46 protein-coding genes and 4 tRNA genes (1 of these 50 running past the window's edge) are annotated in these 57,671 nt (G+C 64.1%); 19 read left to right on the forward strand and 31 right to left on the reverse strand.

Annotation, left to right across the window (positions count from 1 at the left end; translation table 11 throughout):
* Window positions 1–586 precede the first annotated feature (586 nt).
* The gene (locus PSRA_RS03295) at window positions 587–1,219 is read right to left on the reverse strand and encodes a hypothetical protein (protein ID WP_094660488.1); all 633 of its coding nucleotides are present in this window, start codon (window positions 1,217–1,219) and stop codon (window positions 587–589) included.
* A 152-nt stretch (window positions 1,220–1,371) separates the two neighbouring features.
* Between PSRA_RS03295 and PSRA_RS03300 the strand changes: the two genes are divergently transcribed.
* Complete coding sequence (locus PSRA_RS03300; RefSeq protein WP_094660489.1) at window positions 1,372–1,713, forward strand: hypothetical protein; 342 nt, start codon at window positions 1,372–1,374, stop codon at window positions 1,711–1,713.
* A gap of 92 nt (window positions 1,714–1,805) precedes the next feature.
* Here the strand turns inward: PSRA_RS03300 and PSRA_RS03305 are convergent, their stop codons facing one another.
* The 4 genes from PSRA_RS03305 to folE all read right to left on the reverse strand — a co-directional run bounded on the left by PSRA_RS03305 (window position 1,806) and on the right by folE (window position 5,572).
* Complete coding sequence (locus PSRA_RS03305) at window positions 1,806–2,375, reverse strand: DUF3180 domain-containing protein (protein ID WP_094660490.1); 570 nt, start codon at window positions 2,373–2,375, stop codon at window positions 1,806–1,808.
* A gap of 24 nt (window positions 2,376–2,399) precedes the next feature.
* Window positions 2,400–3,494, reverse strand: coding sequence for a dihydroneopterin aldolase (folB, locus tag PSRA_RS03310; RefSeq protein ID WP_094660605.1), 1,095 nt, complete (start codon window positions 3,492–3,494; stop codon window positions 2,400–2,402).
* Window positions 3,495–3,615: 121 nt separating this feature from the next.
* Window positions 3,616–4,461 (reverse strand): dihydropteroate synthase, encoded by an 846-nt coding sequence (gene folP, locus PSRA_RS03315; RefSeq protein ID WP_094660606.1) that lies wholly within the window; start codon window positions 4,459–4,461, stop codon window positions 3,616–3,618.
* Between the two features lie 442 nt (window positions 4,462–4,903).
* Window positions 4,904–5,572, reverse strand: a complete 669-nt coding sequence (gene folE, locus PSRA_RS03320) for a GTP cyclohydrolase I FolE (protein ID WP_094660491.1) — start codon at window positions 5,570–5,572, stop codon at window positions 4,904–4,906.
* Between the two features lie 708 nt (window positions 5,573–6,280).
* Between folE and PSRA_RS09120 the strand changes: the two genes are divergently transcribed.
* Complete coding sequence (locus tag PSRA_RS09120) at window positions 6,281–6,790, forward strand: hypothetical protein (protein ID WP_143516314.1); 510 nt, start codon at window positions 6,281–6,283, stop codon at window positions 6,788–6,790.
* A 24-nt stretch (window positions 6,791–6,814) separates the two neighbouring features.
* On the opposite strand, the gene ftsH is transcribed toward PSRA_RS09120, so the two are convergent.
* The 5 genes from ftsH to PSRA_RS03350 all read right to left on the reverse strand — a co-directional run bounded on the left by ftsH (window position 6,815) and on the right by PSRA_RS03350 (window position 14,674).
* Entirely contained in the window at window positions 6,815–9,175 is a 2,361-nt protein-coding gene (gene ftsH / locus PSRA_RS03325; RefSeq protein WP_094660492.1) for an ATP-dependent zinc metalloprotease FtsH, read from the reverse strand.
* A complete protein-coding gene (gene hpt / locus PSRA_RS03330; RefSeq protein WP_094660493.1) occupies window positions 9,172–9,738 on the reverse strand; it encodes a hypoxanthine phosphoribosyltransferase in 567 nt (188 codons plus the stop codon). Before hpt ends, ftsH begins: the two co-directional genes overlap by 4 nt.
* A 176-nt stretch (window positions 9,739–9,914) precedes the next feature.
* Window positions 9,915–11,495 (reverse strand): D-alanyl-D-alanine carboxypeptidase, encoded by a 1,581-nt coding sequence (locus tag PSRA_RS03335; protein WP_094660494.1) that lies wholly within the window; start codon window positions 11,493–11,495, stop codon window positions 9,915–9,917.
* Complete coding sequence (locus PSRA_RS03340; RefSeq protein ID WP_094660495.1) at window positions 11,492–12,865, reverse strand: glycosyltransferase family 2 protein; 1,374 nt, start codon at window positions 12,863–12,865, stop codon at window positions 11,492–11,494. The genes PSRA_RS03335 and PSRA_RS03340 overlap by 4 nt, the downstream gene beginning before the upstream one ends.
* The gene (locus tag PSRA_RS03350) at window positions 12,866–14,674 is read right to left on the reverse strand and encodes an AI-2E family transporter (protein ID WP_245834865.1); all 1,809 of its coding nucleotides are present in this window, start codon (window positions 14,672–14,674) and stop codon (window positions 12,866–12,868) included.
* A gap of 173 nt (window positions 14,675–14,847) precedes the next feature.
* Between PSRA_RS03350 and PSRA_RS03355 the strand changes: the two genes are divergently transcribed.
* Complete coding sequence (locus PSRA_RS03355; RefSeq protein WP_094660607.1) at window positions 14,848–15,723, forward strand: glycosyltransferase family 2 protein; 876 nt, start codon at window positions 14,848–14,850, stop codon at window positions 15,721–15,723.
* 52 nt (window positions 15,724–15,775) lie between these two features.
* Here PSRA_RS03355 and PSRA_RS03360 read toward each other — a convergent pair whose 3' ends face one another.
* The 3 genes from PSRA_RS03360 to trmB form a co-directional block, all read right to left on the reverse strand.
* The gene (locus PSRA_RS03360) at window positions 15,776–16,744 is read right to left on the reverse strand and encodes a serine hydrolase (RefSeq protein WP_245834866.1); all 969 of its coding nucleotides are present in this window, start codon (window positions 16,742–16,744) and stop codon (window positions 15,776–15,778) included.
* Window positions 16,745–16,969: 225 nt separating this feature from the next.
* Window positions 16,970–17,041 (reverse strand) — tRNA-Glu (locus tag PSRA_RS03365).
* A 110-nt stretch (window positions 17,042–17,151) separates the two neighbouring features.
* Window positions 17,152–18,015 carry a tRNA (guanosine(46)-N7)-methyltransferase TrmB gene (trmB, locus tag PSRA_RS03370; protein ID WP_211280479.1) on the reverse strand — a complete coding sequence of 288 codons (864 nt, stop codon included), beginning with the start codon at window positions 18,013–18,015 and terminating at the stop codon, window positions 17,152–17,154.
* A gap of 318 nt (window positions 18,016–18,333) precedes the next feature.
* Here trmB and PSRA_RS03375 point away from each other — a divergent pair.
* Window positions 18,334–18,407: transfer RNA gene (locus PSRA_RS03375), tRNA-Asp, on the forward strand.
* 39 nt (window positions 18,408–18,446) lie between these two features.
* A tRNA-Phe gene (locus tag PSRA_RS03380) sits at window positions 18,447–18,522 on the forward strand.
* 1,151 nt (window positions 18,523–19,673) lie between these two features.
* Here PSRA_RS03380 and PSRA_RS03385 read toward each other — a convergent pair.
* A complete protein-coding gene (locus PSRA_RS03385; RefSeq protein WP_245834867.1) occupies window positions 19,674–20,423 on the reverse strand; it encodes an XRE family transcriptional regulator in 750 nt (249 codons plus the stop codon).
* 311 nt (window positions 20,424–20,734) lie between these two features.
* On the opposite strand from PSRA_RS03385, the gene PSRA_RS09125 reads away from it, so the two are divergent.
* From PSRA_RS09125 to PSRA_RS03395, 3 genes are all read left to right on the forward strand, one after another.
* Window positions 20,735–20,959, forward strand: a complete 225-nt coding sequence (locus PSRA_RS09125; RefSeq protein ID WP_143516315.1) for a hypothetical protein — start codon at window positions 20,735–20,737, stop codon at window positions 20,957–20,959.
* A gap of 9 nt (window positions 20,960–20,968) precedes the next feature.
* Entirely contained in the window at window positions 20,969–21,787 is an 819-nt protein-coding gene (locus tag PSRA_RS03390; RefSeq protein WP_094660499.1) for a DUF6591 domain-containing protein, read from the forward strand.
* Window positions 21,788–21,907: 120 nt separating this feature from the next.
* On the forward strand, window positions 21,908–23,254 hold the full coding sequence (locus PSRA_RS03395) for a hypothetical protein (protein WP_094660500.1): 1,347 nt from the start codon (window positions 21,908–21,910) through the stop codon (window positions 23,252–23,254).
* A gap of 208 nt (window positions 23,255–23,462) precedes the next feature.
* Here the strand turns inward: PSRA_RS03395 and PSRA_RS03400 are convergent, their stop codons facing one another.
* From PSRA_RS03400 to PSRA_RS03425, 6 genes are all read right to left on the reverse strand, one after another.
* The gene (locus tag PSRA_RS03400; protein ID WP_094660501.1) at window positions 23,463–24,008 is read right to left on the reverse strand and encodes a low molecular weight protein-tyrosine-phosphatase; all 546 of its coding nucleotides are present in this window, start codon (window positions 24,006–24,008) and stop codon (window positions 23,463–23,465) included.
* Window positions 24,009–24,040: 32 nt separating this feature from the next.
* Entirely contained in the window at window positions 24,041–24,745 is a 705-nt protein-coding gene (locus PSRA_RS03405; RefSeq protein ID WP_094660502.1) for a dihydrofolate reductase, read from the reverse strand.
* 207 nt (window positions 24,746–24,952) lie between these two features.
* Window positions 24,953–25,825, reverse strand: coding sequence for a thymidylate synthase (locus PSRA_RS03410; protein ID WP_094660503.1), 873 nt, complete (start codon window positions 25,823–25,825; stop codon window positions 24,953–24,955).
* A gap of 92 nt (window positions 25,826–25,917) precedes the next feature.
* The gene (locus PSRA_RS03415) at window positions 25,918–26,334 is read right to left on the reverse strand and encodes an OsmC family protein (RefSeq protein WP_094660504.1); all 417 of its coding nucleotides are present in this window, start codon (window positions 26,332–26,334) and stop codon (window positions 25,918–25,920) included.
* Between the two features lie 266 nt (window positions 26,335–26,600).
* Complete coding sequence (locus PSRA_RS03420) at window positions 26,601–27,647, reverse strand: universal stress protein (RefSeq protein WP_094660505.1); 1,047 nt, start codon at window positions 27,645–27,647, stop codon at window positions 26,601–26,603.
* A 100-nt stretch (window positions 27,648–27,747) separates the two neighbouring features.
* On the reverse strand, window positions 27,748–28,845 hold the full coding sequence (locus PSRA_RS03425) for a CHAP domain-containing protein (RefSeq protein ID WP_094660506.1): 1,098 nt from the start codon (window positions 28,843–28,845) through the stop codon (window positions 27,748–27,750).
* A 448-nt stretch (window positions 28,846–29,293) separates the two neighbouring features.
* On the opposite strand from PSRA_RS03425, the gene serC reads away from it, so the two are divergent.
* Window positions 29,294–30,445: a phosphoserine transaminase gene (gene serC / locus PSRA_RS03430; protein ID WP_094660507.1), complete on the forward strand. Its 1,152-nt coding sequence runs from the start codon at window positions 29,294–29,296 to the stop codon at window positions 30,443–30,445.
* A gap of 112 nt (window positions 30,446–30,557) precedes the next feature.
* On the opposite strand, the gene manA is transcribed toward serC, so the two are convergent.
* Window positions 30,558–31,973 (reverse strand): mannose-6-phosphate isomerase, class I, encoded by a 1,416-nt coding sequence (manA, locus tag PSRA_RS03435; protein ID WP_094660508.1) that lies wholly within the window; start codon window positions 31,971–31,973, stop codon window positions 30,558–30,560.
* 195 nt (window positions 31,974–32,168) lie between these two features.
* Between manA and PSRA_RS03440 the strand changes: the two genes are divergently transcribed.
* The gene (locus PSRA_RS03440; RefSeq protein ID WP_094660509.1) at window positions 32,169–32,477 is read left to right on the forward strand and encodes a hypothetical protein; all 309 of its coding nucleotides are present in this window, start codon (window positions 32,169–32,171) and stop codon (window positions 32,475–32,477) included.
* A 45-nt stretch (window positions 32,478–32,522) separates the two neighbouring features.
* On the opposite strand, the gene PSRA_RS03445 is transcribed toward PSRA_RS03440, so the two are convergent.
* Entirely contained in the window at window positions 32,523–33,899 is a 1,377-nt protein-coding gene (locus PSRA_RS03445; protein ID WP_094660510.1) for a sensor histidine kinase, read from the reverse strand.
* A gap of 247 nt (window positions 33,900–34,146) precedes the next feature.
* Here PSRA_RS03445 and phoU point away from each other — a divergent pair, with 247 nt between their 5' ends.
* Both phoU and PSRA_RS03455 read left to right on the forward strand, forming a co-directional pair.
* On the forward strand, window positions 34,147–34,830 hold the full coding sequence (gene phoU, locus PSRA_RS03450) for a phosphate signaling complex protein PhoU (RefSeq protein ID WP_094660511.1): 684 nt from the start codon (window positions 34,147–34,149) through the stop codon (window positions 34,828–34,830).
* Window positions 34,831–35,225: 395 nt separating this feature from the next.
* Window positions 35,226–36,476 (forward strand): OFA family MFS transporter, encoded by a 1,251-nt coding sequence (locus PSRA_RS03455; protein WP_169712474.1) that lies wholly within the window; start codon window positions 35,226–35,228, stop codon window positions 36,474–36,476.
* Between the two features lie 373 nt (window positions 36,477–36,849).
* On the opposite strand, the gene PSRA_RS03460 is transcribed toward PSRA_RS03455, so the two are convergent.
* The 4 genes from PSRA_RS03460 to PSRA_RS03475 all read right to left on the reverse strand — a co-directional run bounded on the left by PSRA_RS03460 (window position 36,850) and on the right by PSRA_RS03475 (window position 40,876).
* Window positions 36,850–37,590, reverse strand: a complete 741-nt coding sequence (locus PSRA_RS03460; protein ID WP_094660513.1) for a phosphoglyceromutase — start codon at window positions 37,588–37,590, stop codon at window positions 36,850–36,852.
* 238 nt (window positions 37,591–37,828) lie between these two features.
* Window positions 37,829–38,662, reverse strand: a complete 834-nt coding sequence (locus PSRA_RS03465; protein ID WP_094660514.1) for a hypothetical protein — start codon at window positions 38,660–38,662, stop codon at window positions 37,829–37,831.
* Window positions 38,663–38,820: 158 nt separating this feature from the next.
* On the reverse strand, window positions 38,821–39,693 hold the full coding sequence (locus PSRA_RS03470) for a hypothetical protein (protein ID WP_094660515.1): 873 nt from the start codon (window positions 39,691–39,693) through the stop codon (window positions 38,821–38,823).
* Between the two features lie 268 nt (window positions 39,694–39,961).
* Window positions 39,962–40,876, reverse strand: coding sequence for a hypothetical protein (locus PSRA_RS03475; protein ID WP_094660516.1), 915 nt, complete (start codon window positions 40,874–40,876; stop codon window positions 39,962–39,964).
* A 440-nt stretch (window positions 40,877–41,316) separates the two neighbouring features.
* Here PSRA_RS03475 and menA point away from each other — a divergent pair, with 440 nt between their 5' ends.
* Entirely contained in the window at window positions 41,317–42,300 is a 984-nt protein-coding gene (gene menA / locus PSRA_RS03480; RefSeq protein ID WP_094660517.1) for a 1,4-dihydroxy-2-naphthoate octaprenyltransferase, read from the forward strand.
* Window positions 42,301–42,373: 73 nt separating this feature from the next.
* Here menA and lysS read toward each other — a convergent pair whose 3' ends face one another.
* On the reverse strand, window positions 42,374–44,071 hold the full coding sequence (gene lysS, locus PSRA_RS03485) for a lysine--tRNA ligase (RefSeq protein WP_245834868.1): 1,698 nt from the start codon (window positions 44,069–44,071) through the stop codon (window positions 42,374–42,376).
* Window positions 44,072–44,541: 470 nt separating this feature from the next.
* On the opposite strand from lysS, the gene PSRA_RS03490 reads away from it, so the two are divergent.
* The 4 genes from PSRA_RS03490 to PSRA_RS03505 all read left to right on the forward strand — a co-directional run bounded on the left by PSRA_RS03490 (window position 44,542) and on the right by PSRA_RS03505 (window position 50,314).
* Window positions 44,542–44,618 (forward strand) — tRNA-Pro (locus PSRA_RS03490).
* A 1,304-nt stretch (window positions 44,619–45,922) separates the two neighbouring features.
* The gene (locus tag PSRA_RS03495; protein ID WP_158216305.1) at window positions 45,923–47,530 is read left to right on the forward strand and encodes an APC family permease; all 1,608 of its coding nucleotides are present in this window, start codon (window positions 45,923–45,925) and stop codon (window positions 47,528–47,530) included.
* 569 nt (window positions 47,531–48,099) lie between these two features.
* Window positions 48,100–48,714 carry a TetR/AcrR family transcriptional regulator gene (locus tag PSRA_RS03500; protein WP_158216306.1) on the forward strand — a complete coding sequence of 205 codons (615 nt, stop codon included), beginning with the start codon at window positions 48,100–48,102 and terminating at the stop codon, window positions 48,712–48,714.
* A gap of 205 nt (window positions 48,715–48,919) precedes the next feature.
* Window positions 48,920–50,314 (forward strand): aspartate aminotransferase family protein, encoded by a 1,395-nt coding sequence (locus PSRA_RS03505; protein ID WP_094660520.1) that lies wholly within the window; start codon window positions 48,920–48,922, stop codon window positions 50,312–50,314.
* Between the two features lie 518 nt (window positions 50,315–50,832).
* Here the strand turns inward: PSRA_RS03505 and PSRA_RS03510 are convergent.
* From PSRA_RS03510 to PSRA_RS03520, 3 genes are all read right to left on the reverse strand, one after another.
* Window positions 50,833–52,707, reverse strand: a complete 1,875-nt coding sequence (locus PSRA_RS03510) for an ABC transporter ATP-binding protein (RefSeq protein WP_169712475.1) — start codon at window positions 52,705–52,707, stop codon at window positions 50,833–50,835.
* 128 nt (window positions 52,708–52,835) lie between these two features.
* On the reverse strand, window positions 52,836–54,731 hold the full coding sequence (locus PSRA_RS03515; RefSeq protein ID WP_094660522.1) for an ABC transporter ATP-binding protein: 1,896 nt from the start codon (window positions 54,729–54,731) through the stop codon (window positions 52,836–52,838).
* Window positions 54,728–55,348: a MarR family winged helix-turn-helix transcriptional regulator gene (locus tag PSRA_RS03520; RefSeq protein ID WP_158216307.1), complete on the reverse strand. Its 621-nt coding sequence runs from the start codon at window positions 55,346–55,348 to the stop codon at window positions 54,728–54,730. Before PSRA_RS03520 ends, PSRA_RS03515 begins: the two co-directional genes overlap by 4 nt.
* A gap of 519 nt (window positions 55,349–55,867) precedes the next feature.
* Here PSRA_RS03520 and PSRA_RS03525 point away from each other — a divergent pair.
* The gene (locus tag PSRA_RS03525; protein ID WP_094660524.1) at window positions 55,868–56,131 is read left to right on the forward strand and encodes a glutaredoxin family protein; all 264 of its coding nucleotides are present in this window, start codon (window positions 55,868–55,870) and stop codon (window positions 56,129–56,131) included.
* 202 nt (window positions 56,132–56,333) lie between these two features.
* On the forward strand, window positions 56,334–57,332 hold the full coding sequence (locus tag PSRA_RS03530; RefSeq protein WP_094660525.1) for an AEC family transporter: 999 nt from the start codon (window positions 56,334–56,336) through the stop codon (window positions 57,330–57,332).
* 29 nt (window positions 57,333–57,361) lie between these two features.
* Here PSRA_RS03530 and PSRA_RS03535 read toward each other — a convergent pair whose 3' ends face one another.
* A protein-coding gene (locus PSRA_RS03535; protein WP_245834869.1) for an aminoacyltransferase crosses the window boundary here: on the reverse strand, window positions 57,362–57,671 show its 3' end. Its footprint extends 962 nt past the window's final position; only the last 310 of its 1,272 coding nucleotides appear in the window; its start codon lies off the right edge, out of view; its stop codon occupies window positions 57,362–57,364.

A 57,671-nucleotide genomic window follows, 5' to 3' on the forward strand; every position in this document is an offset into this window, starting at 1 on the left:
CGGCTCCAGGATGGATGCCGGCACCGAGCGTTCCGACGGATTGTCCCTCGATGACGGCAAGGATGTCGGTACGGCTTCCCCCGCCCAGGTTCCGCAGTCGCGCGAGTGACGAAACGTTATCTCGCCCCGCGCCGCCAAGGATGTCCCCACGGATATCTCTGGGAACGCACCGAAGGACGCGCGGGAAGACGATGGCANCGACCAGTGAGACCGACTGTGCTTGGGAAGATCGTTGCGATTGCTTGTTCCGTTCGCCAACAGTGGCCTTCACTGGCACTGCGCCAACCAGTGAGAGCCACTGTTAGGGAGAAGATCTAGCGTTTCCAACGATGGAATCATCAACGGTGCCCCTCACTGGCACACCATCGACCAGCGAGACCCACCGTTGACGGGAGGCGGAGTCACGGACGCGAGGCACGCGCGGTCGGGCGCAGGCGGGCGCCCTCCTCAATAACAGTGTGATGGCTTACGGACATAATCGGGCGTTTTCGGGCGAAAAAATCGTGTTTTCCGTCCGAAACCCATCACATTGTTACGGAGACGGTTCGCGGCGCCAGCAGGCCAGCGGTTCGCGGCCCCAACAGGTTCAGCGGCTCCAAGAGCTCACCCATTCATGGACGAGCTCGTTCACCGATTCGCCGCGCTCATCCGCCATGCGCTGAAGCGCCGTGCAATCGTGGACCGGCAGACGCAGCAGCAGTTCGCCGCTGCCCGCGGGCGCCCCTCCGTCGCGCGGCGGCATGTCATACGATTCTCCCGCCGCGGCACCATATCCGGACCGTGCATCCGGCGCGACCATCGGAGCCGGCGAGGCATACGATGACGCCTGCGAGGCATACGACGTCGGCGCAGCCCCCGCCGCGCTACCTGCCGCGCCACCGACCGCACCGCTTCCGACCGCACCGCCAACCGCGCCCGCGCCATACGACGCCGACGCGGCCCTCGCCTCATAGTCGGCGAGCGTGCGCTTGGCACGGTCGAGGAAATCGTCGACCTGACCCGCGTTGTACACCGGAGTGAACCGCGCGGTCGGAATGTCGACCACATCGAGATACGCGGCGCGGATGGTCGCGAACTCGGGGTGCCCGGTCTCATACGCCCTGAGCGATTCGGTGATTTTGTCAAGAAGGGAATCGATCGTCTTCATGTCGTACCCCTCCTTGAGCTGGGTGACCTTGAAAACCTGCCTGTGCGTTTCCCTCGACGTGAGCTTGTCCATATCTCTCCCCTCGTACTTCTGTGGACGTTTGCCTACAATGATAGCCATATCGGCACACCGGCACAGTCGCCGCACGCCGCACGCCACGCCACGCAACGCCGCACGCCACGCCACGCGCACAACGCCGCACGCCGACAACAAAAGGAGACATCATGAAGGGACGCATCCTCGCGTATCTGGCATACCTCGACTCGCTCGACCTGTCGACGCCCGACCCGGAGCTGGCGCATCACATCCTCGAACAGATCCGCATCGCGCAGCACGAGCGGCTCATCCACCTTCTGGTCACGCTGACCTTCGGCATCTGCGACCTCATGGCCTTCGCCATCTTCTTCTCCACCGAGGCCCTCGGCGCGCTGGTCATGGCACTGGCGCTGCTGGTGCTTCTCGTGCCGTATATCTTCTACTACTACTTCATCGAGAACGCCGTGCAGAAAATGTACGGTTATTACGATGCCGCCGCCGGCGACGCCTTCATGCACGACGCCGTGTAGGCGCAACGGCGGGGAATCGTGGCGCTGCGGCTGCGCACTGCGGTTGCGCGCCGCCTCACCACCATCGCACCGCCGCACACCGTCGCAACCGCCTACGCGCCGTCGCGGTCGCGATGCAGGATGGCGGAATCCGCGGAATCGGCGGGACGCGGCGTCTTCGCCACCGCGGCGCTGCGCCGGCTCTTCCCGCGCTTCTTGGCGTTCGGATGCTCCGGCCCCTCCTGCGGCGGTAGCTGGCACCACCATTCGCCCACGATTCCCATCACCATGTCGGCTACGGTCACGACGCACGCGACGATGCATTCGCCGATCATGTCATGGTAGAACTGCACGTCGCGCCACAGAATGCACATGATGAGCTGCCCGGCGTAATACCCGGCGAGCACGGCGCCGGCAACCGCGAGCGCCTTGCACAGCACCAGCGTGGTGACCGCGCGCTGTGTGTCGATGGTTTTCACCTTGCCCGTGACGTAGCGGTGCACCTGCCACGCCATGACGAGCACGACGATTCCCAGCGCGAGCAGCAGTCCGGAGACGAACCACGCCGCCCCGACCGGAGCGATCGCCATGCCGCGCGTCGTGCGCACCAGCGCGTATCCGAGAATCGCGCCGACGAGGGCGCCGATGACGTAATACCACCAGGGTGTGCGCTTGGCCTTCATGTGTGTCCTCCTTACGCCCTTGCGCTATGCGCGACCATCTCCATTATCGGCCCCGTCTCCTGGGAATCCGCCGTCGGCCCCGCCGTCGAATCCGCCGGGCGCGAGAATCCACGAATCCGAGACCTTGCACACGGCGCCGCGGTCAGGCGCGGCATCAACGAGCTCGCGCACCGCGCCGCCATGCCCGCCCGCAAGACGCGCGTCGGGATCGAGGTCGAGCCACGGCACGAGGACGAAGGCGCGCTGCCAGGCGCGCGGATGCGGCAGCGTCAGGTGCGGGTCGTCGCTGACGGCCCCGTCGATGTCCACGATGTCGAGATCGAGCGGCCGGGAGCCCCAGTGCACTTCGCGCGAGCGCCCGTGCGCGGTTTCGACGAGCTGCAGCGAGCTCAGCAGCGTATCGGGGTCGAGCGTGGTGTCGATCTGGATGACGGCGTTAAGGAAGTCGGGCGTGCCCGGCGCCATGCCCCACGGCGCGGTGCGGTACAGCGGCGAGATGCCGATGACCTGCGTTCCGGGGAATCCGTCGATGGCCACGATGGCGCTGCGCATGGCCTGCTGCACGTCGCCGATGTTGCCGCCCATGGCTACGACCGCGTGATGCACGGTCGGTCCAACATCCGGCGTCATGGAAGAAACAGAGGCGGAGGCCGCGGCCGCGGAAGCCGCGGAAGCAGACGATGGCGCCTTCCCCTGGGCATCGTCGGACTCGCCGGAATCGCGCAGGCCCTCCCCCGTCGCGTCGCCGACCTCGGTCTGCGAGCGCGTGATGGTAACCGATACATCGTCGAAAGGAACGCCGATCGGCGCCTGCGGCTTGTGCACGGTCACCTGCACGCTGCGCACGCGGTATGACAGCAGGATGGAGTCGGCGATGCGCTGTGCGAGGCGTTCGATGAGGTCGCAGTGCTCGCCGTGGATCACCGACACGATGCGCTCGGCGATCTGCGCGTAGCTCACGGTGTCGGCGAGGTCGTCGTCGCGGCAGGCGTCGGTGATGTCGACCCACATCGTGGCGTCCACGACGAAGGGTTGCGGCTCGCGATGCTCGGATTCCAGCACGCCGTGCGTGCCCTGCGCTTTCACGCCGGTCAAGGTAATCGTGTCAAGACGTGCCATCATGCCTCTTTCGTCTGCCGCCGGCCCCTGCGGGCCTTGCATTCCTCCACGATATCAGCGCGCCGCGGCGGGCGGGGCGCATCGTGGCCCCTTCCGCCCGCCGCTGAATTAGCGCGCGACCCTATGCCAGGGCGCGCGCGGCGTCTCGCCACGCGGTGCCCATGCACACGGCCGCCACCGTGCGGCGCACATCGTGCACGCGCACCGCCCACGCGCCATGCTCCGCGCACAGCGCCGACAGCGCGGCCGTGGCGTTGTCTTTGTCGTCCTGCGCCGCGCCCTCGCCCGCCTCGCTCCACGGCAGCTCCGCGAGCATCGCGCCGATGAACCGTTTGCGCGACTGCCCGATGAGAACCGGGTATCCGAGCGCCTGGAGCCGGTCGAGGCCGGCGAGCAGCGGGAGGTTGTCGTCGGGCGTCGGCTTCGAGAAGCCCAGGCCCGGATCGAGGATGATGCGCGACGGGTCGACGCCCGCCTCGAGCACCGCGTCGAGCTGACGGCGGATCTCGTCGATGACGTCGGTCAGCACCCCGTGCTCGTACACCGACGTGTTCTGGTCGGGCGTGCCGGTTTTCGAACCCGCGAGCCAGCCGCGCCAATGCTGGAGGATGTACAGGCAGTCGTTGTCGCGGATGACGCGCGGCATGTCGGGGTCGAGCTGGCCGCCGGAGACATCGTTGATGATCTGCGCGCCGGCGTCGAGCGCGGCCTGCGCCACCGTGGCGCGCGTCGTGTCGATCGACAGCACCGCGCCGTGCGGGAGAAGCGCGCGGACGGCGCCGAGGACACGGGTTTTCTCGGTGCTCTCGTCGACGCGCTGGGCGCCGGGACGCGTGGATTCCGCGCCGATGTCGATGATGTCGGCTCCGTCGCGCATCATCGCGAGGCCGTGGTTCGCGGCCGCCGTCGGGTCGAGCCACAGGCCGCCGTCGGAGAAGGAGTCCTGCGTGATGTTGAGCACGCCCATGACGAGTGTGCGCGTGGCGTCGTGCAGCTCGGCGAGCGACGGGGTGCGCTGGGTGTGCGGAGTGCGCGGGGCCGGCGCGGGGTGCGCGGAGGCATCGGGTGTGATGGTTGTCTGGCTGATGCGTCCGTCCGCGGAGCCCGGCGTGCCGGCGGTCTGCGTCCTGTCTGTTGTGATCTGGTTCGTTGTATCCATTGATCCCCTCAATTGTGTCCCTAGGTTTGTGTTCCGGGGTGCGGCGTCGGTCGTGGGACCGGTCGCCGTATGGTTTCCAGTTGTTTTTCAGTTATGGGTTGCGTTGCACAGGTCCACGATTTTCCCGCCGCAATCCGTCGCCTGCCCGTTTCGCGGCGAATCGCCGCGTCCGGTTCGGTGCGACCGGTGGAAGGCAGCGGCAATCGTGTTGCCGTCGGCGCCATCGTGCGCCTTTCGCGACGCGAGCGCCTCAGCCGCGGCAGATAAGCTGCATCGCCTCGGCGCGCGTCGCCGCGTTCTTCATAATGCCACGCACCGCCGATGTGGTGGTGCGCGCCTGCGACTTCTTGACGCCGCGCATCGACATGCACAGGTGCTCGCAGTCGATGACCACGAGGCAGCCCTTCGCGCCGAGCTCGGTCATGAGCGCGTCGGCGATCTGCTTCGTCAGACGCTCCTGCACCTGCGGGCGGCGCGCGTACACCTCCACGAGGCGCGCGAGCTTCGAGAGGCCCACCACCATGCCGTTGCTGGGGATGTACGCGATATGCGCCACGCCGTGGAACGGCATGAGATGGTGCTCGCACACCGAGTAGAGCTCGATGTCGCGCACGAGGACCATCTCGTCGGTATCGGTTTTGAACTGGCGGCTCAGCGGCTCCTGCGGCGACTTGTAGAGGCCGCCGAACAGCTCCTTGCCCGCGCGGGCGATGCGGTCCGGCGTGTCGAGGAGGCCTTCGCGCTGAGGGTCCTCGCCGATCGCGACGAGGAAATCGTAGACCGCGCGGCGCACGCCCTCCTCGTCGTAGTGGCGCGATCCGTCGGCGCTTACGAGGTCGGAGGTTTCGGGGGCGGAAGCCGCCTCGGTAGCCGTTTCGATCGCCGTTTCGCGGGCGACATCGTCATTCTGTGTAACCATCACACCTTGCCTTTCTATGACGAATCCCAACCTTACCGCGACACCCAGTGTCCATGGCGAAGAATCCTCGCCATGAACACCCGAAACGGCTGCCGGCGCTTGCCTCCCTGTGAAAATCGTGCCTCATGGCGAAAAATCCTCACCACGAAGCGTGAAAATCGTCGCGCCAGGACGCCCACCGAAGGAAAACCGCCCTCGTGGCGAAAAATCCTCACCATGAACCACGATTTTCCTGCCTCCACAACCGCTCCCGGCCACAACCACCCCTCATGCTGCGTTCAGTGTGAGCGAACACTCACACTGAACGCCCTCGACCACACCAAACCCGGCCCCCACAGAGGGACAACCGCCTTCAGTGCACACAAACACTCACACTGAACGCCCCCGACCCCACCAAAACCAGCCCCCACAAGGGTCAACCGCCTTCAGCACACACAAACCCTCACACTGAACGCCCCCGACCCCACCAAACCCGGCCCCCACCGGGGTCAACCGCCTTCAGTGTGAGCGAACACTCACACTGAACGACTCGATCTCAGCTGCCAGGGGACCAAGCACCCCCCGTGGCGAAGAAACCTCACCACGAAGAGCGAAGAATCGTCATGCCAAGCGACCGACCGAGGGAAAACCGCCCTCATGGTGAAAAATCCTCGCCACGAACGCCCAAAACGACCGCCCAACCCCACACCACCAAGAAAATCGTGGTTCATGGCGAAGAAACCTCACCACGAAACGCAACAATCACCACGCCATGCCGCCAACCGAGGAAAAACCGCCCTCATGGTGAAAAATCCTCGCCACGAACGCCCAAAACGACCGCCCAACCCCACACCACCAAGAAAATCGTGGTTCATGGCGAAGAAACCTCACCACGAAACGCAACAATCACCACGCCATGCCGCCAACCGAGGAAAAACCGCCCTCATGGTGAAAAATCCTCGCCACGAACGCCCAAAACGACCGCCCAACCCCACACCACCAAGAAAATCGTGGTTCATGGCGAAGAAACCTCACCACGAAGAGCGAAGAATCGTCGTATCAAGCGACCGACCGAGGAAAACCGCCCTCATGGCGAAAAATCCTCACCACAAGCTACGATTCCCCCACCTCCACAGCCAACCCCGACGAAAACCACCCCTCATGGTGAAAAATCCTCGCCACGAACCGAAATACACAGAAACCCCTGCGGATGCAGGGGTTTCTGTGCGCATGATCTAGGTCGAGCCGATGGCCGGCGAATCGTCAGGCGGACTGGCCGCCGTTCTGGGTCGGAGCGGAACCGGTGACCCCGGACTGGCCGCCGTTCTGGGTCGGATCGGTCGGGTCGGTCGGAGCGGAACCGGAGGCGGGCTGGCCGTAACCGGTCTGCGCATCGTTCGGAACCTGCCCAGGAACCGGAGCGGAACCGGTTGTCGGATCCGGAGCCTGTCCAGCCGCAGCCTGTCCGGCCGCACCAGCACCCGGCGCACCCGCACCCGCAGCACCCGCACCCGCACCAGTCCCGGCATCCGCGCCATCGCCGCCCTCGGCCTCGCGTTCCGCGGAGCTCTGGAGGCTGCGGCGCAGCGACTCGGGAATCGGCACCGGAGGCTTGTCGGACAGCGGGCGCTGGTCGTTCGACAGCCACAGCTGACGTTCCGGAGCCTTGCGCACGTCCTTGAACACGACGGCGAGCTCCTTCTCGTTCAGCGTCTCCTTGACGAGCAGCTGACGCACGAGCTCGTCGAGGATGTCGCGGTTCTCGTTGATGATCTGCCACGCCTCGGTATGCGCGTTCTCGAGCAAGTCGTGCACCTCCTGGTCCACCACCTGCAGCGTCTCCTCGGAGAAGCGGCGCGATTGAAGGCCGTCGATGCCGTCCTCCTGCTTGGCGTCGCCCCACTTGACGGAGCCGAGCTTGCGGGAGAAGCCGTCCTCGAGCACCATCTGGCGCGCGATGTCGGTGGCCTTCTCGATATCGTTCGAGGCGCCGGTGGTCGGGTCATGGAACACGATTTCCTCGGCCGTGCGTCCGCCCATGGCGTACGCCAGCTGGTCGAGCAGCTGGTTGCGCGTCTCGGAGTACCGGTCGGAGGTCGGCATGACCATCGTGTATCCCAGCGCGCGGCCGCGCGGGAGAATCGTGACCTTCGTCACGGGGTCGGTATGGCGCAAGGCCGCCGCCACCAGGGCATGACCGCCCTCGTGGTACGCGGTGTTGCGCAGCTCCTCGGCCGCCATGCCGGTGGACCGGCGACGCGGACCGCTCATGACGCGGTCGATGGCCTCGTCGATGGCGCGGTTGTCGATGAGCTGGGCGTTGGAGCGCGCGGTGAGAAGCGCGGCCTCGTTGAGCACGTTGGCCAGGTCGGCGCCGGTGAAGCCCGGCGTACGCACGGCCACCTGATGCAGGTCGACGTCCGGCACGAACGGCTTGCCTTTGGCATGCACCTTGAGGATCGCCTCGCGTCCGGCCAGGTCCGGGGCCTCGACGGCCACCTGACGGTCGAAGCGGCCCGGGCGCAGAAGCGCGGGGTCGAGTACGTCGGGGCGGTTCGTGGCGGCGATCACGATAAGGCTCGTGTCGTTGTCGAAGCCGTCCATCTCGACGAGCAGCTGGTTGAGCGTCTGCTCGCGCTCGTCCACGCCGCCGTTGGCGCTGTTGCCGCGGCGACGGCCGACGGCGTCGATCTCGTCGATGAAGATGATGGCCGGGGCGTTCTTCTTCGCCTCGTCGAACAGGTCGCGCACGCGCGAGGCACCGAGGCCGACGAACATCTCCACGAAGTCGGAGCCCGCCATGGAGTAGAACGGCACGCCGGCCTCGCCTGCGATGGCTCGCGCGAGCAGCGTCTTACCGGTTCCCGGAGGACCATACAGCAGCACGCCGCGCGGGATGCGCGCGCCGAGCTTCTGGTACTTGGCCGGGTCCTTGAGGAAGTCCTTGATCTCCTCGACCTCCTGCACGGCCGCGTCCTCACCGGCCACGTCCTTGAACTTCGTCTTCGGGGTATCGCCCTCGCCGAGCTTCTTCGAGCCGCTCTTGCCGCCGAACAGCGCGCCCCCGGCGCCACCTTGCATGCGTCCCAGCAGCCACCAGAACGCAAAGAAGATGATGACGAACGGTATCAGCGTGGTGATGAGGTATTCCACCACGCTGTTGCCCGAGGAAATCGTGGATGTGTAGCCGTCCTTGAGGTCGGCGTTCTCCACGGCGCTAACGACTTCCTCACCCTGCGCGAACACGTAGTAGAACTGCACGTTCTTGCCGTAGTTGTGGTTCTGACCGTTGCGGTCGGTCTTGGAGAAATCGTCGCTCAGATCAAGCTTGACAAGGTAGCGCCCGCCGTCGATCTGCGCGTAGGTGGCCTTGCCGTCGCGCAGCAGCTGGAGGCCATCCTTGGTGTCGATGAGGCGCGGGTTGCCCATCGAGGAGATCTGGAACGCCGCGAGGATCAGCACGACGATGACGGCGACCCACACCCACGGGATGCGCCACCACGGACGTTTCTTGCGGTTCTTGTTGTCGTTGTCGTTGTTGCCCATGTCGGAGAACGGGTCGAAGCCGTTGTCTGGCTTGTCGCCGCCACCCCGGCCGTTATTGGGCCCGGAGGGATAGGTCATGCGTTTGTCTCCTTGCTGTAGACGGACGGTTTGAGGACCGCGACGGAGTCAAGGTTCCTGTATTTCTCCGCGTAATCCAGGCCGAAGCCGACCGCGAACACATCCGGAATAAGAATACCTTGGTACTTCGGATGAAAATCGATGGTGCGACGCGCGGGTTTGTCGAAAAGCGCGAAGGTCTCGACGGAGGCTGCGCCGCGGCGGTCGAGCTCCTTGCAGAACCATGCGAGCGTGCGTCCGGTATCGACGATGTCCTCGACGACGAGCACGTTGCGGCCGCGGACATCGCACGACAGGTCGTTGCGCACGGTGACGGTCCCGCTGGATTCGGTTCCCGCGCCGTAGCTCGACAGCTTCACGTAGTCGATCTCGACATCGATGCTCAGCGCATCGGCGAGTGCCACGAGCGTGCTGGCCGCCCCCTTGAGCACGCCGACGAGCAGCAGGTCACGGCCCGCGTAATCATGCGAAATCTGCTTCGCCGTCTCGGCGATCTTCCTGTCGATTTCCTCGCGCGACACGAGCTCGCGCTCCACCTGATCTGCAATATCCGAAATTTTCATAAGCCCCATCATTGCACACGGGGTCATCGGCAATCTGGGAATACCCCAACAATCGCGCGAAATTCACTGATAGCACAGAAATCGTAGCGCGTCGCACAGCACAACGCGCCACAAGCCGTTCCATGGCATACGATGGCGCCGCGGCAGCATCACGCCGGCGCCACCGTCTCACCACATCACAGCGCGGCGAGACTGCCGGCGAAGGCCTCGTTCGCATTGCCGACGGCGGCGAAATCGCCCATGTCCACGCAGACGACGGCGAAGAACAGCGCGCCGCCGTTCGTCGTCGTGGCGGTTCCCGCCAGCGAGCGCACATTCGACAGCGTGCCGGTTTTCGTGAACAGCACGCCGTACGACGCCTCGCCGTAGGTGCCGTGCAGCCGGTCGATGCCGGGCACGATCAGCCCTTCGAGCACCGGCGCCGACGCCGTCTCGCCCATCGTAGCCAGATGCCTCTGCACGTCGGCGAGGGTCAGCGCGGAGATGCGCGTGCCGAGCGTCAGACCCGAGCAGTCGCGCAGTTCGAGCCCGTCGGAGTGGATGCCGGCGTTCGTGATGATGTCGGTCACGGCCCGCGCCGCGCCCTCCGGCGAGTTCTCGTAGCCGGCCTGGAGCGCCATGAGACGGCCGAATTCCTCGGCGAGCGTATTCGACGAGTTCTTGAGCATGAAGCTCATGACCTGCCACAGCGGCGCGGACGACACGCTCGTCAGTTGCGTGTCGCCGTCGCCAACGGCTGCGGAAACGGGCGCGTCGGCGTTCGTCACGGCGATGCCATCCTCGGCCAGGAGCTGGGCGAAGCGCGTGGCCACGTTCAGGGCCGGCGTGTCGGTTTTCGACGGATAGCTCGTCACGCGGTCGGGGTCGGCCTCGCCCTCGCCGCCCCACTGGCGGTCGAGGTCGATGGCCATGGAGGAGGCGGGCATCTCGTAGATGTAGTTCTCGTTCGTCTCCTCGATGCCGTCGGGAAGGCGCTTGGATCCGAACAGCGTGTCGTCGTAATCGAGCGTGACCTGGCTGATGCCGTCGGCCGCGAGCGCGTCGGCGGTCCGCCGCGCGAGGGTGGCGAGGCCCGCACGGCCGTTGGTATGCGTGGGGTCGCTTTCGCCGTCGCCGAGCAGCACGTCGCCGTTGCCCTTGAGCACGATGGTGGCGCCATCCGCCGACGCCGACGATGACGACGACGAGCCGGAACCGCGCAGAAACACCTGCGTGTCCAGCGTGCGGTTGAGGTCGAGGGTGGCGGAGGCCGCGTAGGCGGTGAGGGTTTTGGTGGTGGACGCGGGTTCGCGTGCCACGTCGGCGTCATGTCCGGCGATCTGCGTGCCGTCGGCGTCGAGCACGACGATGGAATAGGTGGTGCCCAGACCCGCGGTGGCGCTGTAGTCGTCGACGATCTGCTGCACCGCGGCCGTGTCGACGGAGGCGGAGGTGTCCAGATCGCCGGCGAGCGTGGAAACGGTTGCTTTGGCGGGGCGCACGCTGATCGAGGAGACGCGCGTGCTGTCGGCGCCGCCGCGCCCCAGCACACCGCCGTGCACAATGGCGAAGGCGACGAACAACACGATGACGACGCCCGCGGAGACGAGGATGCGCGTCGCCGCCGGGGTTATCCTCCGGCGACGGGACGTCGTGTCAGCAACGCTTGCCGCGTCCGCTCCTGTGACGGCACCGATGCCTGCGCCCGCGTCAATCCCTGCGCCGTCATCCGTACCGTTTTGCGCGTCCATCCCCGTGCCCGCACCCCTGTCGGTCATGCCGCGATCCTTTCCTGCGCATCCTGCGTCGTCGTATCCGCCGTCGTATCCGCCGTCATCGTATCTTCACCAGCGCCCTTCGCGCCGGCCGAGGCCTGCGCCTCCGCGTCGGTGGCGTTGAACTCCTCGCTCACCGTCGCCTCGGACGCGCCCTGGTGCTCGATCGGCTTCCACTGCGGGCGCGAGAAGATGGCGACGAAGGAAATCGGGATATAGCTGAGCATATACACCGGGAAGCTCAGGCAGTACGCCACGAGCTCACGATTCGTCGCGCCGATCTTGTCTCGTTCGAGAAGCGAGGTCAGCGCCGCGAGCGCCATGAGGCCGAGCACCGACGCCACGAGCGTCACCAGCCAGAAGCGCAGCGAGGCGAGCTGGCTGGCTGCCGAGACGAAGCCGAAGGCCACGAACAGCGCGCCCAGCACGGTGCGCGCCACCGACAGTACGGTCAGCGGGCAGATCATGAGCGAGAGATCGACCGCGGAGAAATCACGCTCGCGGATCGCGTACTTGATGAGCTCGGGGCCGTAATAGCGGAACACCTGCAGGAAGCCTTTGCTCCACCGCACGCGCTGGCGCCACGACTGCGCGAAGGTCACGGGCTGCTCGTCGTAGAGCATGGCCTTGCCGCAGTAGCCGATCTTGTCGCCATGCATGATCGTGTCCATCGTGAACTCGAGGTCCTCTGTCAGCAGGTGGAACTTCCAACCCTTGTTGCGTTCCATGATCTTGCGCGAGAACAGGAAGCCCGTGCCGCCCACGTGGCAGCTCGTGCCCAGCGCGTGGCGCGTGCTGTTGAGGAAGCGCGACTCGCGCACGAACCACAGCGCGGAGCCCGACGACACCCAGTTCTCGTCGAAGTTCACGGAGTTGCGGTAGCTGGTCAACGCGTCGAAGCCCGCGTGGAAGGCCTTGTTCATCTCCTCCACGTAATGCTTGTCGAGCAGGTTGTCGGCGTCGAACACGATATACGCGTCATAATTGCGCGAGGCGCCGCTGCTGCGGATGCGGTCAAGCAGATACGTCAGCGCGTAGCCCTTGCCAATCTGCTCCTTGTTGAAGCGCTCCACCACGTTGCAGCCCATGCCGCGGCATACGCCGGCCGTGTTGTCGTCGCAGTTGTCGGCCACCACCCAGATGTCGATGCGGTCGGTGGGGTACGTCTGGTTCTGGATGCAGCGGATGAGGTTGCCGATGACCTTCTCCTCGTTGCGTGCGGAGATGAGCACGCAGTAGTTCTTGTCGAAGGGGGCGTCGGGATAGTCCACGCTTTTCGAGAACGATCCGGCCACGATGCAGAAGATCTGGTAGGCGATGCCAAGGACTCCGATGATACCCATGAGGATATCGATGAACGTGAGCAGTGCCATTCAGCGCCATTCCTTCCGTGCATTATGGCCCCTGTGCCTGCGTGGCGTCGCGGGCTTGGGGTGGCTGTCGCTCGAGCGGTGCGGGGCGGCGGGCGAATCGTCGGACGCCGTGTCGCCCTCGTCCTGGTGCGCGGCGCCTGCGCTCTTCGCGGCGGCGCCCGTATCCTCCGCACCCTGCGCGGCGGCATTCTGAGCGCCGGCATCGACGGACCCCGCGTCATCGCCATCGTAGCGCGACGCGACATCCGACGCCTCCCGGCGGAACTTCGACTTCTCGGGCGCCGGGCCTTGCTCGTTGCGTCGGCGCAGCGCCTCCGTCACGTCGGTGTCGAACGCGCCCGCGTCAAGCGAATCGTAGGAATCATACCCCGGCGCGGCATCGTCCGCGCCATTCGCGCCCGCCGCGCCCGCCGCGGAATCCGCGGCACCGGCAGCCGGCATGGCCTGCGGAATCGCCACGGTTTCGGAGGCATCGCGGTCCGTATCGGAATCGTTCTGATTGAATCCGGCGGCGTCGAACTCGTCTCGCAGCATCTGCTGGTACTCGTCCTCCACCGTCACGTGGTTCGTGCTGCCCCGCACAGCGCGCGGCAGGCGGTCGGCGACGGGCTTGATCACATGCTCGCCGATGGTTTCGGCGCCCATGACCATCGCGGACTTGCGCACGGGCTTGGCATCGTTGAGAAGCGGCGAATCCACAAGGTCGTACTGCTTCGTGTACATGCGGAACAGCACCTGGATCGACGCCCACACCGGCAGCGCGAGGAACGCGCCGAGCGCGCCGAACAGATAGCCGAACAGCACCACCACGAGGAACGCGACCGCCGGGTTGAGGTCCATCGTGCGCTGCGAGATCTTCGGCGAGAGCAGCAGGTTCTCGATCTGCTGGTAGACGCAGATATACACGATCACAATCACCGCGTATTTCGTGCCGAGCGTCGCCCACGTCGAAAGCACCGGGATGGCGCCGCCGATATACGTGCCGATCGTGGGCACGAACTGCGAGGCCAGGCCGCAGAACAGAGACAGCGGCAGCCAGTACGGGGCGTCGATTTTCACAAGGAACACCGACATGCAGGCGCTGGAGATGGCGGCGAGGATGATGCGCGAGTACAGGAAGTTCGAGATCTGGTCCTGCAGCACCGTCCATGTGACGAGGAAGCGGCGTTGGGAATGCGGGGAGACGTATTTGCAGATGGACTTGCGCATCTTCGGGCCGCATGCCGAGATGTAGTAGGTGACGAGCAGCACCGTGAAGATGGTGAAGATGCCGCCCACGAGCGACACCACATAGGCCCACGCCTGGCCGGCGTAGTCGGCCATGTTATGCGTGTTCACCCAGTCGAGCACGGTGGCGCCGAGGTTGTTCATGTCTGGGATCTTCATGTTGAAGCGGTCGCTCACCCACTGCTGGAGCGTGCTGTAGGTCTCGGGCAGCGAGTTGAGCATGGCGATGAGCTGGTCGACGAACATCTTGCCGAACACGACGAGCAGCGCCACCGTGACGATGAGGACGCCGACCAGCGTGACGCCGCTCGCCGCGCCGCGCCGCCAGCCGTGGCGCACGAGGCGGATGACGATGGGCTCCATGGCCAGCGCGAGGAACACCGAGATGACCACGATGAGCACGACGGGCTTGACGCTATCCCATGCGTTCCACACCCAGATGCTCACGAACACCGCGATGGCGGCGTAGAGCAGACCGCGCCCGAACCACTCGGGCGGCCTGCGTGCATCGCCTTTTCCGGGGAACAGCGAGGCAAGATCGATCTGCGAGGTCTTGGCCTCGTTTTCTTCTTCGGAATCCATACGCTTCATTATGGCATCACGATGCACCAACCGCCGCGGCAGCCGTTCGCCTTCGCCGAATCGCCGTGGCGGAGGGGCACCGTCCGGAGGGGTGGGGCGCCGGCTCCACCCGTTCCGCCCCGCTCCCCGTGTCCATGCACCGCTTCATCAGGCATACCCGGTATCCTGAAAGCATGCTTTCAGTTTCATTGGTGATACCGGCGTGGAACGAGTCGGAACGCATCGAAGATTGCCTCACCTGCTGCGTGCGCCAGACGATGCCCGCCAAGGAGATCATCGTCGTCGACAACAAATCCACCGACGACACGCGCGACATCGTCGAGCGCTTCATGCAGGCGCATCCCGACTCGAATATCATCCTCATGGAACAGGACGCCGAGCAGGGCCTCGTGCCCACGCGCAACTACGGCCTCGACCGCGCCACCGGCGACGTGCTCGGCCGTTTCGACGCCGACTGCATGCTGCGCCCGGACTGGGTGGAGACCGTGTCGCGCGTCTTCACCGAAGACCCGACGGCCATGGGTTGCACCGGCCCCGTGGCGTACTACGACATGCCGCTGCGCGCGGTCGGCCTGAACGGCGACAACCAGGTGCGCAGCCGCATCTATCGCGCCGACGGCGACCATCCGCTGCTTTTCGGCTCGAACATGGCCCTGCGCGCCACCGCTTGGCGCCAGATCCGCACGCAGGTGTGCCGAGACAAGGCCGACATCATGCATGAGGACATCGATATCTCGCTCCATCTCATCGGAGACGGCCTGCGCACCGTGTACTGCCCCAATATGGTGACGGCCATGTCGGCGCGCCGCATCGACTCCTCCCCCAAGAGCTTCAACGCATATATGCGCCGCTTTCGCAACACCTTCGCCGCACATCCGGACCACCGCCGTTTCTTCAAGCCCGAGGTGGCCTTCCGTACGATGTACCCGCTGCTGCACACGTTCTACCCGCAGTACCAGTGGTATCTGCGCAAGCGCAGCGTCGACCCGGCGAAGTCCATCTGGCTGAAAGAGCAGCGCCGCCTCGGTTTGACGGACGAATCGGCCTGACACATTCGGCGTCGACGAGCGATTCGGCGTCGACGAGCGACGGCGCGAACCGTCACAGCGCGTCGTAGATCGTCGACGCCGCCTCGGCGATCGCATCCCACGACGACCCGTCGGTGAGGATCACCATGCTGTAGTCGCCCTTGTCGCTGTACACAATGGCGGCATCGTGGAGCAGCCCGTCGAGGAAGCCGACCTTGTCGGCCACCGTGCCGTTCTCGCCGATGCCCGCGGGAATGCCCGAACGGTAGATCTGCGTCTCCATGCATTCGAGCAGGCGCTGGCGCGACCCGTCGCTGTACAGCGTGCCGCCGTACAGACGCGTCAGGTCGTCGGTGAGGTCGGAGGCGGTGGTCAGCATATCGCCGTCCTCGATATTCGTGTCGGTGAAACCGGCGGCCTGCACCTCCTCGTTCACGGAGTCGAAGCCATATCGCTCGAGCCAGGCCACGGGGCAGTCGTTGTCGGAGTCGACGATCATGGTCGAGAAGCAGGCGGACAGCGTGGTGCCGTTCAGCGAGGAATTCCAAGTGGCGCGGCCGCTCTCGACGGCGGAGATCATGGAGTAGGCCACATAAAGCTTGTACGTGCTGGCGGCCGTGAACTGCTCGTCGGTGGAGATGGAGACGAGCGGCGTGCCGGTTTTCAGGTCCGTGACGCTGACGGCGTAGTCCGCACCGGCGAAGATGCCGTCGAGGTCATCGCCGAGCGAGGCGGTGAGGTCGGTTTCCGTGGGGCTCGGTGAGGCGGAGGCTGAGGCTGCGCGATCTGCGGAATCGACGGCTGTGGCGTCGGTTCCGGAGGGATCCGCAGCGTCGGCGGCGTCCGCGCCCTGGGTGTCGGCGGTTTGCGACGATTGCGCCGCTGCCTGCGATGCATGCGCGCGCGAGGAGAAGAAATCGTGGACCCGCGCGGCGCAGAATACGATGGCGGCGACGATCAGGCACAGCGTGCAGGCCGCGACGATGCGGCGCCGCCGGTAGATGCGCCTGCGGGCCGCGGGGTCCCTAGGTAGCGTGCTCACGGAATTCCTTTCCTTCATGCCGGTGCATATGCACCGCGATACCGCAACGGTAGCGCGGCACGCTGGACGCACGATGAACGCGACATGAAAGTTTCTTCCGAGCGCCCTCCATACCGCGTCAGACGGACCGTGCATCATTGCGGGACGGACGGCGGGCGGATCATGTCTCGCTCGCATCGCCCGTGCGATATGAAAAACTCCGGGCCGTGGCCCGGAGTCAGATCGTACCCCCTGAGAGAGTCGAACTCTCGTTGTCAGATTGAAAGTCTGGTGTCCTAACCGTTAGACGAAGGGGGCGGACGAAGGGATAGTTTACGCATCTGCCGCGATAAGTGCAAATCAGACGCGCGATTCCCCTTCGGCGTGTCGCGAAACACGCGTCGGCAGGCGCCGCCGGACGTCACCGCCTACACGGCGCGATAGGTCATATCGTGAATCGTGCGACCCGCATCCAGCCCCTTGCGCTCGAAATTCGTCAGCACGCGCCCCTCGAAGCGCTCGGACTCGAGGAACCCGGCATGCGGCAGATCGGCGGCTCGCTCCGCATCGCCCTTGCCCACATGTTCCGTCGCCAGCTGCACCGTGCGCGTGCCGCAGTTCTCGAATCCCGGCGCGTCGTCCATGACCTCGTGCACATGCAGCGCGTAATCGTCGATATCCGTCGCGATGCGCCACAGGCCGCGCGGGCGCAGCGCCTCGTGCACGCTGCGCGCAAGCGCCGGCTGCACGATGCGGCGCTTGTGATGCCGCATCTTCGGCCACGGATCGGGGAAGAACGTCCACAGCTCCTCGAGCAGGCCCTTCTCGCACACGGCGAGCAGCTCGGGCGCGTTGACCTGGGCGACGCGAAGGTTATGCAGCCCGCCCTTGCCCGCGCGCAGCAACGTATGCGCCACGCCGGGGTCGTAGACCTCGAGCGCAAGGAAGTTCACGTCGGGTTCGCGCTCGGCGGCGGCCACGATGTTCTCGCCCTGGCCCGTGCCGATTTCGACGACGAGCGGGCGGTCCGCGCCCCACTGCTCGGCGACGTACTCGCGCGTGAGGCGGAAGGCCGGGTCGACGGCGAGGTCGCGCCCGGCATTCGGGATGTCGAGGAGGTAGTCCGGCGCGTAGCGCTCCCACGCGGCGGCGAGGCGACCGTCCAGATGCGAGGAGCGGCGGACGAACGATACGACCTCGCGGCGATACGGGGCGGGGGCCGGGGCTGCGGGGTCGGTGGCAGGCTCGGCGGAGTCGAGAGGTTCGGGGGATGCGGTTTCTGCGGTCATCATTCCTTCCTGGGATTCGAATACATGCTGTCTGAATCTTACCGTCACGCCACCACGATGCCCCACTGTCGGCACCGGGGGTTCTTTCGTTGCCGCGACCTTTTCTCGTCGCGCAATGGCATCCAAGCTTGATGACCGCCTCCGCGACACGCCGATGGCTGTTTCTTGCACTGCTGGAAAATCGTTGAAATTCCGCGGTTCTTACACGATGCCACCAAACGCGACACGCCGTAAACCCACGAATTTGCCGTTTCGATTTGCGTAACCGACAGGTCATCTGTATTATCTCTCTTGTTGCCTGACGCAAGGCAGCAACGAGTTGGCTCCGTAGCTCAGTTGGTTAGAGCGCCGCCCTGTCACGGCGGAGGTCACCGGTTCAAGTCCGGCCGGAGTCGCGAAAAAGAACCCAGGTTCGCCTGGGTTTTTTGTTCAATGGCTCTGTAGCTCAGTTGGTAGAGCGTACGACTGAAAATCGTGAGGTCAGCGGATCGATGCCGCTCGGAGCCACCACTACCCCGCTTCGGCGGGGTTTTTCTTTTTCCGCCGACGGCAACGGTGCCTCTCACTGGCACCGGAGCGACCAGCAAGGGCCACCGTTATGAGCGGAGCCCGCCCGTGTCCGCAACCAGCCCGTGTCCGCAACCCATCACAGTGTTCCCATTCCCAGAACAGTGTGATGGCTTACGGACATAATCGGGCGTTTTCGGGCCGAAAAATCGTGTTTTCTGTCCGAAAGCCATCACAGTGTTACGGATTGAGAGCCAGCCCCCGCCCGCTCAACCCGCGGGAAGATCAAGAAACACGATGTCGTTGCGCGCACAGCGAAATCCTGCGCGGACCGGCATGAATCCCCTATACTGAAAGTGGTTGAGGTACTTCGGTACTTTGACTAAAGAAAACGGGTGGGCCGGATGTCGCAAGGCGTCCGGCCCCTTTCTTATTCCGCGGCGCAGACCAGGCCGCGCAGCCCAGACCACGGGTTATAGGACAAAAAATGTGTGTCTGGTCCCGTTTGGGACTGTCTCTTGTTTTCGGGCGTGTCGAGGCAGTCCCCACGGGTGTCATGCCGCGCGGTGCAGCTCGTTCTATTCGATGCCGGCGCCGTACCCGTCGTCCCCGCCCCGTCCCCGCTCCCGCCGATGGGCTTGGGCGGGTGCGGCGACACCCACTTTAGGCGATTTGGGCTGGATTGACGGCGGTTTTCCCGCCAAGATGGCGTTAGGCGGGTGTGGCGGCACCCACTTTAGGCGGTTTGGGGTTGGTTTTGCCTTGGTTTGGTGTCTGAATGGGCTTGGGCGGGTGTGGCGGCACCCACTTTAGGCGATTTAGGCTGGGTTCTCGGTGGTTTTCCCTCTGAGATGGGCTTGGGTGGGTGTGGCGGCACCCGCTTTAGACGATTTGGGGTTGAAGGACACATTGTGTGTCCGGTCCCGTCCGGGATCGTCTCCTGTTTCCGGGCATGCCGGGGCAGTTCGGTGAGTTCGCCCGACAATCGTCCCAACCGAACTCGAACGCCCCACGTCCTATAACCCTGTATCTGTGCTTATGGCGGCGGGAAACACCGCCATAAGCACAGATACAACATCACCGGCTGTGGCATGCACCCCCATCCAGCCACCCACACCCGCTCGTCCGGCAAAACGCAAGCCTGATTCAAGCGCTTACGTGCCGGAGCGAGATGTATCGCCATCATCGGCAGCACCGTCATCGAGATCGTTGATTTTGGAACGGTCGGGAATGGGATAGGCATTATGCAGGAGCTGCTGGAACGACACGTTGGCGATGCCATAGAACGCGTTCACCATGAGTTCCGCCGTGAATCCCGCTTGCAAATCGCTCTCTTCGGCCACCGAGGCCATCACAGACGCGAATTTCTCCGGGGAATCCCGCCACATGGATGACATTTCGCACAATGTAAGCATGTTCCCCACGAGTTTGGGGAATTCCTCCGACCCCAGAAAGGCATCAATGGTGCGTCTGCGGAGTTCACGCGCAGCCGCATCATCAGCATCGCTCGGCGCCATGTCAGCATCCGCCGCCCCGCCGTCGAGAGTGTCGTCAACACCATCCTGAGAGTCGCCCGCGTTCCCGTCCTTCGCCCCGCAGGAAGCACCGGCGCCAGTCCAGTCGCGGATGTTGCGCACCGCCGTGCTGTCAAGCCCGGTGAAATCGCACGCGCGCTGCATGGAGAAGGTCTCTTCATCGGATTCGCCGGTCAGGTATCCCACGTCCACATTGAAAAACTCAGCGATGAGCATCATCGTCTCGTATTTGGGGAATCCGATGACACCGGAGGCCGTGCGATTGCCGGTGTTCAGCCAGCGGCTGATGTCCTTCTGGTGATACTTCGTGAGGAACTGCCTGTTGAGCTGGCTGACGAAGGCAAGCTGGGTGAGCCCCCGTTCGTCCATGCACCGTTTCAGGCGCTTCCGCCATATCGCCGCGCGTCCTTGGCTTATATCATCCATAACTTATTTCTCTCATAGATTTCAACCGTTTTATAACACATTATACCATTGACGGTTTGTTTTTAGTGTTTCACGATGAATTTACGGCTCGAAGAGACCTTGATTTCATTCATTTGGAGTCACTCGCAGCACGACAAGGAGGGACGCATCCGCGAAATAAACATCGCCCTTTATGACGCTACCTCCCGGGAAATCACATGACACGATCGGCCGCTCAGCGGTGCCCGTCCGGGAACTGTAGCGCCAGAAAGGACATGAGCATCATGTTCGAGAAACTGGCAACAACCATCCTGCACGGCAAACGAGCGTTCGACAAAGCGTCTGGCGACGATGCAGGGGAAAACAGTGCATCACATTCGACTCGCGACGGAGCTTCGGACACCGTGTCAAAGAATCCGAGCACCCCGATGCCTCGAATGGATCACGCCGTCGCTACGACGGATGCCCGTAACAAAAACAGCAAAACCCCGAGAGAGTAAGGAAGAAAAATGGAAAACACCACCAATCCTGCGAATGGGACGAACGGCGCGCCACAAAACGGCATGCCACAAAACGACGCGCCCAAGAACAGCGCCACCACTACGGTCAGCGGAATACCGGCATACCTATGCTACGGCGGTTTCGCCCTCGGCCTGGTATTGCTTCTGCTCACCTTCTTTGTGAAAAAGTGGAGCACCGGCGTGCTCTTCGCCCTTGCGCTCATCGCCATCATCGCCTGCATCGTGGGCCGGGAGATGACGAAGGAGTACAAAGACTTCAGCGGCCGCAAGCTCGCTAAAATCGGCATCATCCTTGCAATCATCGCCCTGCCCGTTGGCATCGCAAACACCACCATGACCGAGCAGAGAGAAAACCTCGATGCAAGCCACGAAGCAGCGCAGCAGATGAATTCCTCCGCGGCGAATGACACGGAATCGTCCGAATCCAAAGAAACGGAAACCAAGACATCCGAGCCAGCGCAAACCGCCGAGCAGACCACCGAAGCGGCCACGGAGGAACCCACCGCGGAGGAAACCACTGCGACGAACGCCCCAACGACTTCTTCCGAAGACTTCCGCGCAATGATGGACTCCTATGAGGCGTTCATGGACCAGTACATCGCGTTCATGCAGAAGTACTCCACGAGCGACAACCCCGCGAGCATGCTCCAGGACTATTCAACAATGATGTCCCAGTACGCCGATTGGGCGACGAAGATGCAGGCCGTCGACGAAAACTCCCTCTCCGCAGAAGACTGGCAGTATTACGTCGAGGTCACCACCCGAATCAGTCAAAAGCTGGCAGCCGCTGGCGTGAGTGCAAACTAACAGCCGGTGTCAGGACGGGGACGACGGTTCCCGACCGAAGTCCCCATCCTGACAAGGCTGACCGACGCCGACCAGCAAAAATGGTCTGTCGAATCCTTGCAAAAAAGGAAAGGGAAACCGATGGAAGAGAACAATCCGATAGAGAACAATCCGATGAATGGAATCGGCGCATCGACGCCGCAGGCCGCAACCAATCCGGCGGCGAATCAGGCCCCTGCGCCCGATGAGACATCGACGGCGCAGGCTCCGACCGCGCAGATGCCGATGGCCGCCGGCAATCAACCCGCGGTCGGTGCAGCATTCGTTGGTGCGCCGGCTGGTGCACAGCCTGCAGCCGCACCGACCGGCGCGGGTACCGTGCCTCCGCAAGGCTCCGTCCCGACGGCAAACGGCGCCGCCCCACAGCCGCAACAGCCGCAGCAGCCTGCCACAATCCTGCAGAAAATCATGTGTTTTGGCGGTTTCGCCTTCGCCGTGGTGTTCCTGGTGCTGGCAATCGTGATCAAGAGCTGGAATAGCGCGCTATTCATGCTGCTGTTCATACTGCTGGCGCTCATCTCGCTCGGCACCTGCATCGCCGCGCTGGTGATGACGCAGAAGAAGAACTCCCACTACAAGCCGCGCATCCTGTCGATCATCGGCATCGTACTCACGGTGATCGCCCTCATCGTCGGCATGCCGAACGTCATGGCGGTGAATGCCCAGAAGTCCGAATCCTCCGCTGAATCCGAAACATCCACGGCCACGTCCGCTGAATCCGAAACATCCACGGCCACGTCCACGGGAACCGAATCGGAAACGGCCACGTCCACGGAAACCGCCACATCCGCTGCCTCGGATGCATCGCTCAATCCCACGAAGATCACCGATGAGGCCTCGCTGAAGAGCATTTCCGAAGCGCAGGAGAACGATCTCATCACCAGGCTGACCGCTCAGAAGGACGCCCTGACCTCAAAGATCTCGGACTACGACTCCTACAAGGCCAACGCCAGCGAGGTCGAGGCCTTCTACGACACCATCACCAGCGAAACGGAGAAGACTCTGCTCCTGTACCGTCAGGATGCCGCCGTCTATGCCAATGCTGTCTTGTCTTCAGGCAAGAGCGCGCATGACATGTATTCCGATATCGACGCCATCGACGATGACCTCTACAACGGAGCGCTGGATGACACCCTAGACGATGTCTATAACGGTTTGTTGGATGATCTGCGCGATGCCTTGTACAACGGCGTTCTGAATGATCCGGATGCGGCAAGCGACTATTCGGAATGGTCGTCCATCTGTTCGAACGAGTATTCACAGAATTCGAGGTCGAGCAGCGAAGTGTATGCGGCCATCTCTTCGACGTCGTCGAAGATCTATTCCTTTAGCTCCGCGTTGGGCATCCACCTCTACAGCGGCGACATCGATGCAGCCAAGAAGGAGCTGTCTGACTTCCAGGCCGAACTCGACAACAACAATCAGTAGTCTGCTAGCCTGTCCGCTCACCCGCCCCATCGTCTGCCGAATCTTCGCACGGGGATCCGGCAGACGATTTTCTATGCAGCACGCGCATATCCCAACGCCATGCAAGAGAAAGGGGCTGGTGCACATGCCCTTGAAGCATATGCACCAGCCCCTTTTCGGTGTGCATTCGATGAGCTTGCATTCGCGTGCGAAGCCAGCCGAAAACCACTCAGCGGCCGATCTCGCCCTTCACCCAGTCGATGATATACGGCGCCACCTCTTCGATCTGGTTGATGGCGATCTCGAAATCCTCGGGCCCGCCGTACCACGGATCCACGAGGTCGATCTCGTATTCCTTGCCCGGCGCCGGCGTGGCGAGGTTCGGGTCGAAGGAACGGTACATATGCACCTTGCTGCGGTCCTCGGGCGGCAGCATGCGCAGAAGCGAGCGCATATGCGAGGCCGTCATCGGCAGGAACAGGTCGGTGGCGTCGATCTCGCCGCGCGTGATGGCATGCGCGAAATGGTGCTTCGGGATCTCGTAGCCGCGGGCGCGCAGCACGCGCACGGCGCGCGGGTCGATCGGATGGCTGTATTCCTCGTCGCTGATGCCGCTCGACATCACGCGCACGCTGTCGGCGAGACCCTCGTCCTCGGCGTATTTGCGCAGGATGATCTCCGCCATCGGCGAACGGCAGATATTACCCGTGCACACCGTGGTGATGGTGTAGCGCGGGTCGTCCTTCAGGTTCTGCGAATCGGTGCGGCCGGCCATATGCCTCCCTCTGTTCTCTCGGCTTTCGGCTTTCAGTCCTCGTCGTCGTTCTTTTCGATCTTGCGGTACACGCGGTAGCGGAAACGCGGGATGCCTTCGTCTTTCGCGGGCGTCATCCATGGCGATTCGTCCTCCAGAGCCCAATCGCCCACAAGCGTCGGCGCATGGGTGTCGGTGTCGAAGGTGGCGTCGATCTGCGTCACGTAGGCGCGGTCGGCCTCCTCCATCATCTCCTGGAAAACGGTGGATCCGCCGATGATCCAGATCTCGGAATGATCCATTCCGTCATCCGGAATGGCGGACTGGCTCGCGCATTCGAGCGCCGCTTCCGGCGACGAAATCACGATGGCCCCGGGCGCGCGGAAGGAGGGGTCCGAGGAAATCACGATGTTGTCGCGGTTCGGCAGCGGCTTGCCGCCCAGGGACTCCCACGTCCTGCGCCCCATGATGACGGGATGCGAGACGGTGAGGGCCTTGAAATGCTTGAGGTCCTCGCCCAGATGCCACGGGATGCCGCCGGCGAGGCCGATCCCCTCCCCGCCGTCAGGCGTATGCGCCTGTGCCCAGATGAGGTTCACCCACGTGCGTTTCGGCTCGTCATCGCCGTCGAACTCGTCGTATTCCTCTTCATCCTCGTAGAGGTCGTCGTCGCCGAGCTCGCGGCCATGGTTCAGGTGCCCGGAAAAACCGGGCTTGGGTTCATGATGGTCCGTGCGACTGTGACTGTCATGCTCCATTGTCGGTATTCACTCCTTAGGTAACCCGGCCGTCCGGTCGGGACACAAACTAGGGAATCATCCTAGCATCGGTCCGTGTCGTTTCCCTAACAAACGATGGGAATCGTCCGCATGCGCGGTACACGCCCGGCGAAACGATGCGCGGGCGGAGCATCGCAGGCCTTCCGCCACGCCGCCGCGCGTCCCGCTTCGGCACCTCACACCACATCACACCGCGACGGGCGCGGCGATCTTGGGATGGTGCCTGTAGTTGATGACGTGGAAGTCCTCGTAGCTGTAGTCGAAGATGCTCGGGGCCTTGTCAATCTCGAGCGTCGGGTACGGGTAGGGCTCGCGCGAGAGCTGCTCGAGGAACTGCTCCACATGGTTGTCATAGACGTGGCAGTCGCCGCCGGTCCACACGAATTCGCCGGGCTCGAGGCCCGTCTGCTGCGCCATCATGCAGGTGAGCAGGGAATACGATGCGATGTTGAACGGCACGCCGAGGAACATGTCGCAGCTGCGCTGGTACAGCTGGCAGCTCAGGCGACCGTCGGCCACGTAGAACTGGAACAGCGCGTGGCACGGCGGAAGGGCCATGTTCTCGACCTCCGCGGGGTTCCAGGCGGTCACGATCATGCGTCGCGAGTCCGGATCGGTGCGGATGAGGTTCACCACGTTCGCGATCTGGTCGATGGTGCGGTTGGGGTCGTCCTTGGTCGGGGCGGGCCAGCTGCGCCACTGCACGCCGTAGACGGGGCCCAGGTCACCGTTCTCATCAGCCCATTCGTCCCAGATATGCACGCCATGGTCGACGAGCCAGCCGATGTTGTTGCTGCCCTTGAGGAACCACAGCAGCTCGTAGGCCACGCCCTTGAACCACACGGATTTCGTGGTGAGCAGCGGGAAGGATTCGCTCAGATCGAAGCGCATCTGCTGTCCGAAAAGGGAAATCGTACCGGTTCCCGTGCGGTCGGATTTCAGCGTGCCCTCCATGATGATCTTGCGCACGAGATCCTCATAGGGCATGGGGATGTCGGTCTGGGGCCGTGCGGGCATGCGCGACCGGATGCTGTCGAGTTCTTCCTGGGTAAGCGCCATATGTCAATCCACCGTCAATCTGTTTTCTCGTCGCGTTTCTCGCCGGGTCTGTCTAGGCCTGCGAAGGCTCCTGCAAAGCCTCCGCGCACGCCTTAGTGGCGCACGTCGATGCTCATGCGCACGGGGGTCTCGTGCTCATAGGTGTGCTTGACGGTGCAGCCGCTTTCGATGTGGCGGCGCACGCGCTCGGCGAGCTTCTTCGCGTCCTCCTCGGACAGGCCGGCCTCGGTGGCGTCGATGACAATCTGCTCCTCATAAGAGGTGAAGGCATCGTTGTCGGGATCATACGATCCGTCCACCACGATGCGCGCGCCCTTGCCTTCGCCCAGCGCGCTCTCGACGGCCTTCTCGCTCGACAGCGCGGCGCATCCCGCGAGCGCGATCTTGGTCAGGTCGCCGGGCGAGAACACGCCGCGGTCGGAGCCGTGACCGAACTTGATATGCGCGCCATCGTCCGAGAACGCGTCCCAGGAACCGTCCTTGTTTTTCTCAACCCACAGCCTCGACATATGACTCCTTCGTAAGTCTTCGTAAGTTCGTTCGTACGTCCCGGGGCCACATGCGCGGCCCCGGCATGCGAATCCCGCGGCGGCGCCACGAATGCGAACGGCCGGACGCGGGACGTGTGGCATGACCAGCATACCCAGAACGTCGCGCGCCCGGCCATCGCGGGTCGCGATTCACGCGCTCAGCGCAATCCAGTTGCGCAATGCCGCACGCCGCGACGCGCCGCAGCATCGCAGCGCCGCGCCGCCAAACACCACGCCGCAGCGCATCACTCGTGCTGCGCCGGATCGATCGTCTCCGCCACGCTCTCCGCCACGTTCTGCGACGCCGTCGGCACGGACACCGGCTCGACGCCCTCGATCTTCTCAACCGGCACCGACGGCACGTCCGCCGGGGACTTCGGCGCCTTGGCCAGCTCGGTTTCCGCGGCCTCCACGTACTTGCGCGGCACCACGTACACCGGAGACACCGAATGCTGCAGCAGGCCCTGGCTGATCGACCCGAGCAGCAGGCCGGTGAAGCCGCCGCGCCCGCGCGAGCCGACGACCACCACATCGTTGACCTTGCTCGCCTCGGTCAGCGCGTCGATGGCGGAGCCCGGGACGATGGAGGTCTCGATGTCGAGGTCGGGGAAATGCTCCACGATCGGCGCGAGGCGCGTCTTGAGGTCGTCCTTGTAGGACGCGAGCACGCCTTCCTCGATCTTGCCGCCGCGCATCGAGGGCACCGCGGAGATCACCGTGAGCTTGGCGCCCCAGAGGTTCGCGAAGCGCGCGGCGATGCGCAGCGCCTCGAGACCCCATTTGGATTCGTCGGAGCCGACGGCCACGCGGCTGATGGTGTTGTTCAGATGCATGACGGTTCCGTCGTCGTCGGTGTACGGCACCACCACGATGGGACAGTACGCATAGGCCGGCAGACTGGAGCTCGTCGTGCCCAGGAGCCGCTCGGCGAGGCCGCCCTTGCCGCGGTTGCCGATGACGATGAGGTTGTAGTTGCGGCTGAGCTCGACGAAGACGGCGCTCGGGTCGCCCGTCACGATCAGCGTCTCGGCCTCGACGCCCTGCTGGTCGGCGATGGCCTTGGCCTTCGAGAGAATCTCCTCGGCGTCGGAATGTGCGACGGCGTCATCGCCCATCGCGGTGTATGTGGCGTCGAAGGATACCGCGGCGTAGCTGGGCAGCGAGTACGCGCACACGATCTGCAACATAAGGCCCGCGTGCTTGGCATAGTTGGCGGCCCACCACGTGGCCTTGAAGCTGGCATCGGATCCGTCCACGCCGACCAGAATGGCCTTGTCGTTCTTTGTAGTCATGGATACTCCTTACGTCATTGGATGCCGGCGCGTCGTCGCGCCGTGCCTCGAGTCCCACTTTAGCGCGGGAGGTGACGGTTGCGTAAGGAGTGGTGGCGTGTCAGCTGTGGATATAGGTGAAATCGTGGATATTCGCGAGCGTGCGCGACGTGGCCTGGCCGAGCGCGCCGCCGGAATTTGCTTCGGAGATCACGATTTTGTCTCCGATCACGGCTTCGACGATGGCCACGTGGCCGTAGGTGGTGCTGGCGCCTGCCTGGCCGGGCGCGAACACCACGATGTCGCCGGCCTGCGGGTTGTTGTCGACCGAGTAGCCGAGCGCGCGGGCGGATGCGGCCCAGGACATGGCGTTGCCGAAATACGATCCGACGGGCAGGCCCAGCTGGTGGCGGCGCACATAGGCCCACCACGTGCACTGGCCGTAAGGGTAGGAGTTGCCGGTGTCGCCGGTCTGGTGGTCGACGCTGTCGGGGACGTCGACGTCGGAGGGGTCGGCGAGGAACAGCTCGTTGTTCCTCCAGATGCCGTCGGCGACCTGCTTGCCTTCGGGCAGCGTGAGGTTGCGCGAGGAGAGCGTGACGACCTTGAGCTGACCCATCGTTTCCTGGCCGTCCCAGCTCGTGGAATCCGAGGTGTCGACGGATTCGGAACGCGTCTCTGAGCGCGAGGACGAGGAATCGTAGGCGTCGCCGGTTACGTCGGAGGAGTCGGCCGGCAGGATCTGCTGCGAGGCGACCTGCGCTTCGGCCAGCGGCGTGCGGTCGAAGACGCCCGCGGCGCTCGCCCCGCACAGCGCGCCGGCGGAGCCGATGAGCACGACCATGGCGCCGGCCATCATGAAGTTCGATTTGCGCGAATCGCGGCGGTTGCGCTCACGGATTTCGCGGCGTGTCAGCGGCGCGGAGTTGAGTTCCCGCAGCAGCATGCGGCGCACGTCGACGACGGCGGCCACATCGGAGCCGGCGGACAGGGAGGATTTCGACGTTGCGGATTTCGCAGCGTGCTCGACGATGGCGGAGGGCACGCGGCCGTGCTGGGCATGGCGGGCCTCGGCGCTGACGGATTCGGCGTTATGCGAGATATGGCGCCCGGAATGGCGCGGGGACACCGACGAGGAGCCGCTGATCGAGGCAAGGGCCCGGATGGTCGCGAAGCTCTGGCGCTCGGCGTGACCCGCCTTATGAGCCGCATGTCCCATAGATGTGCTCCTTGAAAAGCCCGGCGTATGGCCCGCGCATGATGCGCGCCGCCCCACGGGCCGGTCGTCGTTGTGTTCCTGCTACATTTCCGAATGCTGTTCGCTGACTTGTGCTGACGCTGTGGATTCTATCCGGAGCAGATGACCGGAGGTTAAGGGTCAGTAACGTGCCAGACTGGCATCGATGCATATGATACAGCCGCCCCGTCATCGTTACCAGAGTTCCCGTGCCCTCGAATCCGCGCGTTTTCCGTCCCGGAAACGACGGATTCCACAATCGGGACGCCTTGGGACCGCGACGATTTTCACATTTTCTCCACAATGACGTTCCGTTATTGCACCTCGGCCACGTCGCCATATGCCTCTTTCGTGAGCGCGTCTCACGAATCGTGGGCCTTTCGCAGACCACCGGCTTTGCCTGACGGCTCTCCACGCTATTGTTGGAGCCATGACTACTACAGTGACGATTCCGCAGAATCTGCTTCCCCAGGACGGACGCTTCGGCTCGGGCCCGAGCCGCATCCGCGAAGACCAGGCCAAGGTGCTTTTCGACTCCTGGCGATCTCCGATGGGCACGTCCCATCGTCAGGATTCCGTCAAGGACATCGTCGCATCCGTGCGCAAGGGCCTGACCGACCTGTTCCGTCTTCCCGACGGATACGAAGTGGTGCTCGGCAACGGCGGCGCCTCCCAGTTCTTCGACATCGCATGCGCCAGCCTCATCGACCGCAAGGCCGCGTTCGGCGTGTGCGGGTCGTTCTCCGAGAAATTCGCCAAGGAGGCGCAGGGCGCGCCGTTCCTCGAGGATCCGGTTATCGTGACCGCGCCGTATGGCCAGGCCGCCGTGCCGGAGTTCACCGAAGGCGTGGACACGTACTGCTGGCCGCAGAGCGAGACCTCCACGGGCGTCATGATCCCGGTCAAGCGCGTCCCCGGCTCGAAGGAGGCCGGTGCGCTGACCATCATCGACGCCACGAGCTGCGCCGGCGCGCTGCCCGTCGACATGAGCGAATGCGACGCCTACTTCTTCTCCCCGCAGAAGGCCATGGGCGCCGAGGGCGGCCTGTGGGTGGCCATCCTCTCCCCCGCCGCCATCGCACGCGCCGAAGCCGTCGAGGCCTCCGCCACGCTCGAGGGCGCCACGCGCTGGGTGCCGGCCATGCTGTCGCTGACCAAGGCCATCAAGAACTCGCGCAAGAACCAGACGCTGAACACGCCGGCCATCGCAACGCTGATCCTCATGAACGAGCAGATCAAGTGGATCAATGCGAATGGCGGACTCGACTGGTCCGTGGCACGCTGCCGCCAGTCCTCGGGCATCCTGTACGACTGGGCCGAGAAATCCGACTATGCCACGCCGTTCGTCCCCGCGGGCCCGGCGCGCTCCGACTGCGTCGTGACCGTCAACCTCGACGACGCGATCCCCGCCTCCGAGGTGCTCGCGCATCTGCGCGCCAACGGCATCGTGGATTGCGGCGGCTACCGTGCGCTCGGCCTCAACCAGCTGCGCATCGGCGTGTTCCCGTCAGTCGAGCCCGGCGACGTCGAGGCGCTGACGCAGTGCATCGACTACGTGGTCGACCAGATGCGCCGCGCGTAGCGCTTCCACCGCGGTTTCGGTCCCGCGCATGACTTCGGTCCCGCGCATGACTTCACGGTCCCGCCCCTTCCGGGCGGGACCTTTTATTGCCCCACGCGCGCGAACACGCGCATCACAGGCTGGTGGAGGCGAGGAGGTACATGCCGGGCTCGCCGCCGCCGACCGAAGTCACGCGGGCGCGGCCGTCCGAGGCCGGAATGAAATACGATTCGCCCTTGCCCACGACCACGCTCTGCGTGTCGCTGGTGCAACGCACGCGGCCGCTCACGCAGACGAGCACGCGGGGGCCGCCCACCGCGGGAATCGCCGTGGCGGGGGCCACGTTCTGCGCGTAGGTGGTCATGGTGGTGCGCTGGCGTCCGGCCACCTTGCCCCACCATTTATCGGCGTCGGTGCCCACCTGCCCGCATGACAGCATGAATTCACGCAAATCGGGGCGGTATACGGCCAGGTTCGGCGCGAGCAGCGTCTGCATGGTGTGCGCGGTCGGGTCGATCGGCGGCGCGGGCGTGCAGTTGAGATTGCGCAACAGGTTCGGGATGTCCTTGTGCTTGGGCGTCATGCCCGCGCGCAGCACGTTGTCGGAGTTGGTCATGATCTCCGCGCCCGTTCCGTGCAGGTAGCAGTGCGGCGTGCCGGCGGGGATGAACACGGATTCGCCGGCGCTCAGGTGGACGGCGTTGAGCATGGCCACGCACAGCACGCTCGGGTCGCCGGGAAAGGCTTCGGCCGCCTGCAGAGCATGGCCGACGATGCGCCCGGCGCGACGATCGGAGCATGTGCTGGCGGCGGCGCGCAGCGCGTCGGTGAGTCCCTCGGCCTGGTCGGGCGCGGCGGTGACGGCGAGACGGAAGGCGCGGAAGATGCGCCGCTGGGTGTGGCCCCAGACGCGCGCCGAGGCGGGCATGTCGGTGTCGAGGTCGGAATCGTCGACCAACGATGGCGCCTCCGCGTACCGCGAGCGCAGACTCCAGCGACCGCGGTGCATCGACACGGCGCCCGATTCGCCGCCCGCGATCTCATGCGCCATGGCGCGGGCCAGCGGGTGGTCGATGGAGTTGAGCGCACGCAGCTGGACGGGGCGCGGAGCGAAGCCGACGGATGCCTCGAAGTCTTCGAGCGCGACCACCATCTCATGTTTGGCAAGGGTGTCCTTGAAAGAACGCACGGGCGAGTCGAGGGGGATTCCCGCGGCGTTCTCGCGGTTGAAGCCGGCACGCGCCTCGAAATCGAGCGGGTGCACTTGCAAAGACAACGGAATGCGAGCGGAGATTATCTTGAACAGATACGGCAGCACGGGGCCCCAGGTTTCGGAAACGGCCGTGCCGACCATCAGCTCGGGGGCGCGGCGGATGGCTTCGTCGAGCGCCATGGTCTCGCCGTCCACGTCGACCGGCGACGGCGAAGCGGCGTGGCCGCTGAACCACATCTCGGCCAGTGGGCCGTCGGTTCCGACGCCGAAAAGTTCCTGCAGTCGATGATCGGAGCCCCACGAATACGTTTTGGGAACCGGTCTGATCGGGAACACAGGGCCTCCTCGTATCGTTGCTGCCTTCGGTGCGTATCGCTGCGCGTGAACCACTCCACCTTAGCGCGATTCCCGGAACGAGCCGGGAGCGCCACGCCCCTTACACGCTCCCCATACACTCGGCATCGCCCGCGCCACGCGCCAAACGCCCCGGCCTTCCGCGAAGGGCTCCGCCCACGATGTAAGGTAGGTGTCATGAAACTGGCACCGATCTGGGACCCCTCCGTCCGCAAGCCCGACCCCAAGCCCGTCCGGGTGGACCTCTTCCCACTGTTCCTCGGCGGCACCCTCGTATGGGCCGTTGCGGGAATCGTGTGCCTTGTCTGTTACCTGCGCGGCGTCATGTCGCCGCGCGCGGCCATCACCTGCGCGGCCGGCGTGATCATCGGCGCGATGCTGCTGGTCTGGGAGCGCCGCGAGCGCAGCACCTACCGCCTCCTGGGCAAGGATGGCACCGCCACCGACGGCGACGGTGCCAATGGCGCCACGCCGTCCGCCGAATAAGGAGCGCCGCTCTGCCGTGGCCGTGTGTTTTTCACACGCCGCCCATCACCGCACGGCCATCTCGGATTCCGCCTCGAGCCCCAGGCGCGGGGCCGACTGCACCTCGGCGCCGGCCGCATCGTTTTTCTGCAGGGTGCTCGCCAAAGGAATCAGGATCATGAAGGTGCTTCCGCTACCTGGCTTGCTCCACAGGCGCACAGTGCCGCGGTGGCGCAGCGCCACATGACGCACGATCGACAGGCCCAGGCCCGTCCCGTCCTCGCCTCCATGGCGCAGCAGTCTCGTATCTCCGCGATAGAAACGCTGGAACACCTTCGCCTGATCATCCTTCGAGATTCCGGGGCCATTGTCGATCACGCGCACGCGCGCGTACTGCCCTGTCTCGTCGGTATCCACCATGACGCCCACATGCGCGTCGTCAGGCGAGTACTCGAGGGCGTTCTCCACGAGCTTCTCCACCGCCACCGACAGCTGCCGTGCGTCGCCGAGCACGACGACGGGCGCATCCGGCCGGCGGTATTCGAACGAGACCTTCGCCTTCCGGGCCGCAGGGGTCTCCTTCTCGATGACGCCGTCCACCACATCCCCGAGGCTGACGGGCGCGGCCTCGCCGTCCTCGCCGACGATGCCCTGGCTCGACAGCAGAAGCACGAGGTCGGACACAAGGTGGCGCAGATAGCGCGCCTGGAACACGATTGCCTTGGCGTCGTCATCGACCGCCGACGACGCGACGCCCAAAACACCGGCACCCGGAGCACCGGCGCCGGAAGCCTGCGCATTCGGAGCCCCGGCACCCGCGGACCGAGCCTCGCCCAGCTCGTCGATGAGCTCGTTGCCGAGGCGCAGGATCTCGTTCGCCGGGTCGCTGAGGCGTTCGGCCACGCCGCCGACGAAATCGTCGCGCAGCTCGACGAAATGCCGCTGCCTGCTTTCGTCGAGAACGAGAACGAGCACGATTTCATCAGTCGCCGGGGTCACGGTCACCTCGAGCCAGTTCTCGCCGAGGCCGAGGTCTCGCATCGTCGCCGCATCGCCCGACAGCAGCTGGTCGCCCGCATCGAGGCCGACCGTGGCATAATCGGCGGGCGTATGCGTCACGAGTTCGAAGGTCTGCGCGGTTCCCGACTCGCGCACCGTGCGAATGGCGTCGCGCACGCGGTCATCGGCGATCGCATCGTTGCGCACGAGGCCGAGGCGGTAGGTCGCAGGCGTGGCGCGCACCACGTCACCGGACGTGTCCACGGCGATGGATTCGAAATCGAGCGAGGAAAGCACGCGGATGAGGTCGACGCCGATATCGTCGTCATCGTCCTCCTGCGTCTGTTTCTTCGCGCGAGAACGGAACACTGATATGACGAGCGTCGCGGCGAGCGCGATGCACGCCACCGCCAGCACGATGCACACAATCTGAAGAGTTTCCATGATGTGTTAATTCTTGCACAATTCACCATGCGGCACGGTTATTGAGAAGATGTCATTCATGGCGCGGCCTCCCTCCCACGGCGGTACGGACGGCGGTACGGTATCCTAGGTGTTCCATCAAGGAATCCATCGATGCGGGTAAGCTGTCGGCATCGTAAATTCACCGTCAGTTCACCACGGCGCCGGGTCGGCTCCATCGTCTTCCCATAGAATGACGGAGAGGCTCAATTGAGGATAAGGAACTTCTATGCGCGAACTGTTTACCGAGGAAATGAACAAGATCAGCGGCGATCTCGACACGATGGCCGCCGCCGTCAAGGCCGCCATCGACGGCGCGGGCAAGGCCCTTCTGGATGCCGACATCGACGCCGCGCAGAGCGTCATCGACGGCGACATCAAGATCGACGCACTCGAGGCATCGATCATCGACCAGTGCCTGGAGATGCTCGCCCGCCAGACGCCGGTCGCCACCGACCTGCGCGTCGTCGTGTCCACGCTGCGCATCGCATCGACTTTCGAGCGCATGGGCGACCTGGCGCGCCACATTGCCGAAATCGCGCGCCGCGCCTACCCCGAAAGCGCCGTGAACCCCGCGATCCGCGACTGCTTCCAGAAGATGCAGGACTTCGACTCCCACACCGCCGACGAGCTGATCCAGATTCTCAAGAACCACAACGAGGACCAGGCCGTCAAGCTCATCGAAAAGGATTCCCAGCTCGACGACCTGCACACCAAGACCTTCGGCATCGTCAATGCCGACAGCTGGAACGGCACCAAGCAGCAGACCATCGACGCCGTGCTCATCGCCCGCTTCTACGAGCGCATCGGCGACCATGCCGTGGGCGTGGCGCGCCGCATCGTCTTCATCGTCTCGGGCTTCGACCCGTCCAAGGATCCGACGCCGGTTCTCGCCGGCGGCCTTGACGAGTAACGCCCGAATAACGCGCGAGTAACGCCCGGGACTGCGCCGCGTCGAGCCGGCGTTCATCACATGGGAATATGGGGACGGACTTCGGTCCGCCCCCATTCTTTCTGTGACGCCGCTCACAAAGCCGTGTGACGCCATTCACACTTCTGGGAGGAACGGCGCCGAGCTGATAGTGTCGTGCGCGCAGGGATGCGCAGGTGTTAGCCCGACATCTCCGCCATCGCTGCGGAGAGGAATATATGGCGAGCAACCCCCGTCAGAGAATGTCATCATCCGCCACGATTGCCGAATCGTCGGCATCGTCACCATCGTCTTCCCTTTCAACCCCCGAACCCACCGCAACAGCACCCGCCTCCACGGCCACCGCACCCGCGCGATCCCCGCTCGACAACCGCTGGATGCGCGCCGTCGTCCCCGCGCTGCTCATCCACATCTCCATCGGCACCGTGTACTGCTGGAGCGTTTTCAAGCAGCTGATCGCCGACCAGATGCATGTCGCGCCGAGCACCATCGAATGGGGCTTCTCCCTCGCGATCTTCTTCCTCGGCATGTCCGCCGCCTTCCTCGGCCCCGTGGTGGAGAAGGACATCCGCCGCTCCGCGCTGATCAGCCTCGTGTGCTTCGTCGCCGGATTCGCAGGCACCGGCGCCAGCATCGCGGCCGGATGGCTCCCCGGCGTGTTCATCTGCTACGGCGCCGTCATGGGCATCGGACTGGGCGTCGGCTATCTCACGCCGGTGAAGAACCTCATGCTGTGGTTCGCCGACAACAAGGGCCTCGCCACGGGCATCGCGGTGGCGGGCTTCGGCCTCGCCAAAGCCATCGCCAGCCCCGTCATGACGTGGCTGATCTCCACGGTGGGCCTGGTAAACATGTTCTACGTGCTGTCCGCGGTGTACGCGGTCATGATGTTCCTGGGATTCCTGCTCATCCGCCGCCCCGCGGGCTACGTCTACTCCGCGGCCGCGCGCGTGCGCCGCCGCACGGTGATGCGGCGCCCGGTTTTCTGGGCCATCTGGGTGGCGTTCTACCTCAATATCACCTGCGGCCTGGCGCTGATCTCGCAGGAGAAGGATATTCTCCACGATGTTCTCGCCGTCATGCCGCGCTTCTCCGGCCTCGACGCCCCGGCCTTCGCAGCGGCTACGGCCGGCGTCATCAGCACGGTGCTGGCGATCGACGCGGTGTTCAATGCGGCCGGTCGGCTCGGTTTCTCCACGCTGTCGGACCACTGCCGCCGGCGCGAGACCAGCTATGTGGTGATCTTCGCCATGTCGATCGCCGTCTGCGTTCTGCAGGTGGCGTTCCATTCGATTGACAACGGCATCCTGTGGATGATCCTCATGATGCTGTTCCTTGTGAACGCGGGCTACGGCGGCGGATTCTCCACGCTTCCGGTGCTGCTCGAGCAGCATTTCGGCATGGCGTCGGTGTCGACCGTGCACGGTCTGGCGCTCAGCGCGTGGGCGTTCGCGGGGCTGTCCGGCAACCAGCTGGCGTCGTTCGTGGTCACGCATGCCTCTGACGCGGCCCACCGCTACGCCGCGCTGATTCCGATTCTCGCGGTTCTGTACACGGTTGCGCTCGTGGCGATTGTGCTCGTGATGCGCGATCGCGGCGGGCGCGGCGCTGGGCGCGCGAATGTCTGATTCACGATCCACGATTTTCCCATCGTGATTCCTAACGGGCGTCGGCTCCCACCCGGGTCGGCGCCCGTTCCCTATCTCCGCGCCCCGCCCCGTCAACGGTGCCTCTCACAGGCAGCACACCAACCAGCAAGACCCACCGTTGACGAAGCCATCGTTGAAAACAAGCCACACCCCCCACCCAACAGTGCCCCTCACTGGCAACACAGCGACCAGCGAGACCGACCGTTACATCGCGCACCCCGCCCCCGCCACACATGCAAAAGGGCCGGACGCCACATGGCGCCCGACCCAATCGTTGGAATCGGAATCCCAGAAGAATCCCGGAGGAATCTCAGGAAACCGACACCCGAAGGTCAGCTCACTTCTGGTCAGCTCACTTCTGACCCTGGGCCGCCACGGCGGCAGCACCGGCGGCAGCAGCCTCGGGATCGAGGTACTCGCCGCGCGGCTTGATCGGCTTCATGTTCTCGTCAAGCTCGTACAGGAGCGGGATGGCCGTCGGGATGTTGACCTTGGCGATCTCCTCCTCGGAGAGGTTGTCGAGCATCTTCACGATGGCGCGCAGCGAGTTGCCGTGCGCGGCGATGAGGACGGTCTTGCCGGACTTGAGCTCCGGCACGATGGCGGACTCCCAGTACGGGGTCACGCGCTCGACCACGTTGGCCAGCGCCTCGGCTTCCGGCACGGGATCGCCGGCGTAGCGCGGGTCGTTGTTCTGCGCGTACTTGTCGTTGGGATCGATGTCCGGCGGCGGGGTGCCGTAGGAACGGCGCCAGATCATGAACTTCTCGTCGCCGTACTTCTCGCGGATCTCGGTCTTGTTCTTGCCCTGGAGGGCGCCGTAGTGGCGCTCGTTGAGGCGCCAGCTGCGCTGCACCGGAATCCAGAGGCGGTCGGCCTCGTCGAGGGCGATGTTGGCGGTGTTGATGGCGCGACGCAGAAGGGAGGTGAACACGATGTCCGGAAGGACGTTCTTCTCCTTGAGCAGCTGGCCGCCGCGCTTGGCCTCTTCGCGACCCTGGTCGGTCAGCGGGACGTCAACCCAACCAGTGAACTGGTTCGTCTTGTTCCATGCGCTCTGGCCATGCCTGAGCAGTACGAGTTTGTATGTCATGCTTCAGATTGTATATGGGCAATAAGACGATGGACCGCCATGTTCCAACGCTTGTGCGCCCTGTGCGAACGTCGCACGGCGGAAGGAGGAGCGGGCGTGGGCGCGGCGGGGAGGGCGCACGATAACGCGCACGCGTCACAGCGCACAATGACACAAATACGACGATCCCGCGCGTCATGCGGCGCGCGGGATCGGAAAGGGCTATGGACGATGCCTTAGAGACGACGCCTCACAACCGCTAGTTGCGCGACCCCATCGGTCCGGGGTACTGCTGGCCCTGCGGCGGCATCTGCTGGGGACCGTTCGAACCGCCCTGACCGTTCTGCTGCGGATACTGCCCGAACTGGTTCGGCTGGTTCGGCTGGTTCGGCGCGCCGTATCCGGGCATCTGGCCCTGGCCGGGAGCCGGCATGCCGTAGGGAGCCGGCGCATAGGGCGTCGGCGGAACGACAATCATGTCTTTGTTCACGGCCAGCATCTGCACCGCCGCGCAGAACAGCGCCGCCAGCGCGCCGATGAGGATGAAGACGAATCCGACGCCGATGGAATAGCCGGAGGAACGGGTGATGAGCTCATAGAGTGGGAACAGCAGCGCCGTGGTCGAAAGCGCCACCGTCGTCACGGAGAATTCCTTCTTCGGGAATAGGAAGAAAACAATCGTGGCAACCATAAGCAGCAGCACGAAGATGCCGTAATACGGCTTGCCCGTTCCCATGCCCGAACCGAGGTACGAGAACGACACGCTGTACGAGCTACCGTATCCCTTGTAGGAATACGTGAAGAACGGCAGGAAGCAGCCGATGATCGCAAGCAGCGAGCCGATCATGCCGATGAGAGAAGCGACGGTGATGGTCGGACGCGCGACGATGACGTGCGCCATCGAGCCGAGGAACCCTGCGGACTGCGGACCCATCTGGTACGGACCCGGCTGCGGGTACTGCCCCTGCTGCGGATAATTGGCGAACGGGGGCTGGCCCTGCTGCGCGTACTGGTTGGGGCCGGGCTGGTTCATGCCCTGCTGGTTCGGCCCCGGTTGGCCCTGCCACTGCGGCGCATTATTCGGCGATGTCATGTTCTTCCTTTCTGGTTTCATCGGCATCCATGCCAATCAGACCTCTGTATCTGGGACAGATACCGAGATTAGGCCTGTTGTTGGGGAACTGGCTGGGAATACGATTCTCCCACTCCGTCCGGTGACCGGCTCCCTACGGACCCCGGTCGCCGGACACGTCACAGCTGCTGGTCCGGCTGCGCGGTCTGGTCCGGCTGGGCGGGCACGGACTGCACGGGCACGGACTGCGCGTCGGTCGTCGGAGCCGCATACGCAGCGGGCGCAGCGGCAGGCACGGTGGCATCGGCCGTTGCAACCGGTGCCGCGTACGTCGTCTGCTGCACAGGCTGTGCGGGTGCCTGGAACGGAGCGCCCTGCGCAGCGGCAGGCGCCGTCGCACCGCTCTGCGGCGCAGAGAGAAGGCCCTTGGTAATCAGCAGCAGCTGTGTGATCGAGCCGAACAGAGCGGCCAGAGCACCCAAGAGGATTACGTAGAAGCCGATTGACACGTAATGGAACGACGGCAGGCCGGAAACGCTGGTAAGCGGAACCAGCACGTTCAGCGCCGACAGCACAACAGCGGTGATGGCGAATCCCTTCTTCGGGAAAAACAGGAAGACGGCCGTCAGCACCATCAGCACGAGCACGAAGATACCGCCGCTGCTTATGTAGTTGAGCGAGAAGCCGAGAACCGAAACGAACGGCAGAAAGCAGCCGAGGATGGAAACCGCCGCCCCGATCACGCCGATAAGGGCTGCAAGGGAGAGGTGCGGCTGCGCGATGACGATACGCGCCATCCGGGCGAAGAAGTCATTGCTCGATGCGGTTCCCGCCGTCGGAACCGGCGTGACGGCGGGCGCGGAACCCGGCGCGATGCCCGGCGTGGAGGGGTATGCCGCCGGCTGCTGATACTGCGCGTACTGCGGCTGTGTGGCGTAGGCGGACGGGTCCGCGACGGGCGCGGCCTGCTGCTGCGGATCGCTCCACTGGCTGCCGGGCTGATTCCCCGACTGCTGATCTTCAAACCGGGGCGTGGTATTCGGCGAAATCATGATGGTCCTTTCTATTGGCGACCAGCAACGACGCCAGTCGTACGCCCCCATTGTAAAGGAACCGTGACGATATCAAGACGATGGCGCCGCGCAATCACCGCCGCAACGCGATTACCACGGCCGCGGATACTGCGGATTCCGATAGCCCTGGGAATACTGCACCACGCATGTCCGCATTGCGTCGTCGGGCAGCGCTCATAGACGATTCCGCCCCGCGGCCATGGCGGTCGCGGGGCGGAACGGGAATCAGACCTCTGTCAGCGCAACGTTACTGCATGTTCTGCTGCTGCGCGGGATCGACCGGCGTCTGCGGCTGCGCGTACTGCGCAGGCTGGACCGGGGTCTGCGCCGGCTGCTGCGGCTGCGCGTACTGAGCCGGAGCGGGCTGCTGCGGCTGGGCGGCGCCGGCGAACATCGTGGACGTGGCGGACTGGAAGCCCTGGCCCTGCGCCTGAGCCTGGCCCTGGGGCGCGGACTCGCCGAACTTGAAGGTCTGCGTCGCGATGCCCCACTGCACCTGGAGCAGCATCGCCACACCCGCGAGAATCACCACGATCGAGGCGATGATGATAAGCCAGAACGCAATCTTGAGCGAGACGCTGATATCCACCATGCTGCTATACATGCCAAGGCCCTGATCGTCGAGGCCCTTATCAATCTGCTTGTGGATGTCATTATTCGCAAGGAAGGCGTCAATCAGCATCACGGCGCCGGCAACGATGATGGTCACGGCTGTGGCGACATTGCGCATCGAGAAGGAGAGGATCGCCACAATGGAGAACACGATGAGAATCGTGCCCCACGTGGTCATGCCACCTTTATCACTGCCGTTGGCAAGCGACACAGCGTCGGTCGTCGTGCTGTCGGAGTACCCGAGGTACGAGAACTCCGCCGTGGCGCTGGCGAAGGGCAGGAAGCACGAGATCAGGCACAGCAGGCTGGCGACCGCGCCGATGATCGCCGTGATATTGATCGGGTGATCGGCACCGATCGAGAAAATCGTCTTGTTCAGCGACACCAGGAGATTGCGCAGGCCCGGATTCCCCTGGGTCGGCTGCGGCGTCTGCTGCGGCTGCTGGGGCTGCGGCTGGAACGCGTTGGGCTGTTGCGGCTGGAACTGGCCCGGCTGCGGCTGGACCGGCTGGACGGGCTGCTGTGGCGCAGCAAAGTTGGAATCAGACATCGTCTTCCTATCTCTTCTTTGTTCCGATATGTTCTGTATTTGTGTTTTGTCTCTCGACATTGCGAGGCGTCGTCATCGCATCCGCGCTGCTTCCTTGTCGGTTTCGCGGAGGCGAAGCCGCCTCGGCGCATGATTCCGTTATCACGCACCGTCTCCGCAGGCCGGAACCACGCGGATTCATCTTCATTGTAAACATTTCATCGACAGAAGCCTCGGGACGTCATGCTCGCAGGGCCGGGAAGCACGCAAGAACAATCGTGGACCGGCAACCGAACGCCCGCCGTCCGCCTCTCGCAGCGCCGACATGCCGCGGCGCGCGATATGTGGCACGATGGACCGTATATATTCTGTGCCATTGGCTCTCGCGCAACATCCGCCAGGCGCAACGCCGCAACGGCGCCCGCAGGCGGTACCATGGGAACCAGAGAGAGCGGAGTTGTATGAAATTGCTGAGCGGAATTCGCCCGCGCACACTGATACTGTCAGTGACGCCGGTGCTGATCGGCGGTGCCGCCGCCATCAGCGACATCGAATCCCGGTTCCGGGAGTCCCGGGCGTGCCCCGGCCCCGGTTGCCATGTCGGCCATGGCTTCTGGCTCCCCTATGTTCCGTCTGCGTTCCTTTTCGTGTGGCTGCTGTGCCTTCTCGTGGCGCTTTTCCTGCAGATTGCGGCGAATCTGGCCAACGATTACTCCGATGGCGTGCGCGGCACGGACCGCGCTCGCACGGATTCCTCTGCGACATCCTCGGGAACGTCCCCGGCGGCACCCACGCGCCTCGTCTCCTCCGGCACCGACCCCTCGAGCGTGCTCGTCGCGGCCATCGTCTTCGCGGCACTGGCCTGCGAGGCCGGGCTCGTGCTCACCTTCGCCACCAGCCACTGGTGGTTCCTCATCGTCGGCATTCTCTGCCTTCTGGCCGGATGGTTCTATGTGGGCGGCAAACACCCCTACGGCTACCGCGGCCTGGGCGACCTCGCCGTTTTCCTGTTCTTCGGCCTCGTCGCCACGCTCGGTACGCAGTACGCGCTGACATCGTGCATCACCGCGATGGGCATATGCGGGGCCATCAGCGCCGGGCTGTCGGCCTGCGCGGTGCTCGGCGTCAACAACCTGCGCGACGCGGACACCGACCGTCAGGCGGGCAAAAACACGCTGGTCGTGCTGCTCGGACGGCAGGCCGGGAGCATCATCGTGGCGGCGGAGGCGCTGCTGTCGGCGGTGCTGCTGGGCGTCACCACGGTTCTGCAGAGCTCGGCGACGGGTATCTGCGCCACGCTGCTGGCGCTGTCATCCGCCGCGCTGCTTGTGTCTGACACGATGCTCCCCCACGACGAACGCGACTACCGGCTCATGTTCCGGCACGCCACGTTCCTCTCCCTCGTGCTCGCCGTCGGCTACTTTCTGTGCACCCTCGAGTTCTAGCCTCTGTTGTCCGTTCCGGCCACGCAGACCGCCATGGCCGGAACAGGCAACATCGTCTTAGCGAAGCATCGTCTTAGCGAAGCGGCTTGACCAGCGGGAACGTGATGGTTTCGCGGATCGTGGCACCCGTCATGGCGATGAGCAGTCGGTCGATGCCCATGCCCATGCCGCCCGCCGGCGGCATGCCGACGCCCAGCGCCTCGAGGAAGTCCTCGTCGATGTCGCCGGCCTCCTCGTCGCCCGCGAGGGAGTCCTTCGCCTGGTCGAGGAAGCGCTCGCGCTGCACCACAGGGTCGTTGAGCTCGGAGTAGCCGGTCGCCAGCTCGAAGCCGCGCACGTAGAGATCCCACTTCTCCACCACGCCCGGCTTGGAGCGGTGGCCCTTGACGAGCGGCGACGTCTCGACCGGGAAGTCGCGCACGAAGGTGGGTTCGTAAAGCTTGTCTTCGTAGAAGTGCTCCCACAGGTGCTCGACGAGCTTGCCGCGGTTCTCCACCTCGTCGCGCTCCACGTCGAGCTTGTCGGCCAGCTGAGCCAGGTGCTCCTGCGGCGTCTCGGGCGTGATTTCCTCGCCCAGCGCCTCGGACAGCGACTCGTACATGCTGATCTGCTTCCATTCGCCGCCGAAATCGTATTCCGTTCCGTCGAGCAGCGTCACCTTGTGGCTGCCGAAGACGTCCATCGCGGTGGTCTGGATGAGCTCCTTGGTGAGCGCGGCGATGGTGTCGTAGTTGCCGTATGCCTGGTAGGCCTCGACCATCGTGAACTCCGGGGCGTGCGTGGCGTCGACGCCCTCGTTGCGGAAGTCGCGGTTGATTTCGAAAACGCGCTCGATGCCGCCCACGAGGCAGCGCTTGAGGAAGAGCTCCGGCGCGATGCGCAGGTAGAGGTCGAGATCGAACGCGTTCATATGCGTGGTGAACGGGCGTGCCGCCGCGCCGCCGTGGATGGTCTGCAGCATCGGCGTCTCGACCTCGAGGAAATCGTGGCTCTCGAAGGTGTGGCGCAGCGAGGAGACGGCCTTGGAGCGGTTACGCACCATGTCGCGGATCTTCGGGTCGGCGATCATGCCGATGTACGGCTTGCGCGTGCGGGTGTCTTCGTTGAGCTCCTTGTGCAGGGCCGGCAGCGGCTGCAGGGCCTTCGCGGCGATGCGCCATTCGGTGGCGAACACCGACAGCTCGCCCGTCTTCGAGGAGATGACGCGGCCGCGCACGTACAGGTGGTCGCCGAGATCGACGAGCTGCTTGAACTGCTTGAGCGAATCGGGGCCGACCTCCTTCTTGGAGACCATGCCCTGGATGGTGGTGCCGTCGCCGGCCGCGAGCTGCACGAAGCACAGGCCGCCGGTGTTGCGCAGGAACATGACGCGGCCCGCGATGCCGACGACGTCCTCGGTTTCGTCGCCCGCCTCGAGCTTGCCGTCGTACTTGGCGCGCACCTCGGGGATGGTGGCGGTCACGTCGAGGGTGACCGGGTAGGGCTGGATGCCTTCCTTGAGCATAAGGGCGCGCTTGGCCACGCGCATCTGCACCTGCTCGGAGTGGCCCTCGGGGTCGGAGGCGTCGATGGCGTCGTCGAGGGTGGCGCCGGCGTCGATCTTGCCCGCGATGGCGGCGTCCTGGTCGAGCAGGAGCTGCGCATGGTCGATGGTGCTCTGGGTGGTGCGCTGCTTGGCTTCCTCGGCGGTTTCGGGCGCTGCGGTTGCCTGGGTTACCGGCGTCTGGGCGGGCGCGGGCTGGTTGTTGTCGTTTTCGATGGTGTTAGCCACAATATCCTCGCTGCTTGGTCTGTGCCTTCTGTTGGCTTCCGGCGCCGCGCGAAATCGTCAGCGGCGCCATGCCTTCTGAACCTCTTTATATTACGTTTCGCCCACGATACCGCGCAACGCGTGGCATAATCCACGATTTTCCCGCCGTCATCCTTCCGCGGCGTCTTAACCCAAACCCAGGGAGCAGCATCGTGCACCCTCGACCCCGATTACCTCACCGCACCCCCATCTCCGAGACCCTAACCCGCGCCGAAGGCGCACCATCATGCACCCTCGACCACGATTACCCCACCCGCACCGCCACATTCCCCACCTAACCCCCGCCGAAGGCGCAATCCCCCGCACCCTCAACCCCAATCACTCCACCGCCGACCGGCAACCTGATTGCGTCACAAAGATGACCGAACACGCCATCACGACACTCCGATTTGCATCGCGTTTGAATCCGTGTAATATTCATTGAGGTTCGACGGGCTGTAGCGCAGCTTGGTAGCGCGCTTCGTTCGGGACGAAGAGGCCGCGGGTTCAAATCCCGCCAGCCCGACCAACAAGGGTTTCGAGTTTGACTCGAGACCCTTTTTCTTTTGCTTTACGATGCACGTTTTGTTTCCCGATGCACGATTCCCCCTGCGCCGCACCCGCACCGGCATCATTTACAGCGGCGCGTCCGGCTGTGGAGCCGTCCGTCGGGAAAATCGAGATGGAGTGAGCAGGAGGCGGGGCGTGGGCGCGAATCTGTGCACCCTCGACCGCGATTAGGCGACGTGGAGCCGCCCCAGCGCGAGGTAATCGCCACCAAGGGTGCAGAATCGTGCACCCTCGACCCCAGTTACCCCACCAGAAACCACCCCATGCCACGATAACCGCCACCGAAGGCGCACAATCATGCACCCTCGACTCCGATTACCTGACCAGAACCTGCCCCATACCGCGGTAACCGACACCCAAGGCACACAACCGTGCACCTTCGGCGGCGGCCAGGCAACAAGTAACGGCATAGTGCCAGGGCGGTCGACACACCGGAAAGGTCGCGACCCACCCCTGGGCGACGGAACATCTCGGAGTGGAGCGGCCGCGCTCCACTCCACATCAATGACGGCCCCATGGCATGACGCGGATTCGAAACCGCCGACCGGAGGGGAACCAGATTCCGCGGAGAGAAGAACCAGATACGAGAACTTCCGGCAATGGAACCACGCGCCATCCCTGTCCCCTCTCCGCAACAGACTGCATGAACGAAAGATGTGCCGAACCGATCACGACATGCCTCCCAGCGCAACGCCATCGGTGGCATGCCGCTGGATGTTACATGCCGGTATTTGAGCGGAAACATCGTAGGCCATCGCGTAATGGAGCGCTTACATCACGATCACGAAAGTGAGCAATTGCTCATTTATATTTTGGACATACGGACGCCGCACACGAACGGCGCGCCTCGTCATCGAGGCGCGACCCACCATCCCATCCATCCAGAGCGCACATCGGGACGTACTGCGCGGCATCCGGCACTCGCAGCACCGGAACCGATGCAGACACATCTCCATAACTCCACACTGCAATCCGCATATCCAAGTCCAAAGCCAGACCTCACCCGACTTTCCATCCGCAGCACGAACCGTCGCATACGAAATGCCCATCCCCCAAGAAACCAACGAGGAAGCTCGGGGAGGGCAACGGAACGTCAGCGAAAAAGAAACGGGCGGCTGAGCCAAAGTCAAGAAAGGGCCCCTCATGACAGTACACATCATCATGCCGCGCGGCGGAACGTCGCCGCGCCGCGCCAGTCGCAGCAACTGCACGAACCGATCCACCGCATCGAATCGCACAGCCGGACACGCCGGAAGAGGCATTATGAACACCGCCACGCTGAGCGACGCCGACGCCCCGATGCGCCCACCCACGCGTGGCATGTCATCCGGCCGCAGGACCGGTACCGCGCCGGCCGGGAACAACGCCGACGGCAACACCAGGACTGACCGCCCACGCGGCAAGCTGGGAACCCCGGCCATCACCATGATGGTGGTGGCTGCCGCAGCCCCGCTCACTGTACTCAGCGGCGGCACATCCCTCGGTATCCTCAACGGAACCGGCGCGGGTTTCCCCGCCAGTTTCCCGATCGTCGGCCTCGCACTGCTGCTGTTCTCGATCGGACTGTCCGCCATGACCCGCCATGTGGGCGGATCGGGCGCGTTCTTCACGGTTATCGGCCACGGACTGGGCCCGGCATGGGGACTGGGAGCCTCCACACTCGCGCTGTTCACCTATGCGCTGATCCAAGCCGGTATTTGTTGTTTCCTCGGCAAACAGATCTCCATCAGCATGCAGTCGCTCACCGGGCAAGCAAGCCCATGGTGGGCGTGGTCACTACTCGTCGCCGCAATCGCCGGATGGCTGGGATATCGCAATATAGCGATGAGTGCGCACGTGCTCAATATCCTGATTGCAGGAGAGATCGCGGTGACGGTGATCCTGTGCGCAGCGATCTTCGCACGCCATGCCTCCGGCACGGTCGATGCTGTGACTGGCGTAACCGCGACCGGCATCAACTTCGCCGCATCCTTCTCCCCCAGTGCCACGGTCAGCGGCGCCCCGGGCGTGGCCATCATCTTCGCCATCGCCAGCTTCGTCGGCTTCGAATCGACCGCCATCTACCGCTCCGAGGCCCGCGACCCCGATATAACGGTTCCCCGCGCGACGTACACGGCCGTCATCTTCGTCACGATCCTGTACACGGCATCAACGTTCGCACTCGTCACCGCATGGTGTTCGGCCGGCATCACCGCCGAGACCATCGCCGCATTCGGAGCCGGCGACGTGCTGCAGGTCACGGCGACGCGGTATATCGGCGGATGGTTCGCCGCTGTTATCAGCGTGCTCATTATCACGAGCCTCTTCGCTGCAGTGTTGTCATTCCACAATGTGCTTGCACGCTACATGCAGTCGATGGCCCAGGTTCACGCGATGCCTGCGCGTCTTGCCACGCTCGACGCACGTCGCGGCTCCCCCGCCGCGGCCTCTCTCGTCGCCTCGGCTATCTGCGTGGGAATCGTTGTCACCGTCGCCATCACCCGGCTCGACCCGTTCACGCAGGCGTTCTCATGGTTTTCGGGAGTCGCCGTGCTGGGTTTCGTAACACTTCTGGCGCTCACCTGCATCGCGGTAATCGTGACCTTCGCTCACCGAGCGGACCTGCGCGCACAGGAAGGCATGTGGCGTTCGGTGGTCGCATCGGCCGCCGGAGCGGTTCTGCTACTCGCGATCCTCGTATGCTCGGTGGCGAATTTTCCGAACCTCGTGGGTGAGACGGACGCATCGGGAACGCCCGTCTTCGGCGGTCTGTGCACGGCGCTCGTCGCATGCGCGGCGGTGGCGCTGCTGGCAGGCATCGCGGAGGCCGCCATCATGCGCCTAGCGCGACCCAACGATTACCTCATGCTGCGTAGCACGCTCCTCTCATAACGCTCCGCCGACATCGCGAAGCCCGATCCGCATATGACTCGGCGTACGGCTCGGCGAACATTCTTGCACCGAGCCGCCGGTACACTTTGCGACGGCATACTTTGCGTCGATACGCCTTACGCCAACGCCAAGGGATTCGCCCAAAACCAGCATGGAATCCTGATCACGCGCTCGTCTTAGGCGCGACGATTGTCACCGTCCAACATCCAATATGGCAAGGCCCGTGGAATATCCATGGGCCTTGCCATATGTCGCTCCTCCGGCGGCGTCTTCCCAGAATAGCGTCTATCCCCAGGGCAGTCCTCCAGATGGTGCCGCCCTTGAGGCGGTCCCGCCCTCACGGCACCCCAGCACCACCCTCCTTACGCCACCTCCCTTCCATCGCCACAACTCAACTCCACGCGCTTCCCTGCACCACGCCACTCCACCTCCCCACGCCACGCCTACGAGCACATTCGGTCCCAACCTCCGTGAACAATGCGGTTCCGTCGCTTACGATGGAACCATCGGTGCGCCCATATCCCGCCAGCCGCCACATATATCCCTATACCGCTTCAAGGAGGACGACCATGCCAAAAATCGTCGACCACGAACAGCGCCGCAATGAAATCGTTGCGACGTATCTCAAACTCGTCGAACGAGACGGCATCAACGGCGCGACATCCCGCGCGCTGGCCGCGGAACTCGGCATCTCGAACAGCCTCCTGTGGCGCTACTTCGACGACATGGACGCCCTTGTGGAGCGTGTGTATTCGGTGGTCGTGGCGCATACAAACTCACGCGTCGGCAAGGCCATCCAGAACCAGCACGGGCTTGCGGCGGTCTATGCCCTGATCGACGAGCTGTTTCCCGTCACGAAGGAATCGAAGGCGGAGGCGCGCGTCGTGGTGGAGTATTGGGCCGTCAAGGCGCGCAACAAAAATTCCTATGTGGAGCCGCATAATTGTTGGCGTCTCAATCTCATTGACTTTTTGGAAGAGGCACGATGCATTGGCGAGATCGCCGAAGACGCGCCGACGAGCCTGCTCGCCGACATCATCCTGAACATCGTGGGCAATTCACAGACGGAATACGCTATGTCGGGGGACGACCACATCGCCCTCGCGGCACGCGACCTGGCACGGGAAGTCGTGTTTCTGCGCCGCGACCCCAAGCAGCCGCATGACCCCGTCGCCGGAAGATGAGCGCGTTCCCTAGATAAGGCCGCATCAAAATAACCCCACTTCAGCTAATACAGCGCCAGACACCGCCTCAGACAAACCAGCCACTCCCATCATCAGGTAATCGACAGGAAACAACCGACAATCGTCAGAAACCATTCGGTAACCGCCGCGCCACAGTGCTGGACTTAAAGTGAGCGTGCGCTCAAAAAAAACGAAAGGACTCGACATGACCGCAGCATCCACCCTCTATCCTGGATTCCTCACACTGGACGACGCCTTCAACCTCACTGAAGACAAGGTCCGTGAGATGCAGCTCAAGCATATGAACGAATACCGCACGAAGCTTGGCCTTCAAGGTGGCCTCACCTTCGACATCAAGCATGCCGAGGGATGCTACATCTGGGACGCGCAAGGCAACAAGCGCCTTGACTTCATCGGCTGCGTCGGCGTGTATCTGCTTGGCCACAATAACCCGTTTGTTATTGAGAACGTGCTCAAATACCTGCGCTCCAAGCCACTGACCATGGACCCGATGGCGCTCAAGCCCATCACCGCCGCCTTCGCCCACGACATGGCCCTCATCACTCCGGAACTCACTCGCACGATCACCAATGGCGGCGGCGGTGCCGAAGCCGTCGAGGCCGTGCTCAAGCTCGTGCGCATCGCCGCCGGACGCAACCATCCGGAACGTAGGCGCATCGTGTCAACCCTGAACTCCTTCCACGGAAAGACGCTCGGAGCCGTGACCACCGGCGGCAAGGATGTATGGCGTCGTTGGCAGCCGCGTGTCGCCGGCCACACCTACATCCCCTACGGCGATATCGATGCGGTGGAGGCCGAACTGAGCAAGGGCGACGTGATCGCGTTCATCGCGGAAACCATCCAGGGCGAAGGCGGCGTGGTGGTGCCGGAGGAGGACTACTTCCCCGCCGTCCGCCACCTGTGCGACAAGTACGGCACGTACATGATTATGGACGAGGTGCAGGCCGGATCGTGCCGCACCGGTAACATCTGGGCCTTCCAGCACTACGACGGCCTGATTCCGGACGCCTTCACCTTCGCCAAGGGCATGAGCGACGGCGTGCTGCCCGTCTCCGGCATCCAGGTCAAGGACAGCCTCTACCAAGAGGCCTACGGCTCCTACGACAGCGCCATGATGCACACAGCCACCTACCAGGACAACAATATCTCCGCCGCCGTCGCGCTCAGCTGCCTGCAGTACATGGTCGAGCACGATGTCGCCACCCATGTGCGCACCAAGGGCGCCGAATTCTTCGCCAAGCTCGAGACCGTGCGCGAGAAGTACCCCGACGTAATCTCCGAGGTGCGCGGCCGCGGCTTCATGATCGGCCTCAAGTTCGGCGTCGATTCGCAGGGCGCGGGCTATGCCAATCGCGTTGCGGCGGTGATGGCGCAGAAGTACTTTGTCCATACGATGACCTCGACGAATAATGACACGATTCTGCGTGTCTACCCGAATATCGCGACGACCGACGAGGACTTCGACTGGTTCATCGATGCCCTTGACCACTCCATCGAGGATGTGATCCGTACCGCGGCCCCGGCAGGAGCGGAGGCATCCGAACCGGTGAAGGCCGAGCAGCTGGTCTCCGCCAGATAGCCTTGGGGCCTAGCTCCATTGGAGCCAGGCCCCATTCCAGCACCAGCCGTGGCGCGGCGACGCCGCCACTTATCTTGTGGCCTCTTGTCTGTGGCCTCGCATGCCATGCGAGGCCTTCCACATGCCGCAGTGTGGATGCTCCGGTGCGGATTCGGCAATGAGCACCGGAGCGAGGAGCCATTGGCCGAGGGAGCAACATCGTGCACCCTCGACCCCAATTACCCCACCAGAAACCACCCCATGCCAAAGCAGCCGCCACCGAAGGCGCACAATCATGCACCCTCGGCCCAAGTTACCCCGCCAAAAGCTGCCCTCCGCCAAGGCAACCGCCACCAAGGGTGCAGAATCGTGCACCCTCGACGCCCGACAGCCGATCCGGTAACCGCACCTGCCCGCCAACCACTTCATCAAGCATCGAACACACAAAAGCCTCCGTTCACGGTAGTTCACCGTGAACGGAGGCTAATCAGCGCGCCTCACACGCACGCGCACGCTTCACACGTGCACCCCAGCACGCCTCACGCCACGAGGGACGCGAACTGACTGTTGTACAGGTCGGCGTAGAACCCGCCCTTGGCCAGAAGCTCCTCATGGGTGCCGCGTTCGATGATGTCGCCGTGGTTCATGACGAGAATCATGTCGGCGTTGCGAATCGTGCTCAGACGGTGCGCGATCACGAAACTGGTGCGGCCCTCGGCCAGCTGGTCCATGGCCTTCTGGATCAGCTCCTCGGTGCGCGTGTCGACGGACGACGTCGCCTCGTCGAGGATGAGGATCGGCGCGTCCTGCACCATGGCGCGCGCAATCGTGAGCAGCTGCTTCTGTCCCGCCGACAGCGCGGCCTTGTCGTCGAGCACCGTGTCATAGCCCTGTGGCAGCGACTCGATGAAGCGGTCGAGTCCCACGGCTTTCGCCGCGGCCCGCACCTGCTCGTCGGTCACGCCCTGCTTGTCGTAGACGATGTTCTCGCGCACTGTCCCCTGGAACACCCAGGTGTCCTGCAGCACCATGGAGAACTGCCGGTGCACCTCGGAGCGCGGAATCGACGCGGTGGGCACGCCGTCGATGCGGATCTGCCCGCCGTCGAGCTCGTAGAAACGCATGAGCAGGTTGACCATCGTCGTCTTGCCCGCGCCCGTCGGTCCGACGATCGCCACCTTCTGCCCCGCCTTGACGCTCGCGCTGAAATCGTGGATCACCGGCTTGCCCGGCTTGTAGCCGAAACGCACGTGGTCGAAGTCCACGTCGCCGCGGGCCCGGTCACCCAACGCATCGCTGGCGTGCGCCCGCCCCCGCCCGGCCTCAATCTGCGCGCGGTGCTCGGCGAAGGTACCGGTGCCGTCGGCGCCCATCTCCGGCTCCTCGAGGAAGCCGAACACACGCTCCGACGCGGCGCCGCAGCGCTGCAGGTTCTGCATGGCCTGCGCGAACTGCGCCAGCGGCTGCGTGAACAGGCGGATGTACATCATGAACGCCACGATGACGCCGAATTCGATGTGTCCGTCCATCGCGAGCGCCGCACCCACCACGCACACGGCCACGTAGCCGAGATTGCCGATGAAGGTCATGAACGGCATCATGAGGCCGGAAAGGAACTGCGATTTCCAACCGGATTCGTAGAGGCTGTCGTTATAGCGCTCGAAGCGGCGGATGGAGTCGGCCTCGCCCGAATACGCCTTGACGATGAGGTGCCCGGCGTACATCTCCTCCACATGCCCGTTGGTCTGACCGAGCGCGAGCTGCTGCTGGGCGAAGTACTTCTGCGACGAGCGCATGATGAGCATCATGAGCACGAGGCCGATGACACTCACGCCGATGGCGGTCAGCGTCAGCGTGACGTTGTTGGCGAACATCATGACGAGCGCGCCGATGAACAGCGTGACTGATGTGACGAGCGCGCCAAGGCTCTGCCCCAGTGTCTGACCGATGGCGTCGACATCGTTGGTGATGCGGCTGAGCACATCGCCATAGCTCGTGTTGTCGAAATACCGCAGCGGCAGACGGTTGATCTTCTTGGAGATGTCGTCACGCAGGCTCTGGGCGGTGCGCTGGCTGATGGTGGCCATGATCCAGCTCTGCGCATAGCTGAACAGCGCATAGCCCACGTACAGCGCCACGAGCGTGAAGCCCATGCGGGTGACGGCGGGCAGATCGATGCTGTTGAGCACGGGCACGCCGTTGACGATCGACGGCATGCCGGCCACGATCTCGTTGGTGATGTCCTTGAGCTTGTCGGGCCCCACGATCTGGCAAACCGTGCCGAGCGCGCCGAGAACGAGCGCGATGATGATGGCGGGCAGGTAGCGCTTGCTGTACTGCGCGAGCTTGCCCATGACGGCGTTGAAATCCTGCGGTTTTTCCGCCGCTCCCCGGGCCCCCGGCCCGCGACCCATTGGTCCTGGCATTGTGTGTCCTTTCACAAGTGTGTGCGCGAAACGGCCGGCCTGCGCCATGCATTCCGCAGGCCGCCTTTCGCCTCTGCGATCGCTTCTCAGATCGCTTCTACGATTGCCCCGCCGCCTCAGGAGGCGAGCTCGGCTTCGCTCAGCTGGCTTTCGGCGATCTGGCGGTAGACGTCGCAGGAGTCGAGAAGCTCCTTATGCGTTCCCTGCCCGACCACGCGCCCCTGGTCGAGCACGATGATGCGGTCGGCGTCCATGATGGTGCCGATGCGCTGGGCGACGATGAGCTTGGTGGAGTCCCCGGCCTTGCGAGCGAGGGCCTCGCGCACATCATGGTCGGTGCGGAAGTCGAGCGCGGAGAAGGAATCGTCGAAGACGAGGATCTCCGGATGACGCCACACGGCGCGGGCGATCGACAGACGCTGCTTCTGGCCGCCCGACACATTCGTTCCGCCCTGCGCGATCTCGGCCTCGTATGTGCCGTCCATGCGGGTCACGAACTCATCGGCCTTCGCCACGGCCACGGCCTGGCGCACGTCATCCATCTGCGCCTCGCTCAGCGAGTCGTCATCGTGGGACGCGGCGAGCAGCTCCTTCTCCCGGGCGCGGCCCTGTGGGGTGGACGTGTCGGCGATTTCGACATCCGCCACACTCTCGCCCTGGGGCAGCACACCGGCCTGGCTTTTGTCGCCGAATGCCACGTTCGAGGCCACAGTTCCCTTGAACATCACGGATTGCTGCGGCACATAGCCGATTTTGTCGCGCAGCGACTGCAACGTGTAGTCCTTCACATCCACGCCGTCGACAAGCACTTGGCCGTCGGTGGCGTCATAGAAGCGCGGCACGAGGTTCACAAGCGTACTCTTGCCGGAGCCGGTGGAGCCGATGAAGGCAACGGTCTGGCCGGGCTCCGCGGCGAAACTCACATGCTCGAGCATGGGCTCGCGCGCATCGGGATAGGTGAAGCTCACGTCGCGGAATTCCACGCGTCCGCGCACCGGCGTGCCGTCCGCGTTCCTCGCACCCTCCGTGCGCGAACCGTCGGTGACATGCGGCTTGGTGTCGAGCACCTCGAGGATGCGCTTGGCGGACACGTCGGCGCGCGGCCACAGCACGAACACCATGCTCATCATGAGGAAGCTCATGATGACCTGGATGGCATAGCTGGAGAACACGACCATGTTGGAGAACAACGTGAGTTTGTCCATGAGACCGGCCGCGTCGATAAGATACGCGCCGATCCAATACACCGCGAGGGTCAGGCCGTTCATGACGGTGTTCATGAGCGGCATCATGACGGACATGGCGCGGTTGGTGTACAGCTGGGTGTCGGTCAGGTCGGTGTTGGCCTTGTCGAACTTCGCCTGCTGGTAGTCCTCGGCATTGTAGGCGCGCACCACGCGCAGGCCGGTGAGGTTCTCGCGTGCCACGCGGTTGATGTTGTCGGTCAGCGTCTGCATGCTGCGGAACTTCGGCATGACCTTGACCATGATGAGGGCGACGGAGCCCATGACGAACACCAGCGCCACCGCTGTGGCGGCGCTCCACTCCACGCCCTTGCCTGCGATCTTCGCGATGGCCCACACGGCCATGATCGGCGACTGCACAAGCATGAGCAGACCCATCGTCAGGAACATCTGGATCTGGGTGACGTCATTGGTGGACCGCGTGATAAGGCTTGCGGTGGAGAAACGGTTGAGCTCCTCCGGCCCGAAGGACTCCACGCGGCGGAACTGCAGGGAGCGCAGACGCTGGGTGAACGACGAGGAGACGCGCGCGGTGATGAAGCCGACGGCGACTGTCGTCAGCATGGCGCCAAGCGCCACGGCCAGCATCTTGCCGCCGGCCACCCACACGTCATGCATCTCGCTTCCCGGTGTCTCCACCAGGGTGGTGATATCGGCCATGTAGTCCGGCAGCTTGAGCTGGAGCCAGACTCCAGCGACGATGAACAGAAGGCCGACGAACAGTTGGAACCATTCGGCCTTCGACAGGTATTTGCAGATTCGTATCACGATTGGTCCTTTCCAGGATTCGCCGCGTCGGCGTCCTTCGCAGTGTCATCGCCCTCCTGCCCGCACCGATGCATGATGAACTTGTCCTTCACATCATCCGGAAGAACCGTTTCCCGGTCCTCGGCGGGCTCGTACGGAATGCCGTTGCGCTCGAAGGCGGCCCTGATCGCATCCTCATCAGGCATGGGTTGGCCCGGGCCGCACAGGCTCATGTAGGTCATCATGGCCTCGAACAGGCTGAGGAACTCCTCAGTGCGGCGGCGCCCCATCTGCCCGAACACCCATCGCACGCGGTCATCCATGGCCTTCTTGTGCAGATTGACGAGGCGCAGCCCCTCGGGGGTAATGCGCACGATCACCTTCCGGCGGTTCTCCGGATCGATGGTGCGTGTGACCCAGCCTTTCTTCTCCAGAGAGGAGAGAATGGCCGAGATACGCCCCGCGCTGTTGCCCGTCGCGTCCGCCAGCTGGCTTGGCGTTCGCTCGCCCTTGACGGCGAGTTCACGCATCACGGCCGGCTCGCCGCGATGTACACGGTTCATGTTCTCGACCATGGCGGAGCGGCCTTCGGTCATGATTCTGTGCATGCGCTCCAAGGCATCGTCTTCGTACGCCATCTCCGCCTCCTTTCGCAATAGGGGGTTCTGAATATTCCGGGTTCGCGACCGCGCACGATTGCGCGCGACAGCGCAATCGTGAACCATCGTTAATTTTTATACCATTCATATTTTACAGTGTCAAATATTGACGATAAAAAGAGTCTCGTCCGGATATCGAGACACCGGTATGCCGCGACGCCACGGGCGACACGCCGCAGCGCCGGACATCGCCCAGGCCAGCGAGAACCGCATTCGAGCGCATCGACGGAACCGATGACGCCGACCTACATCACACCGCGCCTCCATGCAAGTCGATGTCATCTATCTCACACTCCCGCGCGCCCCTCCGCACCATGCCCCGACAGCCCGCAAGGCGTTCCCCCAACCGTCATTCAGCACTCTACATATAGATAAGACACGCCGATACGATGGCATATCTAGTGATTCAAGCCGCATCTGACACGGTGTAGGCTGACTATCACCCGCCGGACACCGCGCATGGTGCGCGGCATGCGGACGGGAGCGCAAGGAGGTCCCATGGGCATCACAGTGTTCGCCACACCGAACTGTCAGCAATGCGCCGCGACGGAGCGCCGCCTGACGGAGCTGGGCATCGACTTCACCGTCATCGACCTGACCCGCAATCCGCAGACGATGATGCAGCTCGCCGACGCAGGATACCGCCAAGTGCCCGTCGTCGTCGCACCGAACGCCACATGGTCGGGCCACCGCCCCGACCTCATCGACGACCTCGCCCTGCACCTGCTGGCACGCAGACTTGAGGAGGCGGCAAAGGAATAGGCGGCGGGATACCGGCATCGCGGGGAAGGCGCACTACGACGACGATGTGAACCAAACGCGCCATGGAAACACACGCGGCCTTATCATCGCCACGGAGACATTCACACGCATCGCACCGCCGTGCGCCCGCCTACATGCGCACTCGCGCACGCGCACACGCACTCGCGCACACGCGCCTCGCACATCGCAGAAGGAAGACCCCATGAACGCCCTGGTCACACCGCTGTCCTTCCTGCTCATCATCGCCGCCGGATACCTGTTCAAACGCACGGGCCGCTTCAAGGAACGCGACTACCGCATCGTGCAGCGCATCGTGTTCGGCATCACCATCCCATGCGTCATCATCAACAGCTTCGTCGGCGCGGAGCATGACACCGGCCTGCTGTGGATCACCCTGTTCTCGTTCCTGTGCAGCAGCATCCCGCTGGTCATCATGTACGCGGTCACATGGCGCAAGCCCGTCGAGGAGCGCGCGTTCGAGATGCTCAATGTGACGGGCTTCAACACCGGCAATTTCTGCATGCCCGTGATCCAGGCATATTACGGGCCGGCCGCCGTCATCACCGCGGTGATGTTCGACATCGGCAATTCGGCGGTCATCTCCAGCTTCATGAACGTGTTCACCACCGGCACACTCCATATCTCACCTGACAAGCCGCTGAGCGAGCAGGCGCATCCGCGCGGCGCCACGAGGCTGCCGGCAGTGCGGCCCACGACGCCCGAGGCACGGCGGCTCGCCCGGCGCGCGCAGCTGCGTCAGGCGCTGCGCAGCCTCTTCTCCTCGCTTCCGTTCGACATCTACATCGTCATGGTGGCGCTGATGCTCGCGCATGTGCAGCTGCCGGACTGGCTCGGCCAGGTCACCACGCCGGGCGCGAACGCGAACAGCTTCTGCTCGATGCTGATGGTCGGCATGCTCATGGAACTGCCGAGCGACTGGGACGAGGTGCGGTCCGTGGTGCGCGTGATCGGCTGGCGGTTCCTCGTCGAGGCCGCCTGCGCGGCGGCCGCGTGGTTCCTCCTGCCATTCGATGCGACGACCAGGAAAATCGTGATGATGCTGTGCTTGTCGCCGTGCACCGTGTTCGGCACGCTGTTCACCGACCGTGTGCTGGGCAATGCCCGCCTCGCCGGCTTCACGCTGTCGGTGACCGCGGTAATCTCGCTGGCCTGTACCAGCGCCGTGTACATGCTGGTGTAGCCGGCGCCCATCGCGGCCGATCCCAGCCGCTACCGCTTCAGAATCTTGTGCGCAAGCTGCATGAGAGCGAAGCGCACGCGGCTCACGGGCAGCGTGAACTCGCCGACGAGCTCCTCCACGAAGCCGTCGAAGCCCTGCTTGAACTCGAGCACACCGTGCCCCTCGTCATCGGGGTCGTCGAACAGGCCGGAGATGCCGTAGAAGTTGTAGAGCGTCACACCACGGCGGATGCATTCGCTCATCATCTCATGCTGCAGCGCGGTGGGGGCGTAGAACTTGGCGAAGTCGCCGTTCGAGCCGCTGGAGAAATACACAAGCTCGCGCGGATGCCACACGAAG

Origin of the sequence: Pseudoscardovia radai (genome assembly GCF_002259605.1) — a bacterium.
Classification (GTDB): domain Bacteria; phylum Actinomycetota; class Actinomycetes; order Actinomycetales; family Bifidobacteriaceae; genus Pseudoscardovia; species Pseudoscardovia radai.

Coding starts and splice junctions, on each gene's coding strand:
- PSRA_RS03295 (WP_094660488.1), bottom strand. CDS start 1,219: ATGGACAAGCTCACGTCGAGGGAAACGCACAGGCAGGTTTTCAAGGTC.
- PSRA_RS03300 (WP_094660489.1), top strand. CDS start 1,372: ATGAAGGGACGCATCCTCGCGTATCTGGCATACCTCGACTCGCTCGAC.
- PSRA_RS03305 (WP_094660490.1), bottom strand. CDS start 2,375: ATGAAGGCCAAGCGCACACCCTGGTGGTATTACGTCATCGGCGCCCTC.
- folB (WP_094660605.1), bottom strand. CDS start 3,494: ATGGCACGTCTTGACACGATTACCTTGACCGGCGTGAAAGCGCAGGGC.
- folP (WP_094660606.1), bottom strand. CDS start 4,461: ATGGGCGTGCTCAACATCACGCAGGACTCCTTCTCCGACGGCGGCCTG.
- folE (WP_094660491.1), bottom strand. CDS start 5,572: ATGGTTACACAGAATGACGATGTCGCCCGCGAAACGGCGATCGAAACG.
- PSRA_RS09120 (WP_143516314.1), top strand. CDS start 6,281: ATGGCGAAGAAACCTCACCACGAAACGCAACAATCACCACGCCATGCC.
- ftsH (WP_094660492.1), bottom strand. CDS start 9,175: ATGACCTATCCCTCCGGGCCCAATAACGGCCGGGGTGGCGGCGACAAG.
- hpt (WP_094660493.1), bottom strand. CDS start 9,738: ATGAAAATTTCGGATATTGCAGATCAGGTGGAGCGCGAGCTCGTGTCG.
- PSRA_RS03335 (WP_094660494.1), bottom strand. CDS start 11,495: ATGACCGACAGGGGTGCGGGCACGGGGATGGACGCGCAAAACGGTACG.
- PSRA_RS03340 (WP_094660495.1), bottom strand. CDS start 12,865: ATGGCACTGCTCACGTTCATCGATATCCTCATGGGTATCATCGGAGTC.
- PSRA_RS03350 (WP_245834865.1), bottom strand. CDS start 14,674: ATGGATTCCGAAGAAGAAAACGAGGCCAAGACCTCGCAGATCGATCTT.
- PSRA_RS03355 (WP_094660607.1), top strand. CDS start 14,848: ATGCTTTCAGTTTCATTGGTGATACCGGCGTGGAACGAGTCGGAACGC.
- trmB (WP_211280479.1), bottom strand. CDS start 18,015: ATGATGACCGCAGAAACCGCATCCCCCGAACCTCTCGACTCCGCCGAG.
- PSRA_RS03385 (WP_245834867.1), bottom strand. CDS start 20,423: ATGGACGAACGGGGGCTCACCCAGCTTGCCTTCGTCAGCCAGCTCAAC.
- PSRA_RS09125 (WP_143516315.1), top strand. CDS start 20,735: ATGAGCATCATGTTCGAGAAACTGGCAACAACCATCCTGCACGGCAAA.
- PSRA_RS03390 (WP_094660499.1), top strand. CDS start 20,969: ATGGAAAACACCACCAATCCTGCGAATGGGACGAACGGCGCGCCACAA.
- PSRA_RS03395 (WP_094660500.1), top strand. CDS start 21,908: ATGGAAGAGAACAATCCGATAGAGAACAATCCGATGAATGGAATCGGC.
- PSRA_RS03400 (WP_094660501.1), bottom strand. CDS start 24,008: ATGGCCGGCCGCACCGATTCGCAGAACCTGAAGGACGACCCGCGCTAC.
- PSRA_RS03405 (WP_094660502.1), bottom strand. CDS start 24,745: ATGGAGCATGACAGTCACAGTCGCACGGACCATCATGAACCCAAGCCC.
- PSRA_RS03410 (WP_094660503.1), bottom strand. CDS start 25,825: ATGGCGCTTACCCAGGAAGAACTCGACAGCATCCGGTCGCGCATGCCC.
- PSRA_RS03415 (WP_094660504.1), bottom strand. CDS start 26,334: ATGTCGAGGCTGTGGGTTGAGAAAAACAAGGACGGTTCCTGGGACGCG.
- PSRA_RS03420 (WP_094660505.1), bottom strand. CDS start 27,647: ATGACTACAAAGAACGACAAGGCCATTCTGGTCGGCGTGGACGGATCC.
- PSRA_RS03425 (WP_094660506.1), bottom strand. CDS start 28,845: ATGGGACATGCGGCTCATAAGGCGGGTCACGCCGAGCGCCAGAGCTTC.
- serC (WP_094660507.1), top strand. CDS start 29,294: ATGACTACTACAGTGACGATTCCGCAGAATCTGCTTCCCCAGGACGGA.
- PSRA_RS03440 (WP_094660509.1), top strand. CDS start 32,169: ATGAAACTGGCACCGATCTGGGACCCCTCCGTCCGCAAGCCCGACCCC.
- PSRA_RS03445 (WP_094660510.1), bottom strand. CDS start 33,899: ATGGAAACTCTTCAGATTGTGTGCATCGTGCTGGCGGTGGCGTGCATC.
- phoU (WP_094660511.1), top strand. CDS start 34,147: ATGCGCGAACTGTTTACCGAGGAAATGAACAAGATCAGCGGCGATCTC.
- PSRA_RS03455 (WP_169712474.1), top strand. CDS start 35,226: ATGCGCGCCGTCGTCCCCGCGCTGCTCATCCACATCTCCATCGGCACC.
- PSRA_RS03460 (WP_094660513.1), bottom strand. CDS start 37,590: ATGACATACAAACTCGTACTGCTCAGGCATGGCCAGAGCGCATGGAAC.
- PSRA_RS03465 (WP_094660514.1), bottom strand. CDS start 38,662: ATGACATCGCCGAATAATGCGCCGCAGTGGCAGGGCCAACCGGGGCCG.
- PSRA_RS03470 (WP_094660515.1), bottom strand. CDS start 39,693: ATGATTTCGCCGAATACCACGCCCCGGTTTGAAGATCAGCAGTCGGGG.
- PSRA_RS03475 (WP_094660516.1), bottom strand. CDS start 40,876: ATGTCTGATTCCAACTTTGCTGCGCCACAGCAGCCCGTCCAGCCGGTC.
- menA (WP_094660517.1), top strand. CDS start 41,317: ATGAAATTGCTGAGCGGAATTCGCCCGCGCACACTGATACTGTCAGTG.
- PSRA_RS03495 (WP_158216305.1), top strand. CDS start 45,923: ATGAACACCGCCACGCTGAGCGACGCCGACGCCCCGATGCGCCCACCC.
- PSRA_RS03500 (WP_158216306.1), top strand. CDS start 48,100: ATGCCAAAAATCGTCGACCACGAACAGCGCCGCAATGAAATCGTTGCG.
- PSRA_RS03505 (WP_094660520.1), top strand. CDS start 48,920: ATGACCGCAGCATCCACCCTCTATCCTGGATTCCTCACACTGGACGAC.
- PSRA_RS03510 (WP_169712475.1), bottom strand. CDS start 52,707: ATGGGTCGCGGGCCGGGGGCCCGGGGAGCGGCGGAAAAACCGCAGGAT.
- PSRA_RS03520 (WP_158216307.1), bottom strand. CDS start 55,348: ATGGCGTACGAAGACGATGCCTTGGAGCGCATGCACAGAATCATGACC.
- PSRA_RS03525 (WP_094660524.1), top strand. CDS start 55,868: ATGGGCATCACAGTGTTCGCCACACCGAACTGTCAGCAATGCGCCGCG.
- PSRA_RS03530 (WP_094660525.1), top strand. CDS start 56,334: ATGAACGCCCTGGTCACACCGCTGTCCTTCCTGCTCATCATCGCCGCC.